General features: G+C 67.2%; 49 protein-coding genes (2 of these 49 running past the window's edge). 23 read left to right on the top strand and 26 right to left on the bottom strand.

Annotation, left to right across the window (positions count from 1 at the left end; all coding sequences use genetic code 11):
* From speB to ribH, 6 genes are all read right to left on the bottom strand, one after another.
* Positions 1-843, bottom strand: partial view of an agmatinase gene (speB, locus tag KF745_13960; GenBank protein ID MBX3359521.1) — the 5' portion only. The gene continues 174 nt to the left of window position 1, outside the view; the window shows 843 of its 1017 coding nt (coding positions 1-843); the start codon lies at positions 841-843; its stop codon lies off the left edge, out of view.
* Between the two features lie 40 nt (positions 844-883).
* On the bottom strand, positions 884-2467 hold the full coding sequence (locus KF745_13955) for an aldehyde dehydrogenase family protein (GenBank protein MBX3359520.1): 1584 nt from the start codon (positions 2465-2467) through the stop codon (positions 884-886).
* Positions 2464-3675 (bottom strand): arginine N-succinyltransferase, encoded by a 1212-nt coding sequence (locus tag KF745_13950; protein ID MBX3359519.1) that lies wholly within the window; start codon positions 3673-3675, stop codon positions 2464-2466. The genes KF745_13955 and KF745_13950 overlap by 4 nt, the downstream gene beginning before the upstream one ends.
* A 126-nt stretch (positions 3676-3801) precedes the next feature.
* Entirely contained in the window at positions 3802-4770 is a 969-nt protein-coding gene (ftsY, locus tag KF745_13945) for a signal recognition particle-docking protein FtsY (GenBank protein ID MBX3359518.1), read from the bottom strand.
* A 7-nt stretch (positions 4771-4777) separates the two neighbouring features.
* On the bottom strand, positions 4778-5269 hold the full coding sequence (nusB, locus tag KF745_13940; GenBank protein MBX3359517.1) for a transcription antitermination factor NusB: 492 nt from the start codon (positions 5267-5269) through the stop codon (positions 4778-4780).
* Positions 5269-5784: a 6,7-dimethyl-8-ribityllumazine synthase gene (gene ribH, locus KF745_13935; GenBank protein MBX3359516.1), complete on the bottom strand. Its 516-nt coding sequence runs from the start codon at positions 5782-5784 to the stop codon at positions 5269-5271. The genes nusB and ribH overlap by 1 nt, the downstream gene beginning before the upstream one ends.
* A gap of 80 nt (positions 5785-5864) precedes the next feature.
* Here ribH and KF745_13930 point away from each other — a divergent pair, with 80 nt between their 5' ends.
* Positions 5865-6848, top strand: a complete 984-nt coding sequence (locus KF745_13930; GenBank protein MBX3359515.1) for a UbiA family prenyltransferase — start codon at positions 5865-5867, stop codon at positions 6846-6848.
* Between the two features lie 196 nt (positions 6849-7044).
* Positions 7045-7788, top strand: coding sequence for an HNH endonuclease (locus tag KF745_13925; GenBank protein MBX3359514.1), 744 nt, complete (start codon positions 7045-7047; stop codon positions 7786-7788).
* Positions 7789-7826: 38 nt separating this feature from the next.
* Here the strand turns inward: KF745_13925 and KF745_13920 are convergent, their stop codons facing one another.
* On the bottom strand, positions 7827-8156 hold the full coding sequence (locus KF745_13920) for a 4a-hydroxytetrahydrobiopterin dehydratase (GenBank protein MBX3359513.1): 330 nt from the start codon (positions 8154-8156) through the stop codon (positions 7827-7829).
* Between the two features lie 71 nt (positions 8157-8227).
* On the opposite strand from KF745_13920, the gene KF745_13915 reads away from it, so the two are divergent.
* The 3 genes from KF745_13915 to KF745_13905 all read left to right on the top strand — a co-directional run bounded on the left by KF745_13915 (position 8228) and on the right by KF745_13905 (position 11100).
* On the top strand, positions 8228-9238 hold the full coding sequence (locus KF745_13915) for a hypothetical protein (protein ID MBX3359512.1): 1011 nt from the start codon (positions 8228-8230) through the stop codon (positions 9236-9238).
* Entirely contained in the window at positions 9214-9738 is a 525-nt protein-coding gene (locus KF745_13910) for a DUF192 domain-containing protein (GenBank protein ID MBX3359511.1), read from the top strand. Before KF745_13915 ends, KF745_13910 begins: the two co-directional genes overlap by 25 nt.
* A 69-nt stretch (positions 9739-9807) precedes the next feature.
* Positions 9808-11100, top strand: coding sequence for a SpoIIE family protein phosphatase (locus KF745_13905; GenBank protein ID MBX3359510.1), 1293 nt, complete (start codon positions 9808-9810; stop codon positions 11098-11100).
* A 5-nt stretch (positions 11101-11105) separates the two neighbouring features.
* On the opposite strand, the gene KF745_13900 is transcribed toward KF745_13905, so the two are convergent.
* Complete coding sequence (locus tag KF745_13900) at positions 11106-11738, bottom strand: ABC transporter ATP-binding protein (protein MBX3359509.1); 633 nt, start codon at positions 11736-11738, stop codon at positions 11106-11108.
* A 276-nt stretch (positions 11739-12014) separates the two neighbouring features.
* On the opposite strand from KF745_13900, the gene KF745_13895 reads away from it, so the two are divergent.
* From KF745_13895 to KF745_13860, 8 genes are all read left to right on the top strand, one after another.
* Entirely contained in the window at positions 12015-13376 is a 1362-nt protein-coding gene (locus KF745_13895) for a homogentisate 1,2-dioxygenase (GenBank protein ID MBX3359508.1), read from the top strand.
* A 109-nt stretch (positions 13377-13485) separates the two neighbouring features.
* Positions 13486-16653 carry a hypothetical protein gene (locus tag KF745_13890; protein ID MBX3359507.1) on the top strand — a complete coding sequence of 1056 codons (3168 nt, stop codon included), beginning with the start codon at positions 13486-13488 and terminating at the stop codon, positions 16651-16653.
* Between the two features lie 79 nt (positions 16654-16732).
* On the top strand, positions 16733-18016 hold the full coding sequence (gene argJ / locus KF745_13885; protein ID MBX3359506.1) for a bifunctional glutamate N-acetyltransferase/amino-acid acetyltransferase ArgJ: 1284 nt from the start codon (positions 16733-16735) through the stop codon (positions 18014-18016).
* Positions 18017-18055: 39 nt separating this feature from the next.
* Positions 18056-19000 (top strand): hydroxymethylglutaryl-CoA lyase, encoded by a 945-nt coding sequence (locus KF745_13880; protein MBX3359505.1) that lies wholly within the window; start codon positions 18056-18058, stop codon positions 18998-19000.
* Positions 18997-19740, top strand: a complete 744-nt coding sequence (locus KF745_13875) for an enoyl-CoA hydratase/isomerase family protein (protein ID MBX3359504.1) — start codon at positions 18997-18999, stop codon at positions 19738-19740. Before KF745_13880 ends, KF745_13875 begins: the two co-directional genes overlap by 4 nt.
* Before the next feature lie 23 nt (positions 19741-19763).
* Positions 19764-20522, top strand: a complete 759-nt coding sequence (locus KF745_13870; GenBank protein ID MBX3359503.1) for an enoyl-CoA hydratase/isomerase family protein — start codon at positions 19764-19766, stop codon at positions 20520-20522.
* A gap of 48 nt (positions 20523-20570) precedes the next feature.
* Complete coding sequence (locus KF745_13865) at positions 20571-21521, top strand: enoyl-CoA hydratase/isomerase family protein (protein ID MBX3359502.1); 951 nt, start codon at positions 20571-20573, stop codon at positions 21519-21521.
* A gap of 83 nt (positions 21522-21604) precedes the next feature.
* Positions 21605-22579, top strand: a complete 975-nt coding sequence (locus KF745_13860) for a hypothetical protein (protein ID MBX3359501.1) — start codon at positions 21605-21607, stop codon at positions 22577-22579.
* 16 nt (positions 22580-22595) lie between these two features.
* Here the strand turns inward: KF745_13860 and KF745_13855 are convergent, their stop codons facing one another.
* The 4 genes from KF745_13855 to KF745_13840 are packed head-to-tail and all read right to left on the bottom strand — an operon-like array spanning position 22596 to position 28645.
* A complete protein-coding gene (locus KF745_13855) occupies positions 22596-23807 on the bottom strand; it encodes a SpoIIE family protein phosphatase (GenBank protein MBX3359500.1) in 1212 nt (403 codons plus the stop codon).
* Between the two features lie 2 nt (positions 23808-23809).
* Positions 23810-24157, bottom strand: a complete 348-nt coding sequence (locus tag KF745_13850) for an Hpt domain-containing protein (GenBank protein ID MBX3359499.1) — start codon at positions 24155-24157, stop codon at positions 23810-23812.
* Positions 24141-27443, bottom strand: coding sequence for a response regulator (locus KF745_13845; GenBank protein MBX3359498.1), 3303 nt, complete (start codon positions 27441-27443; stop codon positions 24141-24143). Before KF745_13845 ends, KF745_13850 begins: the two co-directional genes overlap by 17 nt.
* Entirely contained in the window at positions 27440-28645 is a 1206-nt protein-coding gene (locus tag KF745_13840; protein MBX3359497.1) for an HD domain-containing protein, read from the bottom strand. Before KF745_13840 ends, KF745_13845 begins: the two co-directional genes overlap by 4 nt.
* A gap of 75 nt (positions 28646-28720) precedes the next feature.
* On the opposite strand from KF745_13840, the gene KF745_13835 reads away from it, so the two are divergent.
* From KF745_13835 to KF745_13820, 4 genes are all read left to right on the top strand, one after another.
* Complete coding sequence (locus KF745_13835; GenBank protein MBX3359496.1) at positions 28721-29335, top strand: paraquat-inducible protein A; 615 nt, start codon at positions 28721-28723, stop codon at positions 29333-29335.
* A gap of 71 nt (positions 29336-29406) precedes the next feature.
* Positions 29407-30285 carry an MCE family protein gene (locus tag KF745_13830; GenBank protein MBX3359495.1) on the top strand — a complete coding sequence of 293 codons (879 nt, stop codon included), beginning with the start codon at positions 29407-29409 and terminating at the stop codon, positions 30283-30285.
* An 18-nt stretch (positions 30286-30303) separates the two neighbouring features.
* Entirely contained in the window at positions 30304-31839 is a 1536-nt protein-coding gene (locus tag KF745_13825; protein MBX3359494.1) for a class II fumarate hydratase, read from the top strand.
* A 54-nt stretch (positions 31840-31893) separates the two neighbouring features.
* The gene (locus KF745_13820) at positions 31894-32358 is read left to right on the top strand and encodes a hypothetical protein (GenBank protein MBX3359493.1); all 465 of its coding nucleotides are present in this window, start codon (positions 31894-31896) and stop codon (positions 32356-32358) included.
* A 14-nt stretch (positions 32359-32372) separates the two neighbouring features.
* On the opposite strand, the gene KF745_13815 is transcribed toward KF745_13820, so the two are convergent.
* The 6 genes from KF745_13815 to KF745_13790 all read right to left on the bottom strand — a co-directional run bounded on the left by KF745_13815 (position 32373) and on the right by KF745_13790 (position 38152).
* The gene (locus KF745_13815; GenBank protein MBX3359492.1) at positions 32373-33182 is read right to left on the bottom strand and encodes a hypothetical protein; all 810 of its coding nucleotides are present in this window, start codon (positions 33180-33182) and stop codon (positions 32373-32375) included.
* A gap of 31 nt (positions 33183-33213) precedes the next feature.
* On the bottom strand, positions 33214-33993 hold the full coding sequence (locus KF745_13810) for a hypothetical protein (GenBank protein ID MBX3359491.1): 780 nt from the start codon (positions 33991-33993) through the stop codon (positions 33214-33216).
* Between the two features lie 19 nt (positions 33994-34012).
* Entirely contained in the window at positions 34013-34768 is a 756-nt protein-coding gene (locus KF745_13805; GenBank protein MBX3359490.1) for a hypothetical protein, read from the bottom strand.
* A gap of 50 nt (positions 34769-34818) precedes the next feature.
* On the bottom strand, positions 34819-35607 hold the full coding sequence (locus KF745_13800; GenBank protein ID MBX3359489.1) for a hypothetical protein: 789 nt from the start codon (positions 35605-35607) through the stop codon (positions 34819-34821).
* Between the two features lie 128 nt (positions 35608-35735).
* The gene (locus tag KF745_13795; GenBank protein ID MBX3359488.1) at positions 35736-36878 is read right to left on the bottom strand and encodes a hypothetical protein; all 1143 of its coding nucleotides are present in this window, start codon (positions 36876-36878) and stop codon (positions 35736-35738) included.
* Between the two features lie 8 nt (positions 36879-36886).
* Positions 36887-38152, bottom strand: coding sequence for a hypothetical protein (locus KF745_13790; GenBank protein MBX3359487.1), 1266 nt, complete (start codon positions 38150-38152; stop codon positions 36887-36889).
* A gap of 945 nt (positions 38153-39097) precedes the next feature.
* Between KF745_13790 and KF745_13785 the strand changes: the two genes are divergently transcribed.
* Together KF745_13785 and KF745_13780 are read left to right on the top strand one after the other, a co-directional pair.
* Positions 39098-40252: a cobalamin-dependent protein gene (locus tag KF745_13785; GenBank protein ID MBX3359486.1), complete on the top strand. Its 1155-nt coding sequence runs from the start codon at positions 39098-39100 to the stop codon at positions 40250-40252.
* A gap of 70 nt (positions 40253-40322) precedes the next feature.
* A complete protein-coding gene (locus tag KF745_13780; protein ID MBX3359485.1) occupies positions 40323-41924 on the top strand; it encodes an MATE family efflux transporter in 1602 nt (533 codons plus the stop codon).
* A gap of 10 nt (positions 41925-41934) precedes the next feature.
* Here KF745_13780 and KF745_13775 read toward each other — a convergent pair whose 3' ends face one another.
* Entirely contained in the window at positions 41935-43542 is a 1608-nt protein-coding gene (locus KF745_13775; protein MBX3359484.1) for a GNAT family N-acetyltransferase, read from the bottom strand.
* Between the two features lie 112 nt (positions 43543-43654).
* Between KF745_13775 and KF745_13770 the strand changes: the two genes are divergently transcribed.
* From KF745_13770 to KF745_13760, 3 genes are all read left to right on the top strand, one after another.
* Positions 43655-45094, top strand: a complete 1440-nt coding sequence (locus tag KF745_13770; protein MBX3359483.1) for a serine/threonine-protein phosphatase — start codon at positions 43655-43657, stop codon at positions 45092-45094.
* Between the two features lie 615 nt (positions 45095-45709).
* Complete coding sequence (locus KF745_13765) at positions 45710-46210, top strand: DUF2975 domain-containing protein (protein MBX3359482.1); 501 nt, start codon at positions 45710-45712, stop codon at positions 46208-46210.
* Between the two features lie 55 nt (positions 46211-46265).
* Positions 46266-46478 carry a helix-turn-helix transcriptional regulator gene (locus tag KF745_13760; GenBank protein MBX3359481.1) on the top strand — a complete coding sequence of 71 codons (213 nt, stop codon included), beginning with the start codon at positions 46266-46268 and terminating at the stop codon, positions 46476-46478.
* Here the strand turns inward: KF745_13760 and KF745_13755 are convergent.
* The 6 genes from KF745_13755 to KF745_13730 form a co-directional block, all read right to left on the bottom strand.
* Positions 46475-47023 carry an MOSC domain-containing protein gene (locus tag KF745_13755; protein ID MBX3359480.1) on the bottom strand — a complete coding sequence of 183 codons (549 nt, stop codon included), beginning with the start codon at positions 47021-47023 and terminating at the stop codon, positions 46475-46477. The two genes, KF745_13760 and KF745_13755, sit on opposite strands and share 4 nt — an antisense overlap.
* 123 nt (positions 47024-47146) lie before the next feature.
* Positions 47147-49540 (bottom strand): serine/threonine protein kinase, encoded by a 2394-nt coding sequence (locus KF745_13750; protein MBX3359479.1) that lies wholly within the window; start codon positions 49538-49540, stop codon positions 47147-47149.
* Positions 49541-49630: 90 nt separating this feature from the next.
* The gene (locus KF745_13745) at positions 49631-50416 is read right to left on the bottom strand and encodes an NAD-dependent deacylase (protein MBX3359478.1); all 786 of its coding nucleotides are present in this window, start codon (positions 50414-50416) and stop codon (positions 49631-49633) included.
* Positions 50417-50464: 48 nt separating this feature from the next.
* On the bottom strand, positions 50465-53110 hold the full coding sequence (locus KF745_13740) for a cation:proton antiporter (protein MBX3359477.1): 2646 nt from the start codon (positions 53108-53110) through the stop codon (positions 50465-50467).
* 10 nt (positions 53111-53120) lie between these two features.
* Complete coding sequence (locus tag KF745_13735; protein ID MBX3359476.1) at positions 53121-54557, bottom strand: hypothetical protein; 1437 nt, start codon at positions 54555-54557, stop codon at positions 53121-53123.
* 122 nt (positions 54558-54679) lie between these two features.
* On the bottom strand, positions 54680-56332 hold the full coding sequence (locus KF745_13730) for an MmgE/PrpD family protein (GenBank protein ID MBX3359475.1): 1653 nt from the start codon (positions 56330-56332) through the stop codon (positions 54680-54682).
* Positions 56333-56513: 181 nt separating this feature from the next.
* On the opposite strand from KF745_13730, the gene KF745_13725 reads away from it, so the two are divergent.
* Positions 56514-57452 carry a hypothetical protein gene (locus KF745_13725; protein MBX3359474.1) on the top strand — a complete coding sequence of 313 codons (939 nt, stop codon included), beginning with the start codon at positions 56514-56516 and terminating at the stop codon, positions 57450-57452.
* Positions 57453-57470: 18 nt separating this feature from the next.
* On the opposite strand, the gene KF745_13720 is transcribed toward KF745_13725, so the two are convergent.
* A protein-coding gene (locus tag KF745_13720) for a CPBP family intramembrane metalloprotease (protein MBX3359473.1) crosses the window boundary here: on the bottom strand, positions 57471-57671 show its end. It continues 453 nt past the right edge of the window; the window shows 201 of its 654 coding nt (coding positions 454-654); the start codon falls outside the window, past its right edge — the gene reads right to left on this strand; its stop codon occupies positions 57471-57473.

Genomic DNA, 57671 nt, shown 5'->3' with positions numbered 1-57671 from the left:
GCCTCGCAGACCTCTGATGAGGGCGAGTGCTTCTGCGGAGGTGAATCCGCCGACGCTCGGCGTGCCCGTCCCCGGCGCGTAGGCCGGGTCGACGCAATCGATATCGAACGTGAGATAGGCCTCCGCACCAGCCAGCGACCGCACGAAGTCGTCGAGCCGCGAGGCGCCCTCTCTCGCATAGTCGCCGTGGGTGACCATGGTGATCCCGTGGCGGCGGGCAAAGTCGAGATCGGAGGCGGTGTTCAGCGGGCCCTTGATGCCGAGGGAGATCATCCGGCCGGGGTCGACGAGCCCGTCCTGGATGGCCCGGATAAAGGGCGATGCGTGGGACCAGGACTCGCCCATCGTCGAGTCGACCGTGTCGAGGTGGCTGTCGAAGTGAATCAGAGGGAGACCGCCAGCGGGCTTGCCGCGGCGTTCCCAGGTTGCCTTGATGTTGGCGTAGGCGATGGAATGGTCGCCCCCGACGGCAAAGAGCCGCGTGGAGGAGGGTTTGCCAAGACCCATGGCGAACTCGTGGACAGCCCGCGCGTTCTCGCCGCAGGAGAAGGGGCGGACGGGAGCATCGCCGGCGTCTGCAAGGCTCAGGACACTGCACACATCGACGTCGTGCTCGATTGAGTATCTCTTGACGTACTGGCTCTCCTCCCGGATTGATCGCGGTCCGAACCTGGCGCCCGGGCGGTAGGTCACGCCGCCATCGAACGGAACGCCGTAGATCGCCCAGTCGACGGGGGAGTTCTCCGGAGCGACGTCGGCGAGCCTTGGGTAGCGACAGAATGTGCACAGACCGGAGTATCGCGGCGACTGGCGAGGATCGGGGAGGATGGTCTTGCCTGGCATGACGCGAGTGTAACGGTTCAAGGCCGGGTCTGACGCGGCGTCAGCCAAGCCAAGCGTCATCAAATCGCATGCCCTCGGGGATCGTCGCGGCGGAGCCGGATTCAACCATCGCGGCAACGGGATAGGCGCAGTAGTCCAGCGAGAATGAGCCCGCGGGGCGGTGGTTGCCCGACAGGCCAAGACCGCCGAAGGGGAGTTTGCTGCTGGCGCCGGCGGTCCCGGTGTTCACGTTGATGCAGCCAGCGCGGGCCTCTGCGAGGAATCGCTCGGCGGAGGCCTGGTTCGTCGTGAAGATTGATGCGGCGAGGCCGAAGCGGGTCGCGTTGGCCTGGGCGATGGCGGCATCGAGGGAGTCAACGATGCAGATCCGCAGGACCGGACCGAAGACCTCGACATCGCAACCGGCGTCGGAGCCGTCTGATGGGAGAAAGCGGTCCACCCGGACCACCGATGGGGAGACGAACCACCCCCTGGCGCCCTGGACCTCCACCTGGGAGCCCTCCACGAGCACCTCGCCGCCGGACTTCGAGAACTCGGCGACCGCACCGAGGATGCCATCCCGGGCGTGACTGGAGATGACCGGGCCCATGAACATCGGGTACTCCGCGCGGGGGTCGCCGATGATTAACTGGGTCGCGGCCTTGCAGATCGCGGCGATCATCGCCGGAGCGATGTCGCGGTGGAGCACGGCGCGGCGGGTGCAGGTGCATCGCTGTCCGGCGGTGTTGAACGCCGATCGGACAATCTCGATGGCGGCCTGCCGCAGGTCGGCGTCCGGCAGGACCACGGCGGCGTTGTTACCGCCCATCTCCAAGGCCGCGATGCGACCGGGCCGGTCGAGGCTGGCCTGGAGAATGCGCCGGCCAACGGGCCAGGATCCGGTGAAGAGGATTCCATCGATGCCGTCGTGCTGGACGATGGCCGCGGCGATGTCGGCCCCACCCTGCACCACGTTGACGACCCCGTCGGGGAAGCCCTCCTGGTGCAACGCCTCTTGGAACAGCTCCCCAATGAGTTGTCCGACAGCCGGGGCCTTGTCGCTGGGCTTGAGGATGATGGTGTTTCCCATCGCCAGCGCGGGGACGATGTGGCCGTTGGGAAGGTGCGCCGGGAAGTTGAAGGGGCCGATGACCGCCATGACGCCGTGCGGCCGGAAGAGCGTTCGGCCGGTCCGGCTCGGGGCCAGTGGGATCTCCCAGTCGGTGGTCCGGGCCAGGCCGGATGTCGGCGACTGATCGAGCGTGATATCGACCTTGCCGGCGAGCGCTACCGCCTCGGCCCGTGCCTCCCACATGACCTTGCCGACCTCGTCGCGGATGAGTTCCGCGATCTGGCGTTCCCGGGCTCGGCATATCTCCTGGTAGCGCCGGAGGACGGCGAACCGGCGGTCGCGACCGGCGTGGATCCATGTTGGGAGGGCGGCCCGGGCCGCGGCGATCGCGCGGTCGGGGTGTTCACCGCGAGTGCTCGCTGACCAGATCGGCTCGCCGGGATGGGCTGGGTTCCAGGAAGTGACCGAGCCGGCGCCGTCGGGGTTGGCAGGCGGGGGATCGAGGAGGATCCACTCGCCGCCGATCAGGTCTGCCGCGGGGCGTTGGAGCGACGGGTGGTGCGGCTGGGTCATGACCGACTCCGGCGGGCGCGTCGTCCTTCCTTGATGGGGCGGCGGCCACTTCCCTCGACGGGTCGCAGCGGGTGCGGAGTAGGGGTAACACCGACCTCGGAGCCCTCGGCGATCTGTAGGAGCTTCATCGCGGACTTGGCGATTCGAATGGCGCCGCCGCGACCGTCCTCGAACGGGATCTCCATCGCTCGAAACTCACCATCCTCGTCGAGGCGACTGACCATTCCGAAACGGGTTGATTCGCTCACGGCGATCGGCGGTCCGACCTTCGCTCGGCGGGTATCCCTGACCAGCGGGATGTCGTCGGTCGCGACGTCGAGGTTGGGTCCGCCGTCGAACGGGTCGATCCTGTCTTTGCACGTGAACCCGAGGCGTTCAAGCATGCGACGAGCGGGGAGGGTCTCAGGACCGACCTCGCCGACGACGCTGCGCGCTTCGGGTGGGAGGAGGGTGAGGTAGATCTCCTCACGCGGCAGCAGGGAGGTCATGAACTCCTTGCTGTACTGGCAGAAGCGGTCAGCCTCGTCGTACGTGAGGTTGATGAACCGGCGGCCGAGGTACTCCCAGAGCGTGCTGCGGCCATCGGGGGTGATCGGGGCCATCATCTCGGCGAGGACGCGGTCGGAGAACATCCCGCGGTGGAGGCCGATGAAATGAAACCGGGCGAGTGAGAGGAAGCGGCCGAGTTTCATCTTGTGGCCGCGGTAGGAGGGCTGGAGGATCAGGCCGCCGATCTCGGTCGGTCCGGTCTCGTCAAGGACGAGCTTGGCGACGACGTGGGTGCCGCCCTGCTGAAGCGTGCGGGAGAAGAACTCTCGGCGTTCGAGCTGGAAGAAGACGTTCGGAGCGCCGGGGCCGCCCATGCGGGAGATGATCTGGCTGGTGCCAAGGATGCCGCCGCTCTCGGTGTCCTCCAGGACGAACATGAAGAGGTCGGACCGGGTGGTGATGGCTGCGAGGCCGTTGGCGGATTCGCCGCCCTGGCGGTCGGGGCGCGTCTCGGGGGGGGTGACGGGCAGGTCGGAAAGCGAGCGGCCGTCGGCCTCGGCACGTCGCCTCTGGGTGGCGGTGAGGAAGCTGCGGCGCGAGGTAGTCACCTTGTCGGCGATGATGTCCTTGTCGGCGGGCAGATTGATGAAGTGGACCATTTTGGCCAGCTTCAGCAGGGTCGGAATGTCCTCGATCTTGGCTCGACGCAAAACAAACAAGGGGGACCCTCCGGGCTCACGGCACTGTAGGGTCGTATCGGCAGATGCCCGGTCGAGTTGTCGGTGTGCCACGAGGCGGCTGCGAGATGGGACGTTCGACCCCCGGTATGCGGGAGCGCGGGCCGTCTAGGCCGCGAACATAGCCTCTATGAACGCGGCGGGGTCGAAGGGCTCCACATCCTCGGGGCGTTCGCCGAGGCCGACGAACTTCACGGGGACGGCGGACTCAGCCCGGATCGCGATCACGATGCCGCCCTTGGCGGTGCCGTCAAGTTTGGCAAGGAAGATGCCGGTGATGCCCGGGGTAGCGCCGGGGAGGGCGGCCTCGCCGTCGCGGAGGGTCTTGGAGAACTCGTCTACCTGGCGGAGCGCGTTCTGGCCGGTCGTGGCGTCGAGGACGAGGAGCGTCTCGTGCGGCGCACCGGGGATCTGCTTCGAGACGACCTGACGGATCTTCGCGAGTTGCCGCATCAACGGATCCTGGGTGTGGAGGCGGCCGGCGGTGTCGAGGATGAGCACATCGACTCCGCGGGCCAGGGCCGCCTTACAGGCGTCGAAGGCGACGGCCGCGGGGTCGCCCCCCTGCTGGCCCTTGACGACCTCGACGGAGAGTCGTTCGGCCCAGATCTCGAGTTGGCGGACGGCACCGGCACGGAAGGTGTCGCAGGCGGCAAGGAGAACGGTCCGTCCTTGGGATCGGAAGAGATGGCACAACTTCGCGATGGAAGTCGTCTTGCCGGCGCCGTTGATGCCGGTGACGAGCACGACAAGCGGGCCGCCGCCGGGGGAGACACCCTGGAACGCGGTCATCCCCTCGGGCCACATGGCCTTGAGTTCGCGCTTGAGGTACTCGACCACGTCCTCGCCACGGGTCATCTTGCCGGCCTTGTAGTCGGCGCGGATGTCGGCGATGAGGCGGTCGGTGGTCTTGACGCCGATGTCGGCCCGCAGGAGGCGGGCCTGGAGTTCATCGATCAGCGCCGCATCGAGCTTGCGGCCGACAGGGATGACGTCCCTGACATCCATGAGCAGGATGTCCCTCGTCTTGGCGAGGCCCTGCTTGAGTTTGCTCGAGATGGACTTGAAGAACGACATGGAATGCTCAGCCCGGCGTCGCGCCCTCGTGAGGCGGGGGCGCCGGCACGTCGACCGGAGCGGCCGGCAACCCGAGCACCCGCTTCAGAATGCGGTCGAGCAGCGCGTTGATGAACGCGGGAGACTTGTCGGTGCTGAAGGCCTTGGCAATCTCGACAGTGTCGTTAACGACGACTTTCGGCGGCGATTCGGTGCGGGTCATCTCATAGTGGGCCAGCCGCAGCAGTGCACGATCAACGGCTGCCTGTCGGTGGGCGGGCCACGTGGGGGCGAGTTCGAGGGTCGCCGCATCGGCGGCCTCGCGGTCCGCAAAGGCACGAACGGCAACGGACATCGCCGTGTCACGCTCGGCCGGAGTGAATCCCTCTGAGTCGTCGAGAGATTCGCGGACCGCGTGACGCTCGGCATCCGACGCGGCGGCGCCGCGCCCGGGGCACCTGGCATCGAGTTGGAAGAGCGCCTGGAATGCGAGGCGCCGGACTTCCCGGGACGTAGCCATCAGCGACGCCCTCCGCCCGTGATTGACCGGCGTGCCGGCTTCCGCAGCAACGCTGCGGCTTGAATTGATGCGATCAGGGCTTCCATGGCTTCTTCCCCCTTGTTTCCTTTGGTGCCGCCGGCGCGGTCGCGGGCCTGACGGAGCGTATCGACCGTGAGGACACCGAGCGCCACCGGCACGAGCGTGGAGACCGAGATTTGTGCAAGGCCCTGGCACACTGCCTGGGCGATGTAGCGATCATGGCTTGTCTCGCCCTTGATGATGCAGCCGATCGCAAGAACACCGCCGAATTGGCCCGATGACGCGGCGACAGCCGAGAGCGAAACCAGTTCGAATGCTCCTGGAGCCTCGACAACGGTCAGTCGCCCGGGGCGGCCGCCGGCGTTTGCATAGCACCGCCGAGCGCCCTCGCACAGGGGACCGGTAATGTCGCTGTGATAGCGAGAGACGATCACAGCGATCCGGGGCAGCCGTGCCGCGGAAGATGGGCTTGGTTTATTGCCGTTGGGTCGCATGCGCCGTCGATGGTAGACGGATCGAGCGTGGCCTTCAGGCGGCACCGCACGGGTCCGGTAGGGCTTGTACGCTGTCGGCCATGCGACGGACCCTCCTGCGGCTTGCACCGATTCTCCACCTGACGAGGGTGACCACCGCATTTGCAGCCGTGGGAAACGTGTGGTTCGTCATCCTGTGGTCGTGGCGGACACCACAAGAGCCGGGGACGCGGGCCATGGCCGAGACGCCGCTGTGGCTCCTCCTGCTCGGGGGCGCGGTCAACGCCCTCGGCCTGTTCGCGTACGCTGCGACGCTGAACGACTTGCTGGATGTCAAGCGTGATCGGGCAATCCACCCCGAGCGCCCGCTGCCAAGCGGCAGGCTGAGTGCCCACGTGGCGGTCTCATTGGTTGTGTGCACACTGATGTCTGCGGTGCTCGGTGCGACGCTGCTGGGCACGCAGGCCATTCTGCTCACACTGCTCCTGTCGGGAGCAATCCTGTTCTTCAACGGCGCCGGGCGGTTCGTGCCGGCGGTCGGGCTTGTTGTGCTCGGACTGATCTACTCGGGGCAGATGGTTGTCCCGAACCTGAACCTGCGGTTCGTGTGGCCGGTCTGGCTGGTGATGACCCATTCGCTGATCGTGGCCGGACTGGTGCACATGGTCGCCCGGAAGGTTCCGGCGATCAGCCGCAGGGCGGTAGCGGCCGCAGCGGCTGGCTGGCTGTTCTGGTCGGCGGTGATGCTGTACGCGGGGTGGCTGCGTTGCCGGAACTCGGGGGGGGTGTGGCCCGAGTGGGTTCCGGTGCGAGCGGCACTGGGTCCAGCGGTGCTGTCCCTGCTGTTCGCAGTCATGGCGTACCGGAAGGTCCGAACGTACGGGTCGAACCCGCGGGCGGCGGAGAAGATCACGCGGTATGGCACGCTGTGGCTCTCGCTCTACGGCGTGGCGTGGCTCCTCGGTACCGGGCACGTGACCGATGCGCTCATTCTCGGCTCGCTGGCCGCAGCGGGATTCCTTGGGATGACCGTGCTGCGGGAGTTGTATTCGATGCTGGAGCACCCGATGGGATACCGACGGTAACCCCCCCACGACACCGGGCGGACGATGCCACCCTTTGGCAGATTCTCGGTCGCTGCAATACACTGGCTGGCCGGGAGAATCGCTCGTTTCTGCGCCGACCAGCAACCCGAAGCGGTCCCGTCTCCCTTGATTGAGTTGCCGGGAAGACCTCCATCGACTAGTCTTTTGAGGGATTTCCCTGGTTCTGGAGGGCCCAATGTCCGCCTCGCACCGCGGAGCAAGTCAGGGTCGGCATCGATCGACTGATGGTGCCGACGCATCGATCGATGAGCCGGGCTACCGCGGCGGCGCGATCGCCGCCAACAGCGTTCTCGCTTCGGGGCTCGATTGCAAAGTGCTCGTCCTCAACAAGCTGTTCGTTGCGGTTCGGGTCATTTCAGCACGGCGTGCCTTCTCGATGCTGGCGTGCAACCTCGCCGAAGTCATTCACATCGATGACGGCCGCTACCAGAACTACGACTTCGAGTCGTGGTCGGAGCTGTCGCAGTTCCTGCGATCGATGCAGGATGAACAGGCGATCAAGTTCGACTGGGTCCAGACGGTTCGGTTCCACATCGCCGTGCCGCGGGTGATCCGCCTGCTGGGCTTCGATCGGCTCCCGGATCAATCCGTCAAGCTCAACCGACGGAATCTGTTCGCGCGAGACCGCAACCAGTGCCAGTATTGCGGGCACTCGTTCTCGTCGGCGGAGCTGTCAATCGATCACGTGCTTCCGAGGACCCAGGGAGGCGGGGACACATGGGACAACCTTGTCTGTGCCTGTGTGAAGTGCAACGCTCGCAAGGGCGGCCGCACCCCGGACCAGGCCGCGATGAAGCTGATCCGTAGGCCGATCCGGCCTCGCCGCAATCCACTGATCACACTCCGACTGGGACAGGAGCGGTACGCGTCGTGGAAGGCGTTCCTTGACGAAGCATACTGGTCGGTCGAACTCGGCTGAGCTGATATGCCCGGACAGGACCGCGGCGTCCGAGCTGCCTAGGCCTTCTTCTTCTTGGCGGGGCTCGTAGCCGGTGGTGGCGCGGCTGGAGTGAACATGCCGTCGCATTTCGCGGCCAGAGCGAAGTCCTTGTCCGTGAGCCCGCCCACGTCATGGGTGCTGAGTGTGATGGTCACTTTGTTGTAGCGGATCAGAAGATCAGGGTGGTGATTGGCCGCCTCGGCAGCCTCGGCCACCTGATTGACAAACCGCATGGCCTCAACAAAGCCCGCGAACCCGTAGGTTCGCTGGATCGTCTCGCCCGTGGTCGACCATTCGGGAAGGCTGTTCACCTTTGCCTCGATCTGGGCCTCGTTAAGCTTCTCCAATCCATGCCCTCCGCCAAAGCCGCCCCGCCGGCTGGCCGTTTCCTCGTGCAGGAGTGTATCGTCTTCCCGGCGTGACACACAGAGCCACACGACTTGCCCCGTCGCCCACCGGTGCGCTGCACCTGGGTAACGCCCGCACATTCCTGATCACGTGGGCGATGGCAAGGCGGCTGGGATGGCGGCTGGTGCTCCGGATCGAGGATCTCGACACGCCGCGGATCAAGCCTGAGGCGGCCGGGCGCATCATCGAGACGCTGTTGTGGCTCGGGATCGATTGGGATCCGATTGACGCGGCGACGCCCGTGATGGTCCAGTCGCATGATCTTGAGCCGTACCGGGACGCGATGCGCCGGCTCGCTTCGGGGTCGCTCGCGTACCCCTGCTCGCTCACCCGGGCCGAGATCGAGCGGGCGGGCTCGGCGCCGAACCGTGGCGATACCCACGACACGCCGTACCCGAGCCGCCTCAGACCTGATGTGCGCCCGCTCGACTTTGACGCGGTGAACACCGCGGCCGCAGCGAACGCCGATCCCGAGGCCGGGCTGGGGGCCAACTGGCGGTTCGTCGTGCTGGACGGGGGAGTGCGCTTCGATGACGCGTTCGCAGGTCCACAGTCGCACGATCCAGCGAGCAGCATCGGCGACTTCGTCCTTTGGACCAAGCGGGACCAGCCCTCGTACCAGTTGGCCGTCGTCGTTGATGATCATCGGCAGGGCATCACGGATGTCATTCGGGCCGACGATCTGCTGGACTCCGCATCGCGTCAACTGCTGCTCTACCGGGCGCTCTCGCTGCGGCCCGAGCCGCGGTACACCCACCTGCCGCTGGTTCTGGGCCCCGATGGCCGCCGGCTGGCGAAGCGACACGGCGACACGCGAATCGATCACTACCGTGCCCGGAACGTGCCGAGAGACGCTGTTGTTGGCCTGCTGGCGGCCTGGTCCGGCATCACCCCTCGCAACGAGCGGATTCGCGTCTCCCCGGCGGAGTTCATGCAGGCGTTCGAATTGTCTAGACTTCCCCGCTCACCCGTGACGTTCACTACTGAGGACGATCAATGGCTCGTCTCACAAGCCCGCTGACCGTGCTTCGGACCATGATGATCCTCGTGGTCATCGGTTCCGCGGCGATACTGCCCGGCTGCGACGAAAAGGCGGGAGCCGACGTGGCCCCCGCGACGATCGCCGGCAAGAAGTTCTTCCTTGAGATCGTTGCTGACAATGACTCACGGATGAAGGGCCTCATGCACCGGGACCACATCGATGACGACGGGGGAATGATCTTTGTATTCCCGTTCCCCGACCGGCAGGCGTTCTGGATGGGGAACTGCGAAGTTGACATGGACATCCTGTACCTCGACTCCTCTGGCCGGGTTGTTTCAACGGCTGAGATGAAGAAGGAACGTCCGCGCGGTCCCGACGAGACCGAGCAGCAGTACGACGCCAGGATGCCGCGGTATCCCTCCCGGTTTGCAGCTCAGTTTGCCATCGAGGTCCAGGCCGGAATGGTGAAGAGGCTGGGCGTGAAGGCCGGCGATCTCGTCCAGTTCGACCACGAGGGCCTCAAGAAGCGGGCGAAGTAGGCCGATCGGGTTTCAGGAGGCTCCTCGGCGTTCCGCCTGTCGGCGGCTGCCTCCGCCACGGACGGACCAATGCCGCTTCACGCATCCGCGAATATCCCGGCTCTTGCGCTTATCGCCCCCACCGACGGGGAAGCCCGGGCGGCGGACCTGCTTCACACGATTCTCGCTCACTGGCCCCCCCACTGCCCGCGGCCAACCGCCCAGTTCGTTCCGTTGCACCCGCTTACAGCCTCGAACCCACCCGTCGAGCCTGAATCGATCTGGCGGGCGTTCTCGGCCGCCATCATCTTCCCCTCACCGATGACCAAGCCGGTGCTGATGGACCGGCTTGCCGCGGAACTTCACGATGTCCTGACACCCGCCCTCGTCCTGGCCGACCACCCCAGCGGGGCCACGACCAGGCTGCGATCAGCCAACTTGTCTGTCCTCGCAACAGACGAGGACCCGGCGATTATCGCCGCAACGCTCGCGGCCGTGATCGGGCGTCAGCCTTCAGTGCGGGCCATGCAGGTGCAGTGCCGGCTGGCACAATCGCTCGAGGGGGGCATTTCCGCCGAGATCGAGCGCCTCAACGACGAGTTGATGCTCGCCGCCCATGTGCAGCGCGAGTTCCTTCCAAAATCGCTCCCGGTGATCGAGGGGCTCGACGCGGGCGTGCTGTTCCGCCCTGCCGGGTTTGTGTCCGGCGACATCTACGATATTGCCCGGCTGGACGATCGCCGGATTGGGTTCTACGTCGCGGACGCCATGGGCCACGGCCTTCCTGCGGCGCTCATGACCCTGTTCATCGCGGCGCACCTGTCATTCCACCAGGCCGATTCCTCGGGACACCGCATCGTCTCGCCCGCCGATGTGCTGACGCGGCTGAACGCGGCGCTGTGTGCCGCCCGGGCCGGCCCGGCCCGGTTCGTTTCTGCTGTATGCGGAGTCATGGACACGCACGACCAGACGGTCACGCTTGCTTCCGCCGGGCACCCCTCGCCTCTGCGGATCGGCGCACGGGGCGTTGAACGCATCGACCTGAGCGGAATGCTCCTGGGCATCATGGACGATTCCGTGTACGAGCAGGCGACCATTCGACTCGCCCCCGGAGAATCGCTGGTTATTCACTCCGACGGCGTCAACTCGCCTTCTCGTGATGAGCCTCAGGCGTTCCTCGACGCACCCGATGCGGAGTTGTGCGCCCCCTTCATCGCGAGGTGCCGGGGATCGGGGCCCGAGGCCTTGGCCGAGTCCCTCGACCGGGTAGCCCACGTGCTCGATCGCCGGTCCGGATCGTTCCACCAAGGGGACGACATCACGCTGCTGGCGCTGAGCCTGAAACAGGCCGAAGCCGCCGCCGGGCCCGCCATCGCCGCGTAGACAGCTTAGCCGCGGGTGAGCAGGTCGCTCTCCAAGAGGCCGTCCCGCAGCCTGACCACCCGCTCGCACCGCTTGCTGATCCGATCGTCGTGGGTCACCATCACAATCGTCATCCCCTGCCGATGCAACCCCTCGATGACCTGGAGGATGGCCTCCCCAGTGGTGCTGTCGAGATTGCCGGTGGGCTCATCCGCCATCAGAACCACCGGCCGGGTGACGAGCGCGCGAGCGATTGCAACCCGCTGCTGCTGTCCACCCGACAACTCGCTCGGTCGGTGGCCGACGCGGTTGTCCAGCCCCACCAGCGCGAGCGTCTCCAGGGTGCGGGCCCGCCGCTCCCGTTGACGGACGCCCTGGTAGAACAGTGGCACCTCAACATTCTCCTCGATCGTCAACTCCGGGATCAGGTTGAAGGCCTGGAAGACGAACCCGATCTTGCGGCCGCGGAATGCGGAGAGGGGTTCATCCTCCATCTGAGCACAATCTTCGCCGTCGAGGAGGTATTGGCCGGTGGTCGGCCGGTCGAGGCAGCCCAGCACGTTCATGAGGGTGCTCTTGCCCGAGCCCGAAGCGCCCATGACCGCTACGTATTGGCCCCGCGGGATGCTCAAGTCGATGCCCTTGAGGGCTTCGACCATGACGGTGCCGTCGGACTTGAAGTACGTCTTCGTCAATCCGCAGAGCTGGGCAACGATGGCGCGTGCCGCACCCGACGGGTCAACTTCGGCCCGGTCTGCCACGGATTTGCTCTGGACGCCAACGGTCATCGCGGATGTTAACCGGTCAATCGATTCTTGGTCGCAGGAATCAGGGGTAGGTGGGTCCACCATGCGGCGGGCCGCGTCGACGGCGTATCGTTGTACGAGGGACCGCCCGGGTCGATACCGAGGCGCCCCGCATCCGGGAGGATTGCGATGCCGTATTACACAAAACTCGGGCTGCTGCCCAGGAAGCGCCATGTGCAGTTCCGCAGGCCGGACGGGTGCCTGTACTCCGAGGAGCTGTTCGGCACAGAAGGGTTTTCGGGTCCGACGTCGACGATGTACCACATCCACCCACCGACACAGGTGTACGGCTGGACCAAGCAGTACTCGACAGCGGTCGAGTACGTCGAGCGCGATGTGATGCGGATGCGGCACGTCAAGACCGGGGGAAAAGCGATGCCCCCCAAGGGCGACCCGGTCACTGGCCGGGTCGTGCTGTTCGGAAACGCGGACTGCGAGATGGCGGTGTGCAACCCGGCCGAGCAAATGGGTTACCACTTCAAGAACGGTCAGGGAGACGAGTGCTTCTTCGTGCACTTCGGACGGGGCGTTTGCCACACGATGATGGGAACGCTGAAGTTCGGGCCCAAGGACTACATCGTGATCCCCAAGGGGGTTATCTACAAGTTCGAGTTCGAGCACCGGGCCAATGGCGCCGACGGGAACCCCCTCGACGGGGGACCCTCGATCGAGCAGGTTCCCTACGGAAAGTTCCTGCTCATCGAGACCGTGAACGGTTCGCACATCGGCCCGCCGCCGCGGTATGTCTCGAAGCAGACGAGTCAGTTCCTGGAGCATGCACCCTACTGCGAACGTGACCTGCGGCTGCCGGAACCGCCGCTGACATGGGATGAGAAGGGAGAGTTCGAAGTACGGATCAAGGCGAGGAACCTGGTGCATTCGTACACCTACCACTACCACCCGCTGGACGTGGTCGGGTGGGACGGGTGCTACTACCCGTACATCTTCAACATCGACGACTTCGCCCCGATCACGGGCAAGCTGCACATGCCGCCGCCCATTCATCAAACGTTCGAGGCGCACAACTTCGTGATCTGCTCGTTCTGCCCGCGGATGCTGGACTGGCACCCGAACGCGATCAAGGTTCCGTACAACCACAGCAACCTGGACAGCGATGAGGTGCTCTACTATGTCGAGGGCAACTTCGGGAGCCGGAAGGGAATCGAAGTCGGGTCTTTGACAGCCCACCCGCAGGGAATCCCCCACGGCCCGCACCCGGGCACGATCGAGGCGTCGCTGTCCGCGACCTACACGGGCGAACTGGCCGTCATGTGCGACACCTTCCGGCCGCTCTTCCCGACCAAAGCAGCATTGGAGATGGACGACACGAACTATCCCAAGTCGTGGCAGGGGGAGCACTTCCCCGGGCTGTCGGCTGGCAGCGTCCACCTCAACGGTGCTTCGACTGCACAGACCGGTGGGAAGGCCCCTGGAAACGGACCGGTCGAGGTGCAGGAGCACCGCCCGGAGTCAAACGTCTGGGCGCCGTAACGCCATCGCGGTTGTGGGCTTAGCGAAGATCCGATAGCATCCGCCCCGTCGCGCTTTGCCCCGCGCGGCAACGGAGGCCCCACGGACGGGACGGATGCACGGTTGCGGCTTGAGATCTCGATGGCTGGGGTGGTTCGGCGCGGCCGCGGTGGTAACCGCTTGCGCCGGGTCGACGATTGGCGAGAGCACGGACCAGAGCGGCACGCGACCGGCCCCGCCTTCGATCACCGGGCGGACCTTCTCGGGGATCGAGATCGGCGGAAACGTTCAACAGGGCGATATCGTCCTTACTGGCGCGGTCGGGTCCACGTGGGTGGACGAGGGCGAGGTCGGCGGACGGCCGACGACCCGGTTACTGCTTTCGGGTGATGTCACCGTCAGTCTCGGGGTGTACCGATTCAACGCAGCGAGGGCGGTCGTCTGGATCGAGACCATCGGTACGACCGGCAGCGATCCGCAGCAGCCAATCCGGCAGGTCGCCGTGTTCTTCGACCGGGTTGGCGATCCGGTGGGCGAAGCGGGGGTGTCGCAATCGGGAGATCGCCTGCTGGTGACCGGAACGCTTTCTGGGCAGCTATCGATGAAAGTCGATCTGCTGCGTCGAGGCAGGCGAGCAGACCCGTTCGTGGCCGAGGCGGAACGGCGGTTGGCGAACTACCTCCGCGACATTGCGGGGGCAAGGGGACTCACCCCGGTACCCGCCGGCGACGTCACCGTGGCCGAGGCGACCGGCGCCGCGATGTGGGAGTCCGCGGCGGGGGATGGGCCGATGAAACCCGGACTCACTCGCCCCTACGAACCCCAGACAACTCGGACTCCCCCGGAACCCGGAGTGCCGGCCGAATCCCAACTGGCGCCCGAGCGCCGGCTGGAGCCGATCTTCGCCGCATCCGGATTGTTCACGGTCTCGGGCAAGGAACCGGTGCTCGTGACCGGAGCAGAGGACGATGCGCTGATCGTGACGGGCGGCGCAACCGTGCATTACACCGATCGCGCAAGCCACCAGGACCTGATGATCAGCGCCGAGCGCGCGGTGCTCTTCCTGAAACCCGGGCCGCTCAAGGATCTGGTCCGATTCAAGCCAGAGGACGTGCGAGGGGTCTACGTCGAGGGAGATGTAGTCGCGACTTCGCGCAGCCCCAAGAGCGGGCAGTACACGCTCAGGTCACCGCGGATCTATTACGACGTAACAACCAACATCGGCGTTGCGGTGGACGCGGTGTTCTGGACGTACGACTCGAAGCGGGGGCTTCCGCTCTACGTGCGGGCCAAGGCGGTGCGGCAGGAGGCGGGCCGGGTGTTCACCGCTGACGGCGCCGTGCTTTCCACGACGTCATTCACCGACCCGACGTTCTCGATGGGCGCGGGAAGCGTGACGATCACGCGCGAGACGCGGGCTGTCGCCGGCGGAGGCGACGATGGGACGGAGGGCGGACCGGGCGGTGGCGGCGGGTCGGAAACCGTCACGCTTCTGGACGCGAAGGACATCACCCTCCGCGCGGGACCGCTCCCATTCTTCTACTGGCCGCACATCAAGGGAGAGATCGAGCAGATTCCACTCGTGGGCGCGGCGGTCGGGAACATGGGCGGAATGGGTCCGTACATCTCGACCACGTGGAACACGTTCTCGCTGCTGGGGCTCGAGACCCCGGCGGGACTGGATTCGAAACTTCTTGTTGATGGCTACTTCGACGCGGGTGCGGCGATCGGGACCGATACCCGATGGGATACCGAGCGGGCCGCGGGCGGAGTGTTCGCGTACACGCTGATTGATGACAACGGCACAGACGTGCTCCCATCCGGCGCCCGGATCGATCAGGACGGCACAACCCGCGGCGTGGTGTGGGCCGACCACCGGTGGGCGATCGATGAGAACTGGTCGGTGCTGCTGACCGGGTCGTACGTCTCTGATCCGACGTTCTTGCCTGCGTACTTCCGCGAGGCAGCGGAGGAGCACCTTGAGTTTACGAACCTGATCGATGTACGCCGCACCGACGACAACAGCGTGTTCTCGGTGTACGCACAGGGCGAACTGATCGACTTCACGCCCAACGAGTACCTCCTGCAGAGCCAGGGATACAGCGTGAACAAGACGCCCGAGGGGTTCTACTCGCGATACGGCGACGACCTGCTCGGGGCCCTCGCCCCCGGGCTGCTCTCCTACTCATCGGAGTACCGCGTCTCGGGGATGTCGCTGAACTTCACCAAGCCGACCGCCTCGCAACTGGGGTTCACCACGACGCAGCTCTCGCAGGCGGCCCTCGGGTTGAACCCGAACCAGTCCCCCGCGGATGCCCTCGCGGCGCAGGGGTACAACCAGGCGGGCGTTACTCGCCTCGACACCCGCCAGGAACTCAAGCTCGTGGCAGACTTGGGGCCTGTGAAAGTCGTCCCGTTTGCAACGGGCCGGCTCACGAGCTACAGCGGTGGGTTCGAGACGTTGTCGGCCGAGGCAACGGACGACACCCGCTGGTGGGGCGCTGCAGGCGTCAAGGCATCAACCTCGTTCTACCGCGTGGACGACGATGTCGAGTCGGTAACGTTCGACCTGCACCGCATCCGGCACATGATCGAGCCGAACATCACGTTCTGGAGCGCCGGGACGAACCTCGACAGCGAGTTCCTGCCGGTGTACGACGCCGATGTCGAGCAGATCGCGCAGGGGACGGCCGTCAGGTTCGGTGTGGACCAGACGTGGCAGACCCAGCGGGGCGGCGAGGGGCGGTGGCGGAATGTGGATGTGTTCAAACTCGGGATCGACGCCACGCTGGTCACGTCGGACACCGAGTCCATCTCGCCGATCGGACGATTCTTCGAGTACCGACCGGAGTACTCGAACCTCGGCAACTTCGGGAACCTCAGCGCGATGTGGCAGCCGACCGATGCGGTGGCACTCACGTTCAAAGATGTCTACGACTTCGATCTGAACCAGCAGTCGTACATGGTTACCGGTCTGGAGTTCAGCCATGTGCCGGAGTTTCGTGCGTACGTTGAGGGACGGTTCATCAACTCTCGCGACAGCACGATTATCGGTTTCGGCGGGCAATACGAGCTGACCCGCAAGTACATCATCGGGGCCAACGCCGAGTACGACACGGACGCCGGGACGTTGCAGACGCTCACGGTCGCCGTGCGCCGAAAATTCCCCGGACTGACGCTCGGCGCCACAGTGACCTACGACGGCATCGCGGACCAGACATCCTTCGGAATCGTGTTCGAACCCCTCGGGCTCCCTGCCAGTCAGCCACGCGGCGGCGGGGAGGGGCTGAGCCGATAGCCGCAGTCCCGTGCGGGGCGGTGCCTGATCGGGCGCTACGCTCCCCACGCTGGCGGGGGTTGGGGGACGGAGTGTCCACGTGTCGATCACCCGACCATTGGGATTCAGGGCAGCAGCTGTGGCGGCAGGGCTGAAGCCATCGGGCAAGCCGGATCTGACGCTGATCGTTTGTGACGGCGCCGAGGGACGGGATTCGGGCACGCACGCGATCGAGGCCGGGCGGTCCGCCGCGGCGGTGTTCACGACCAACGCCATCGTGGGCGCACCGATCGAGATCGGCAGGCGCTGGCGATCCGGACAATCCGTGACTGGACGAGGGCTTCGCGCGATCCTGGTGAACGCGGGGGCGGCCAACGCGGCTACAGGCGAAGATGGGGTGCGCGACGCAGAGTTGTGCATGGACGCCGTGGCTTCGGCGCTTTCCTGCAGGAGCGACGAGGTGCTCCCGAGTTCGACCGGGGTCATCGGTCGTCGACTGCCGGTAGACAGGATCGTCGGGGCAGTGCCCGGACTGGTCCAATCCCTTGGTCGCGGCGAGAGGGCGGACGTCGCGGCGGCGCAGGCCATCATGACGACCGACTTGGTCGCAAAGTCATCGCACCGCGAGGTCGAGATCCGGGGGCACACGGTGCACATCGGTGCGATTGCGAAGGGTTCCGGGATGATTGCGCCCCGGCTGGACCGGGCAGGGCGGCCGTTGCCGCCGCAGGCGACGATGCTCGCTTTTATCTCGACCGATGCGCCCATCGGACACTGGGCGCTGCAGAGGGCCCTGGAGGGGTCGGCTCGGAACTCGTTCGACCGGATCAGCGTCGATGCCCACCCATCGTGCTCGGACACCGTGATCGCCATGTCGAGCGGCGCCGCGCCGGTGCCCGCGCTGCACGAGGACATGCCCGAATACCACGCGTTCCGGCTCGCTCTGCACTCGCTGTGCGAGGAACTGGCGTGGAAGATCGTCCGGGATGGCGAGGGGGCGACGCGTGTGTTCCGAGTCGAAGTGCGCGGTGCGCCGAACAACGAGGACGCCGAGCGGATGGCCCGGGCGGTGGTCGACTCGCCGCTGGTAAAATGTGCGGTTCACGGCAAGGACCCGAACTGGGGACGCGTCGTGACCGCGGCCGGGAACGCCGGAGTCCGCTTCGATGCCCGCGAGGGGTCGCTCTCCATCGGCGGTGTCGAGGTGTACCGGCATGGACTTCCCACAGGGGTGGATAAGAGTGATCAGAAGCTCCGGATGGCGATGAGCGCCGACCCCGTGACCATGACGCTGACTGTCGGCGATGGCGACGGCCACGCGTGGATGATGGGCTGCGACCTATCGGCCGACTACGTAAAGATCAACGCCGAATACACAACCTGATCTGGCGACTGGGTGGGATGCAGCCAAAGCGAGCCGAGGATGGCCGAACGTGTACGAATCACCGATGTGTCTCCTCGGGACGGCCTGCAGAACGAGCCCGGTGTGATCCCGACGGCGGAGAAGGTGCGGCTGATCGAACTGCTGGGCGCCACCGGTGTTGATGAGATTGAGGTGACGAGCTTTGTGAGCCCCAAGTGGGTGCCGCAACTGGGGGACGCCGCGGATGTCTGCCGGCTGTTGGCTCGATTCGATAGTGCGCCCGCCTTCTCGGCGCTTGTTCCCAACGAACGGGGCATGCGCGGAGTCCTCGAGACAAACGAGAGTACGGGGCGCTCTCTCATCAGCAGGGTGTCTGTCTTCACGGCTGCTTCGGAGACGTTCTCGAAGCGCAATACGAACGCGACGATTGCAGAGACACTGGAGCGATTTCTGCCGGTGATCTCGATGGCGCGCACGGCTGGCCTTGGAATCCGCGGATACGTGTCCTGCGCGATCGCGTGCCCGTTCGAGGGATCGATCAAGCCTTCCGCCGTAGCCGACGTCTCGCGGCGGCTGGCCGATTTGGGGGTCGATGAGATTGACCTTGGCGACACAATCGGAGCGGGAACTCGCGAGAGCACCGCGGCCCTGCTGCGTGAATGCAACCGCTGGGTCCCACTCAAAGATGGCTCCGTGACAACCACACTGCACCTGCATGACACATTCGGGCGTGCCGGCGAATGCGTGCGAACGGCACTAGAGATGGGGATTCGGTCGTTTGACGGGTCTGTTGCGGGCCTGGGCGGGTGCCCGTACGCCTCCACGCCTCAGAAGCGGGCCCCGGGGAACGTCTCGACCGAACTTCTCGTGAAGACCGTTCACGAGGCGGGCTTCGAGACCGGCGTGAAGTACGATCGGCTCGGCGACGCGGCGCGGTACGCGCAAGAGATCGTGGCTCGAGCCCGGACGTCCGCGCAACCGGGCAACGACGAGGTGCCCGCATGATCCGCACCAGCCACAACGCGGGCATCGCCACGATCGCACTTGATCGTGCGGCGAAACGGAACGCAATGACACCGCGGATGCTGGAGTTGCTCGTCGAGGCGATCGAGTCGGCGGCGAGGTCCACAGAGGTCCGTGCCATTGTTCTCACCGGGGAAGGCGAGGCGTTCTGTGCCGGCTTTGACCTGACGCTCTGCCGCGGGGACGACACGGTCCTTGAGTCTCTCCTTTCGGGGCTCTCCTTCGCTGTCCGATCACTTCGCCGCGCGCCGCAGCCGGTGGTCGCGGCGGCGCACGGCGCAGCGATCGCCGGCGGGTGTGCGCTGCTCGGCGGATGCGACGTGGTCGTGACCAACGCGCAGGCCAAGCTCGGCTACCCGGTCGTCCGCCTGGGCATCAGCCCGGCGGTTTCGGCGCCAACACTGCGGCTGATGGCCGGAGATGGGGCTTCGCGCGCGAGGTTGCTTGATTCGGCCCTCATTGACGGGGTTGAGGCTCGCCGCATCGGTCTGGCTCACGAGTGCACCGCCGCAGCGGACGAAGTTTTGTCTCGTGCCATGGCGATCGCGCAAGAGTTGGCGGGCAAGCCAGCCTCGGGCGTTCGTGCTACAAAGAAGTGGCTCAATGAACTCGATGGCCTCGACGATGGCGCCATACTCGACTCGGCGCTCGGTGCCTCGCTTGGCCTTGTCGGGAGTGATGAACAGCACGCACGGCTTGAGGCTCTATGGAGCAAGCCCTAGCCGTCAACCCCCACAGAGTCACCATGACCGCACTCGCGACCCTCGACAACCACCCCACTATTCCCTCCGCGTCGATCCTGTCGCTCAACCGACCCGACCTGCGCAACGCGTTGTCGATCGAACTCCTCGCCGGCCTTCACTCCTGCATCGATACTGCATCCTCTCGCAAGGACCTCACCGTCCTTGTGCTCACAGGTGCCGGCAAGGCGTTCTGCGCAGGCATGGATCTCAAGCAGGTCCTGGGTGATCCGCACGCCCCGCTGCAGTTGCTGTCGTCGCTCGCCGATCTGACGCTCAAAATCCGGCGTCTTGCGATGGTCGTGGTGGCCAAGGTGAACGGAGCCGCGATCGGCGGTGGGTGCGGCCTAGCGTGCGTCTGCGACTTTGCGGTGACCCACGCCGATTCGAAGATGGGGTTTCCCGAGGTTGATCTGGGTGTGTGTCCGGCGGTCGTAGCGCCGTGGCTCGTCCGTCGCATCGGCGCCGGGCGGGCGCGGCGGGTGCTGCTCGGCGGCGGCTTGCTCTCCGGGAGAGAGGCATTTGAGCTGGGGATCGTGACGGACGTGGTCGACAGCCGCGAAGCGCTCGATGCGCGAACCGACGAGCTTGTTGCACGCCTGTCGTCGGGAGGCCCCGCGGCGCTCCGGGCCACAAAGGCCCTGCTGAACGACCTGGACGGATCGATGGACGAGGCCGCGGTGCGGCGCGGGGCCGAGTTGTCGGCCTCGGTACTGCTGCTTCCAGAAGCTCAAGAGTCACTTCGTCGGAGGCTCTCTCCATAGAGCCCGGTCGTATACTCGGCGGTTCACCCAAACTCCACGGGAGCCTCCATGAGCACGGACCTGCTGCAGATCGAGCGTGATGAGTCCACTTCACGGGATGCGGGGACGCTGGCCGGCTGCGTCACGATTCGAGTCGGGATGCCGGGACAGCCCGTCGTGGTGCTCGATCACCCGCTCATCCAGCGGCTCGAATCGACGCTGAACGAAGTCCGACGGATGGGTGGAGTGACCGGGCTGGTAGTTGCCTCGACCAGCGAGCGAGTCTTTATCGCCGGCGCCGACCTCAAAAGCATCAGCGGGTTGACGGATGATCAACTCGACAAGTATCTGGCCTACGGGCAGCGCGTGTTCGGCATGATCTGTGACCTGCCCTTCCCGACCGCCGCGGCAATCAACGGGGCGGCGCTCGGGGGCGGGTTGGAGCTGGCGATGCACTGCGACGCCCTGATCGGGGCACCCCCGCCCGCAAAGGATGGCGCGCCGGGCAAGCCTTACCCGATCGGGCTGCCCGAGGCCAGTCTCTCGATCTGCCCGGGGTGGGGCGGAACAAACCTGCTCCCTGCGCGGATCGAGCCGGGCGAGGGGATCCGGCGGACCGCCGAGGGAAAGCCCATGATGTTTGACGCCGCGGCCGCCGCGGGTCTGTTTGACGCCGTGTCGCCAAGCCCCGACACACTCCTGGCGACCGCAAAGGCATGGATCGGGGCTCGGCGAGAGTCACCGACCGGGGAGCCCACCCGTGATGGCGCCCCGTCACGATGGATTGGACGACCCAAGCAAAAACCCGCGGCGACAGCCGCGATGTTCCAGCTGGAGGAAACCCTACCTCCAACTCAGGCAACACGGGCGGTGCTTGGGGCGGTGCGTGCCGGCTTGGAGCACGGGTGGCAGGGATGCCTGGACTGCGAGCGCCGGGAACTGATCCGGCTGAGATCGACGCCGGACGGCAAGGCTGCGATCAAGGCATTCTTTGACAAAGCCATCGCACCAAGAACTTAGATATTGACGGTGACTGTGCTCTAGGCAACTGAAGCTTCCGCGCCTGCCGTATCGAGGTTCGGCGAATCCACATACGCTTCGGCATGGACATCGCCGCCCGCCTCGCCACGATCATCCTCATCCCCTTTCTCGTCTGCACCCCGATCTCCGCACAACCCACCGACCCAACCCCCATCCGCACCCTCACCGGCGAGCCACTCCCCCCGCTCTCCATCCCTCCCGACCGCCGCGCGGCACTTGAGGCCGATCTCTCCGCCGCCAAAGCCGCGTACGACGCCAACCCGCGCGATGAGGCCGCCATCATCTGGTACGGCCGCCGCCTCGGCTACCTCGGCGACTTCACCGCCGCGATCGAGGTCTTCTCCAAGGGCCTCCAGATCCACCCCGACAGCTACCGCCTCCTCCGCCACCGCGGCCACCGCTACATCACCACCCGCCAGTTCGCCCTCGCCGAGGCCGATCTCCGCCGCGGCGCCGAACTCGTCGCCGACGCCGCCGACACGGTCGAACCCGACGGCGCTCCCAACGACGCCAACACCCCCGTCAGCACCGACAAATCCAGCATCGACTACCACCTCGGCCTGGTCCTCTACCTCCAGGGCAAGTTCGCCGAGTCCGATCGCGTCTTCGCGCGCCGGGAGGGTCTCGCCGGCTACAACGACGACATGCTCGTCTCCACCACCCACTGGCGTTACCACTGCCTCCGCCGCACCGGTCATCACGACGAGGCCGCCGCGCTGCTCGAAGCGGTCAATCCCGACCTCAAGGTCATCGAGAACCAGACCTACTTCAAACTCTGCCTCTACTACAAGGGCCTGATCCCCGAATCGGACCTCCTCCCCGAAGCCCCCGGCGCGACGCTCAACGGCGGTGCCGCGTATGGCATCGCCGCAAAGCGCGCGGAGGATGGCGACGCCGCCGGCAGCCAGCACCTGCTTCGCCGCATCACCGCCGAGACGGACTGGATCGGCTTCGGCCGCATCGCCGCGGAGGCCGACCTCGCCCGCACGCCCGCACCCTCAATCCCGCCGATCGAACCGGCGCCCGATCACCCCTAAGGGTCGCCCATCCCAATCACGACGGTGGTCCCATCCAGTCGATCGCGACGATCGACACATCATCGGTGAACGCCGGTCCACCCGCCCACTCGGCGAGGCCCGCCACCACTCGGTCAACGGCCTCGTGCGGCTCGCAGCCGCGGAGCGAAGCAAGGAGGGAGATGAGCCGGGCGTTCCCGAACTGCCCTCGCTGCGGGCCGTCCTGCTCCAGCAGCCCGTCAGAAAACAGGCAGATGCGATCCCCCGGGCGAAGGTCCACACCGGCATCGTCATACCGCTCGTCATCAAGGATCGCGATGGGAACACCGCCGGCGTCGGGGATCGGGATAGCAGACCCCGCCCGCAGCACGACCGGAGGCGGATGACCGGCGCTGGTGTACCGCAGCCGTCCGGTGTACGTGTCCAGCATGCACAGGATCATCGTCAGGTAGCGGCCGTCGCTATCACCGGCACGGAACCGGCGGTTCATCTCCGTCGCCACCAGGCCGGGGCATCGCACCGTGCCGAAGGGACCCTGCCCGGACAGGTCCCGCAGGAGAGATGTCTCTTCGGGTACCGGCACCAGCGCGTGCATGGCGGTCACCGACAGCAGCGCGGCCGGGACGCCGTGACCGCTGACGTCCGCAACGTAGGCGACAAGGTAGCGGTCAGCAACAAGGTGCAGGCCCACCGCATCGCCGGCGAGTGCATCGGTGGGAACGTACCGCCACGCGGTGCGGACTGCCGGGGTCGTGACGTCATCCCGCGGGAGCATCGCTCGCTGCACCCTCGAGGCGGCCTCCAGGTCATACCTCATGCGCTCACCGGCCTGCCGGAGCTGATCATTCTGGAGGCTGAGCGTGCGCTCCAGGCGGACCATCCGCTCACCGGCAAGCAGCCGGACGCGGAGCTCATCCCGGTCGAAAGGCTTGGCGACAAAGTCGTCGGCGCCAGCCTCGATGCCGCTCACCACGTCGGCCTTGTCGGTGCGGCCGGTAAGCATGATGATGTAAACGAACCTCGCCCCGGCTCGAGCCCTGATGCGCCGGATCAGTTCGAGGCCGGAGAGCCGCGGCATCTCCCAGTCGGTGATCACAACATCGACCACATCCTCCCGGTCGTCCGCAGAGAATCGCTCCCACGCCTGCTCGCCGTCCTCAGCAGCCGCGACGGTGTGGCCCCAACTCTCGAGTTGGCGAACCAGCGAGGCCCGCGTGATGCGCTCGTCCTCGGCGATCAGGATGCGCACGACTACGACCTCGCCTTGACGAACTCGCCCAGCTCCCCGGTGAGCGCTGCAAGCCGCTCCTGCAGCCGCCGCACGATCTCCGGAGCCGCGCCGAGATCGCCGCTCTTGCCCATCCGCTCGAGCTCGAACGCCAGCCCCTGCGTCTTCGGCGCGCAGAAGTTCGAGATCATGCCCTTGAGGGCGTGCGCCGACCGGCCGAGCGCCGCGCCGTCCCCCGCGACGGCGGCACGGAAAACGTCCTCCATGAGTGCCCGCCCGTCGGTCGCGAGCATCCCGACCGTCTCGGCCAGAAACGCGATGTCGCCGTCGATCCGATCCAGAAGTTCCGCCTCATCAAACTCGATTGCCATCTGCAGCTCCCTTCATGACGCGGGCAATCTCGGCGAAGAGCGATTCCTTCTTGACAGGCTTGGCGACATAGCCATCCATGCCGGCATCGATGCACATCTCGCGATCCCCCTTCATGGCGTTCGCGGTCATCGCGATGATCGGGATGCGCCCGCCGGCTCCCGCCTCGCGGGCGCGGATCTCCCGCGTCGCATCAAGGCCGTCCATCTCCGGCATCTGCAGGTCCATCAGGATCAGATCGAACGGGTTCTCGCCCCATTGCTCGACGGCCCGGCGGCCAGTCTCCGCCAGCACGATGCTGTGACCGGCCCTCGTCAGCAACCGCACGGCGAACTTCTGGTTCACCGCGTTGTCCTCCGCCAGCAGGATCCGAAGAGGAGGCACGTCGCCGTGCTGCGCCGCGGCGGGCCTTGCCTGCTCGGAATCGAGCCGAGTAGCTCCCGAGAGGATGCGCATCAGGTTGTCCAGCAGAAGCGACTGCTTGACCGGCTTGAGCAGGCGAACCGCGATGCCCAGCTCCGCGCAGCGGGCGTTGTCGCCCGGAGAAGCCGACGAGGTAAGCAGCAGAATCGGAAGGTCCCCGCCGGCGGATCGCGACCTCACAGCCTTCGCAAGACCGAAGCCGTCCATCTCGGGCATGTGGAGATCTGTGATGATCAGCGACACCGGCTGACCGGCGTTGCCCAGGCGGTCGATCGCCGCGAGCGCCGAGGCGCCCGAGTCTGTCGCGACCGATCGCAACCCCCACTGGCCCAGCATCGCGGAGACGATGCGGCGGTTGGTCTCGTTGTCGTCCACGATCAACGCCGTCTTGCCTTTGAACAGACGCGCGGCGTCCTCGTGCGTTGTGGAAGGGCGGTCCACACCGATCTTGAACCGGGCGGTGAACGTGAACGTGCTCCCGACTCCCGGCGTGCTGTCGAACCGGATAGACCCCCCCATGAGCTCGGCAAGCTGGCGGGAGATCGCCAGGCCCAGGCCGGTGCCGCCGTACTTTCGGGTCGTTGATGACTCGGCCTGCTCGAACGGCTTGAACAGCCGGGCGGCCGCGTCGGGGGCGATACCGATCCCGGTGTCCCGGACCGCAAACTCGAGCGTGACGTCATCGCCCGACCGCTCGACCACCCGCACGCCGACCACGACCTCGCCCTGGTCAGTGAACTTGATAGCGTTGCCAACGAGGTTCACGATGATCTGCCGGAGGCGGTAGACGTCGCCGATCACGGCATCGGGGACATCGCTCGGCACGTCGTAGGCGAGCTCGACGCCCTTGCTGCTGGCGCGCAGCGCCAGCGGATTCAGGGTGTCGCTCAGGGCATCGCGCAGCAGGAAATCGCCCGGGTCGAGCTCGATGCGTCCGGCCTCGATCTTGGAAAAATCGAGGATGTCGTTGATGAGGTTGAGCAGCGCATCCGCGGACGACTTGACCGTCGTGAGGCAGTCTCGCTGCTCCGGGGTCAGATCCGTGTCCAGCGCAAGATCCGTCATCCCCATGATGCCGTTCATCGGGGTACGGATCTCATGGCTCATATTGGCGAGAAACGCGCTCTTGGCGGCGGTGGCCGCCTCCGCTTTCGCCTTCGCCTCGCGGATCTCGATCTCAGCCTTCCGGCGCTCCGTGATGTCCCGCATCGAGCTGCAGACGCACAGGCCGGCCCGACCGGGGATGCGCAGCGGACTGAGACTGATCTCGACGGGAAACTCGGAGCCGTCCTTGCGGACCGCGGCGAGCTCCATGCCGGAGCCCATCGGTCGGACGCCCGCCGACTCGTGGTAGCTGCGACGCATGGCCGGGTGAGCGGCGCGGACCCGCTCCGGGACCAGCATCTCCACAGCCCGGCCGAGCATCTCGTCGCGGGAGTAGCCAAGGAGTTGCTCGGCCTGCCTGTTGACGAGGATGATGCGCCCCTCCTCGTCGGTGATGATCAGCGCATCGGGAACCGCCTCGAGGAGCGTGCGGAACTGCTCCTCGCTGGCGCGGAGCTCATCGGCCTGTCGCCGCGTGGCATCGAGCAGCTCCCCCGTCCGCAGGCCCCGCTGGAGCACGTCTAGGCTGAGGGCGACAACCGGCAGCAACTCGTCGAGGAGCGCCCGGTGGGCCTCGGTCGGAGCCTGGAACGAGGCGAACTCGAGCACACCAAGCGGCGTCTGCTGCACCAGGAGCGGGAAGGCGGAGGCGTGCGTCGGCGGTGCGCCGCCGAGTCCGGATTCCACATGGAGGTACTCCGGCGGGAGCCCCGACAGCGTCACGGCGGCTCGCTCAACCACGCACTGACCGGCGAGGCCCTCGCCAAGTCCCAGCTCCGCCGGGCCCGACCGGGCCAGGCCAAAGCCGGCGACGCGACGGAGGACCCCCGTCTGCGCGTCGACGATGTGCAACGCCGACACGCCGCCGCCGAGCAGCGGCGTCAGCTCGGAGAGCAGGCGTTGACCGAACCCCTCCAGCGTCTCGGCGGACTGCACCGAGCCGGCGACCCGCGCGACGCCCGCCTTGACCCATCGCTGCCGCTCCGCCTCGGCCGCGCCCACACGGAGCACGTCGATCCCCCTCGCCAAGCCGCCGATCTCGTCGCCGGATGATGTGAACGGGACCGGCGCCTCAAAATCTCCCTTGGCCAGCGTTCCCAGGGCCCCGCTGAGTCGCGCGAGCGGGCGCGTAATGCTGCGGACCACCGCAACACCGATGATCCCCGTCAGCAGCAGCGCCGCCGCGCCCGCGGAAATAGCGACCACGCGGGCTCGCCGAAACGCGGCCAGCACCTCGGCCCCCAGGTCTCGCCCGACGCGAACGTTCACATCCGCCCACTGCTTCGTCATCGCGGCGAGCCGCTCGGCCAGTGGGACGACCTCGTCCTCGTACCGAAGGACGGCCTCGCTGCGACGACCGGCGTCGTACTCCGCAAGCACCGCGTGAGCGCCCGAGATCCATTGGTCGCTGAGATCGTGGACACGAGCGAAGATCTGCGCGTCCTCTTCGTTGCTGACAAGATCCTGCGCGTACCGCGTGAAGAGCGACTCGAGATCCGACGCGTTCGCACTGAGATCGGCCCGGCACTCGGCGCAGGCGGCGGAGTCATTGGAGGTAACGCAACGACGGAGCTGGAGGCGGTGGACGCTGAAGATGGATGAGAACCGCTCGATGGTGGCAAGACTCTCGATCTGGGTCTGGGCCAGTTCACGCGTCCGCAGCTCCAGGGCCTCGGTCTTGCGGAACGCGAGCACCGCCAGCGCCAGCGTCGCCAGAAGCGGGACAACCACGAGAATGACAAGCCGTCGCGAAATACTCATGGCACGTCCCCGGTCCGCTGATCGATCGGTCCCTCCCCGTGGAGAAGCGGCGCGGCGTGTTGAAAGACCGCCTCACAAGCGAGCAGCGCGTCAACGATCTCGGGATCAAACTGCGTGCCGCGCCCACCGCTGATCATGCCGACCGCCTCCCCGTGCCCGAGCGCCGGCTTGTAGACACGCTTCGTGGTCAGCGCGTCGTAGACATCGGCCACGCTGACGATACGCGCTTCCAGCGGAATGTCACCCCCGGCAAGGCCGCGCGGATACCCGGCGCCATCCCATCGCTCGTGATGCGACGCCGCGATGTTGCGGGCCATCATCAGGAGATCGTCCGGTCGGTCCTGGGCGAGAATGGCGTCCAGCGCCACGGCGCCGATCTCCGGGTGACGCTCGATGATGCGCCGCTCCTCCGGCGTGAGCCGCCCGGGCTTGAGCAGCACGGCGTCGGGGATACCCACCTTGCCGATGTCGTGCAGCGACGACGCAAGTTGAAGATTGCGGATCCACCCGTCGGTCAGGCCAAAGCGGACACGGAGTTGCTCTGCGAGCACCCGGCAGTACGCGGCGATGCGCTCGAGGTGCTCGCCCGTGTCGGTGTCGCGGCTCTCCGCGAGCTTGGCCAGGGCGAAAATGAGCGTGTTCCGCGAGCGGAGCGCATCCGCCTGACGCTCGGCGCGCAGCCGCTGGGTCTCGGCGTCGTGGAGCGCCTCAGCCCGCAGTATCAGGCGGTACGCCCGATCGTGGTACCGGACCCGCGCGATGAGTTCGATCCGCTCCGGCGGTTTGACCATGTAATCGTTCGCGCCGCGCCGGAACGCCTCCGCCTTGGTGCGCGGCTCCTCGTCGGAACTGAGGACAACCAGAGGCGTCTGCCGCGTCGCCTCGTGCTCGCGGTAGGCCCCGATGAGGTCAAGGCCATCGGCATCGGGCATGACGAGGTCCTGGAGAATCACCGTCGGGCGGTGCGCCTCGACCATCTTCGGGATGTCGGCGGCACTCCGGCAGTAGTAAAACTCGATATCCGCCTCCCTCGCCATGAGGTGGCCGATCGACTTGCCGAAAATCGGCTGGTCGTCCACGAGAAGAACCACCGGGCCGCCGCCCGGGTTGGCGGGACCCCCGATCACGCAACGACTCTCGAAGCAGATTCGTGTCTCGGGAACATCCGCACGATCATCGTTGGTCCGCTCCTGGGTGCCCAATGGAGCAATGGTAGCAGGCGCTCACAAACCCCCGCACGAATCCCCAGACCCCGAATTCCGTACAATTGTGCGCCGATGCGCACCGCCCAGCCCACACTCCCGCTCCGCACCTGCCATTCGTGCGGGCTCCTCCAACGCATCCCCATCTGCGCCCACGGCTACGAGGCCCGCTGCTCCCGCTGCCGGTCCAGGGTCCGCTCGGACTCCCGCGTCCGCTCCCTCGCATGGCCCGCGGCGTTCTCGCTCGCGGCGCTCATCCTCTTCCCCGTCGCCATGGCCCTCCCCGTCCTCGTCCTCCACAAGCTCGGGCACGCGCGGGAGACCACCATCTGGCAGGGCGTCGTCGAACTGCTCTCCGACGGCCACATCGCCGTCGGCCTCATCGTCCTCGTCTGCTCCGTCATCATCCCGCCCGGTAAACTCATCGCCATGCTCCTGCTCTGCGGGCGGGACCGCTTCCTCGAACGCCGCCACCAGGCCGTCACCTACCGCATCGTCGACTGGCTCGGCCGCTGGGGCATGATCGACGTCCTGCTTGTCGCCATCCTCGTCGCCGCCGTCAAGCTCGGCTCCTGGGTCGACGTCACCCCCGGCCCCGGCATCGTCGCCTTCGCCGGTGTCGTGATCCTCAGCATGCTCGCCTCCGCCGCCTTCGATCCCGCGGCGATCTGGGAGGACCAGTCCGAATGACCCCCGCCGACCCCCCCACCCCCCCTCCGCCTCCACATCCCGGCGATCCCGCGCCCGATCTCCCAGTCAGCGTGCCCACCGCCAAGGTCACCCGCCGCCGCCCCATCTCACCGGCGTGGCTCATCCCCCTCGCCGCGCTCATCCTCGCCGCCATCCTCGCGTTCCAGTCCTGGTCCCAGCGCGGCCCTCGCCTCACACTCCAGTTCGAGCAGGGCCACGGCATCTCCGCCAACGACCCCGTCGTCTACCGCGGCGTCCGCGTCGGCCGCGTCGCCGAGGTCTCGATCGATCCCGCCCACAACCGCATCAGCGTCGACATCGAACTCAGCCGCGACGCCTCCGAACTCGCCTGGGGCGGCCGCTTCTGGATCGTCCGTCCCGAACTCTCCCTCACCCGCATCGCCGGCCTCGAGACACTCATCGGCCCCCGCTACGTCGCCGCCGACCTCCCCGCCGATTCGAACCCGACGGTCACCACCGTCGAATCCCCCCCCGTCGTCCGCCCCACCCTCTCCGGGCCGGGCCTCTCCCTGCTCCTCCGCGCCCCCGCCCTCGGCTCCATCCGCGGCGGGTCGCCCATCACCTACCGCGAGGTCCCCGTCGGTACCGTCGTCTCCATCGCCCTCTCCGACGACGCCCGCACCATCGAGATCATCGGCCGCATCCAGCCCGAGTACGCCCACCTCGTCCGCGCCAACACGCGATTCTGGAACGCCTCCGGCATCGCCCTCGACGTCGGCCTCATGGGCGGCCTCAAACTCAAAGCCGAGTCCCTCGCCACCGTCCTCGCCGGCGGCATCGCCTTCGCAACCCCCAACAACCCGGGCCCCGTCGTCAAGTCCGGCCACGCCTTCGACGTCGAACGCGACCCCGTCGACGACGCCGCCAAGTGGTCTCCCAACCTCGCGATCCCCAGCGTCATCCCGCCGCCCGAACCCGCCCGGCCCTAGCCCGATCTACACTGCGGCATGACCACCCCCGCCCACCCCGCCACCCGGACCGAGAAGGACACCATGGGCGCCATGGAAGTCCCCGGTGACGTTCTCTACGGCGCCTCCACCCAGCGCGCTGTCCTCAACTTCCCCATCTCCGGCCGCCCGGTCCCCGACCGCATCATCAAGGCCTACGCCATCCTCAAGGCCGCCTGCGCCGCCATCAACCACCGCCTCGGCCGCCTCCCCCAGGTCAAGGCCAACGCCATCATCGAGGCCTGCCACGAGATCAAGGAGGGCCTCCCCGCCCTCGGCGGCCTCGCCAAGCACTTCCCCATCGACATCTTCCAGACCGGCTCGGGCACCTCCACCAACATGAACGTCAACGAGGTCATCGCCAACCTCGTCTGCGTCCGCCACCATAAGCCCATCGGCAGTTCCAAAGACGCCGCGTGGACCGCCCCCGGCTCCCCCGGCGTCCACCCCAACGACCACGTCAACATGGGCCAGTCCTCCAACGACACCTTCCCCACCGCGATGCACATCGCCGCATCGCTCCAGATCGCCCACGAACTCCTCCCCGCCGTCAACATCATCGCCGAGCAGCTCGAGACCCACGCCCGCGCCTGGGACACCGTCGTCAAGATCGGCCGCACCCACCTGCAGGACGCCACCCCCATCCGCCTCGGCCAGGAGTTCTCCGGCTACGCCTCCCAGATGCGCCACGCCGAAGAGCGCCTCCACCGCGCCCTGCACACCCTCTCCGAACTCCCTCTTGGCGGCACCGCCGTCGGCACCGGCATCAACGCCCACGAGGATTTCGGCGCCATGGTCGCCGCCGAACTCATGCACCAGACCGCCGGCTCCTCCGGCACCTCCCGCTCCGCCGTCCACTTCCGCGAGGCCGCCAACCACTTCGAGGCCCAGCACGCCAAGGACGCCATCGTCGAGACCTCCGCCCACCTGCGCACCCTCGCCATCAGCCTCAGCAAGATCGCCAACGACATCCGCTGGCTCGGCTCCGGCCCCCGCTGCGGCTTCGGCGAACTCATCCTCCCCGCCGTCCAGCCCGGCTCCAGCATCATGCCCGGCAAGGTCAACCCCGTCATCTGCGAAGCCGTCATCATGGTCTGCTGCCAGGTCGCCGGCAACGACGCGGCGGTCTCCCTCGGCGGCTGGGGCGGCATCGGCTCCCTCCTCGACCTCAACGTCGCCATGCCCGTGATGGCCGCCAACCTCCTCGATTCCGCCCACCTCCTCACCCGCGCCTGCCTCGTCTTCACCGACAACCTGCTCCGCGACCTCAAGCCCGATGAGAACCGCTGCAAGGAACTCATCGAGGGCTCCCTCGCCATGTGCACCAGCCTCGTCCCCGTCATCGGCTACGACAAGGCCGCCTCGCTCGCCAAGGAAGCCCACAAGCACGGCAAGACCGTCCGCCAGCACGCCTACGACACCGTCGTCGGCCAGAAGGACCTCGCCGGCAACACCATCGCCCGCGAGCACATCGACCAATACCTCGACCCCTGGTCCATGACCCTCCCCGGCGGCGAGGGCAGCGCCGGCGGCTGATCCGCTCGTTTCTTTCTAAGCAAGAACGCGCACGCGTCCCCCGACTTCTTCCGCATGCTCACCCCCCTCATCATCCTCGCCCTCCTCACACTCCCCTACATCCTCCTCGCCCCCGTCCCCGCCCTCCGCCGCGACCCCGCCCGCCGCGCCTGCATCGGCCTCTCGCTCGTCTTCTGCTTCACAGGCGTCGGCCACTTCATCACGCCCGATGCGATGTCCGACATGATCCCGCCCCTCGGACCCCTCGCCTCCCCCACCACCCGCCTCGCCATCATCTACCTCACCGGCCCCATCGAGATCGCCGCGGGTCTCGCCACCCTCCCCGCCCGCGCCCGCACCGCGGCGGGCCTCTTCCTCATCGCCCTCCTCATCGGCTTCCTCCCCTTCAACATCTACGCCGCCATCAACCACATCCCCCTCGGCGGCCACGCCTGGGGCCCCGCCTACCTCCTTATCCGCATCCCCCTCCAGGCCATCCTCATCGCCTGGTGCTGGTGGTTCGCGGCAAGGCCGCGATAGCGGCCGCACCACTCTCATCCCACCATCCCCTTCATCACACCGGGCTTCCCCGTCGCCTGGATCGCCTTCAGGTGCTTGCGCATCCGATCAAGCAGGTTCCAGTACATCACCAGCGCGATCAGCGGACCCACCATGATGACAATCCCCACCGTTGCCAGCACGGGCAGCAACCACATGTACACCTTCGTCCGCTTCACCACCCAGCCATCGGGTACGCGTCGTGCCAGCCACCTTGTGTACCGCATCATCGCAAAGAACTGGACGGCCCACAGGACCTTGTCGACCACGAAGAGCACTACCACAATCACCACCATCCACGCCGCACCCGTGCCGCCCGACGCCAACAGCAATACACCGGTCAGAGTCGCCGCCATCGCCGCAATCTGCCCCATCACGGCGATCTGCAGCACGCGCCGCGCCGAGCCCGGCCGCTCCGTTCCTGTGAACTGCGGATCGCGAACTGTGAGCCGCAGATACCCGCCCGCAATCATCAGCACCGACACGATCCCACAACCCTGCAGCCCCCAGTCAACCCACGCTTCCACGACGAGGGCCCTGGCAACGATCCCGGCCACCTGGACCGCGAGATACAGCAGGATCCCCCCCAGCACCAGCGTGTGCCCCTGCAGCGCCGCGCCGATGTACTCCTTCGATGCAAACTGCAGCAGGATCCCCCGTAGCGAATCCGCCACCGGTCGCCCGCACTCCGGACACACGCCACCCACCGGGAGCCCCACCAAGTCGTACCCGCACCCAATGCAACTCCGCCGCTCCAGAAGAACATCCATCCCGCCCGCCCCAACCGCCGGAGTTGCTTCGCTCATCGCCGCAACCTATCCGAACACAACATTGTTTTCAAGCCGACCTGCCCCGCCCAAGCCGCAACCGCATCCACGCCGCCACCCCGCACCACATCGCAACCGCTACCGACATCAGGATCCCCCGGTACACGCCCCCCACGAACACGACCGGCACCACCCACACTCCCGCCGTCGCGCCCGCCGCCAGCCACCGGTCCGGCACCCGTCCCGCCAACCACCGCGTGTACCGCATCATCGCGACGAACTGAAACCCCCACAGGAAGTACGTCGCAAGCGTCAGAGGTCCCCACCAACTCCACGGCTCCACTTCCCCTGCATACACCGGGATCACTCGCACGGGCACCGCCACGGCCATCCCAAGCGACGCCGCACGCAGCACCCGCCGCGCCGCATCCGGCCACACGACGTCGACAGCAAGCCCCTCGGGCATCGTCACAAGCAGGCACCCCACACTCACCACCACTGACGCCGTGACGCCCAGTGTCCACAGCGCCCCGAAGACAATGCCGCCAGGCTCCCAGTTCCCGCACGAAACCAACAGCACCGTCGCCAGCACCGCCAGCCCGATCTCCAACATCGAATACCCCAGCCGCAGATGCCGGACCCATCGCGGCCTCGCATCACGCAGCAGCAGCCCCTCCCGAAGCGACTCCGCCACCGCCAGACCGCACTCCGGGCACTCGCCTGCGATCGGCAGCCCCACCAGGTCGTACCCGCACTCGAAACAACTCCTCTGCTCCCGGACCTCGCCCGCCGCGGCCGAGGGCTCAGCCTCGCTCCCCACCGCCTCATCATCCCCAACCGCAACATTCATCCCCTCAACCTACCTGTTTTTAGGCCGACTTGCCCCGCCCCAACCGCCACCGCATCCACGCCGCCACCCCGCACCACATCGCTATCGCCACCGGCATCAAGATCCCCCACCAATACACGCCCCCCATGAACACCATCGGCACCACCCACACCCCCACCCTCGCACCCGCCACCATCCACGGATCCGGCACCCGCTCCGCGAGCCACTGCGTGTACCGCGTCATCGCCAGAAACTGAACCACTCCCAGTATGAACGTCAACCAGTCTCCCCACCATCCCCACGGAACAAGCACTCTCTCGAACGCCGGTACCGTCCGCGCCAGCAAGACCACGATCAGACCGAGCGACACCGCCCGCAACACCCGCCGCGCCGCATCCGGCCACACCAAATCGATCTTGATCCCTTCGGGTACCGTCACAGCCAAGCACCCCACGCTCATCACCGCGGCCGCGGCGATGCCCAACAGCCAAAGCGCCCCACTCGCCGCTCGACCGCGTCCGAGCCCGCCCGCAACGCCGGTCACCAACACAGCCGCGAGCGCCGCCAGCCCGATCACCGCCACCGAATACCCCCACCGCACGCTACGGATCCATTCCGGTTGCGCAAACCTCAGCAGCAATCCACCCTGCAGCGACTCCCCCACCGCCACCCCGCACTCCGGACACCGCCCAGCCCGCGGCAACCCATGCAGGTCGTACTCACACCCCACACACCGCGGATGCCCCGCCACCTCCTCGCTCCCCACCGCCTCATCATCCCCAACCGCAACATCCATCCCCTCAACCTACCGCGCCCCACGCCACGCCGCCAGAGTCCGGCCGCCCCCTACGCCGCCACCATCTCCAACGGCGCCGGCGTCAACACCCACTTCTCTCGAATGTCCTTGAGCTCCCTCCGCATTCGGTACAGCAGGCTCCAGTACACCGTCAGCGCGACAAGCGGCGCAATGACCGCAATCACCACCACCCAGAGCATCCATGCCGGCAGGATCCACCTGTAACTCGAAGCCCGCTCGACCAGATCGGCATCCGGTACCCGCCCGCCAAGCCACTTCGCATACGGCATCATCGCGGCGAAATGAACAGCCCAAAGCACCCACTCGGCAAGCAGGAAGAACATCGCACCGTGCAGACCGCCGGACGGACCGGAAGCCATCCATCCGATCGCCAGCAGCGCCTGAGCAACCACCACCACCCGCACCGCCCACCGCGCCTCGCTCGGTTGTTTCATCCCCATGATCCGCGGGTCGGGAATCGTCAACCTGAAGCAGCCCACCGCAATGACCAGCATCGCCCCAACCTCGATCGCCGAGAACGTCCACCAGACCTCCGCCGTCGCCCAGGGCAAGAACGCCACGCCGACCACACGCGCAACCACGAATGCCAGAATCCCGCTCAGCATGAGCGTGTGCCCCAGCTGCACCGCCGCAAGATACTCGCGCGTCGAGTACCGCAGCAGCAGCCCCCGCATCGACTCCCCCACCGCCGCGCCGCACTCCGGACACCGCCCATCACCCGGCAGCCCGATCAGGTCGTACCCGCAGCCAACGCACGTAACGGGCTCCACGACCACCCCCAACCCACCCACGTCGGCCGCTGGTTTCCCATCGCTCATCGCGGCAACCTATCCCCGCCATCCCCACGATCGCAACAGGCCCTACTCAGCCCAGGAACACCAATCCCCAGTCCACGCCCCCTGCCGGGATGTGTCGGAGGGTCAGCCGCCCCTCTGACATCCGCACATCACCCTCCCCCTCCCACCCTCTCCACCTCCCGGATCGTCATCACCATCCGGTTCACCACAACCCAATACGCCCCCAGCGCCACCGTCACCGCCAATCCAAAGAACACCGACCCCGCCGCGGCGACAACCGGAATCACCACCATCCCGACCGTCGACCACTTCACCGCGACCGGATCCGGCGCCCTCATCCCCAGGCACATCGTGTACCACAGCATCGCCGCCAGGTGAACCGCCCACGCCACCGCCACGATGACCTGCGGAACACTTACAGCGATGTCTTCCTGCGGCCCCCACGCCGCAACCGCCGCAATCACCAGCATGAGCGCCAGCGCCGTCCCCCGCGACGCCAACCGTGCCATCCTCACCAGCGGCACGCTATCGACCCGCTCCGAGCGTGTCGTCACCAGCAGATGCCCCGCACCCACCGCAACCCCCGCCGCCGCCACGGCCACTCTCGGAGGCCACCAGCGTCCATCAGACCCCCAGAGCGCCATCGAGATCAGCCACCCATCCATCGCCAGGATCACCGCCGGAATCGCGCCCCTCGCGACCTCGTACCCCCGTCGGACCCGCCGCACATACTCCCGCGGCAAACGCTTCAGCAACTCCACCCGCAGCGTCTCCCCCACCTCAAGCCCACACTCAGGGCACCGCCCCTCCGCCGCAAGCCCGAACACGTCATACCCGCACCGCACACACCCACGGTGATCGCCAACCACCCCCGACGCAGTCGCCAGACCGCCTAACTCGATATGGCCCGACTCCAACCGCCGGCGCACACTCCACACGATCACCGGCAACGCGAGCAGCACGCCGGGCCACATCGGGATCACCACCCACACCGCCGCGCCGCCGCCCCCAGGGGTCGGCCGTTCGAAACCTCCCCGCGGCAGCACCACAAAGCCGCCGTTGTGAAACTCCGAACAAGCAAACGACAAACCCCACACTGGACCAAGGTTCTGCGAGCACCACCCAAGCATCACCGCGCCGTGATTCGCCGTCACAGCGAAGTGCCCGTACACCTGAGTCGTGCGGCTGCCAAACAGCGACCCGATCAATACGAGGGCACACACGACGGCGACCCCCAGCAGCGTCCACCGCGCCCAGCGCCTGTCGAGGATGAACCGGCGATCCGCTCGCATGACCAAGTTTACAACTCCGCGCCTTTCGCCCCGGGAGGTGTCGGAGGGGCAGCCGCCCCTCTGACATCTGCATTCCTTGACGCCACCACCTGCTCGCTCCCGCACTCCGGACACACCACCGCCGCGCCGGTGCCCTCCGCCGCCGCCCCAAGCCCCACCATCGAATACCCGCACCCGCCGCAACGCGGCCCATCCTCCCTAGCCCCCGCGATCTTCCCGACCCTCTTGAGCCCCAGCACCCCAAACCCCACCGCCGCGACCGCCACCACAACCTGCCACGCCGGCGAAGTCGCCACATCGAGCCCTTGCGAATACACCCACCCCGGCTTGCTCCACATTCCGAATGATCGATCTCGGACGTGGATCGCCGCGACCGCGTACCCGAGCACCGTCATCGGCGCCACGGCCCACAACGGCGATAGGGCCACCACCGCGATCCTCGCGCTCCCCACCGGTCCGAGCACCATGCCCTTGCCACGGCGCTTCCGGATCGCCCGCACGAGGCGCAACATCAGCGCGGCGACTCCCATCAACGCCAACGCCGGCGCCACAATCAGCACGCCGCCAATCAGGACAGCATAAAAACCCACCCATCCAAAGTACTCCAGCATCGTCGGAAACGGCTCGGCTGCTGCGGTTCCATCCGACGACACCCACATCCCGAAGAGCCACCCGGCACACATGATCCCAACGAACACAGCACCCCACGGCGACATCCGCGCCGCCACCTCGGCCAGTCTCCACGGCGCCACCACCAGCACCAGCGAAGCCCCGAGCCATCGGTATCTCTTCGGCCGGCCGTCGCCCACACTCTCCCGCTCGCTCCGATCGATGTGGCTCGGCACCGCCAGTCTCTCCTCGTCCCCGCGGCAGACATTCCGAGCGTATTGCGGTACGCAGAGGTCGTACCCGCACACGTGACAGCACCCATCGCGCCGACGCCGCGGCATTCGCATCCAGCACAGCACTTCTGGAAGAACCAGCAGCCCGCCAGGCCACACCGGAATAATGAACATCACATCCGTTGTCACGCCGGCGGCCGATTCCCAAGCCAAGTGTCGCGGCCACCAGGTCATCTCGGACGTCCCACGCCCACCGTGCCATTCGACCGGTGATGCGGGTCGGGTTGGAACGACGCTCCAGCCGAACGTCGTGCACCCACCGGCGAGGGTCACACCGAATCGCCCCGGCTTCACAACGCCCATCCCGACGAACGACGACACGATGAGCACAAGGATCGACACATACCCCGCGAGGAACAGGGACCGCCTCACCGGCCGCGCCAAGATCCAGCGAGTGCGACCCGCAATGATGCCCATGTCTGTGCCGCCAGGAGTCACCGACGTCTGACTGCCACTCAACGGAACCCCGGCTCCACCGCTCCTACCTCCCGTCGTTTATCACAAACTTCTTCGGATTACTCCCATCCACCGATCGCACCATCGGATCCACCTGACGCGATCCGCCACCCGCGCGGCCTTCCTGGGGAAGGAGGTGCCGGAGGAAGGGGCCTCCCCTTCCTCTGGCATCCAAAACTCCCTCACCAGAATTCCTATCAAAACCCAATAAAACCTCTTGAAACCCCACTCAAAATACGTACACTAACCCCAGAATGCACCCCTCCGGCCCTCCATTCCACCCCACTCCAGACCAGGCGGCCTCCATCCTCGCCGCGCTCTACGACCCCGCCTCCCCCGCCGACCTCTCCACCATCGCCCGCGCCCACGGCGCCTCCCTCGCAGCCCTCTCCCACTGGCTCGCCTCCCCCGAGGCCGACGCCCACCTCGCCGCCCTCGAGTCCATCCTCGCACGCCGCACCCGCCTCGCCGCGTCGGCCACGCTCCCGGCCGTCGCAACCGCCCTTTCCACCCTCCTCGCCGCCGAGCAGGCCGATGCCGCGCGGCCGGACGGCGCTCATGCCGAACGCCGCGGCGCCCGCGAGTCCGCCCGCAAGGTCTGCTCCCTCCTCCTGCGCCTCTCCAACTTTACACCCGGCCCCCGCCGCGCTCGCTCCGCGCCGACCTGCCGCCACCGTCCCCAACCCGCGGCGCCCCTCGCCGCCGCGCCGGCCGCTCCTTGCCATATCGAGCGCCCGTTCGCGCCCACCGCTGTGTTCCGTCCCTCAATTCCAGCGAGCCCCAAGCCCCGCGGCGCAGCGCTCCCCGCCCCCCAGGTCGCGGCATGCCCGAGCCAATCCCTGTCCCCTATATTGCTCCTGCATGACCACCGCACTCAACGTCGCCACCACCGAGTTCGAGAAGAAAGACCGCTGCGCCGACCTCGACCACCGCCCCCGCGTCCTGCTGGGCAAGATGGGCCTCGATGGTCACGACCGCGGCGTCAAGGTCATCGCCCGCGCGCTCCGCGATTCCGGGGTGCACGTCATCTACTCCGGCCTCTGGCAAACCCCTCGCTCGCTGGCCGTCTCCGCCCGCGATGAGGATTGCGACGTTATCGCCGCGTCGATGATGTCTAACTCCCACCTCGTTCTGGGCCCCAAGCTCGTCGAGTCCATCCGCGAGATGGGCCGCCCCGACATCCCCATCCACATGGGCGGCATTCTCCCCCAAGAGGACCTCCCCAAGCTCCTCTCCGGCGGCGTCGCCAAGTGCTTCACCACCGGCACCGGCTTGCTCGACATCGTCGCCGCCGTCCGCGAAACCGTCCGCCCCTACTCGACCACCATCGCCGGCGCCACCCCCTCCGCCCAGCTCGCCCGCGACATCTCCCTCATCCACGCCGGCCGGCCGATGCGCCCCGGCGCCGTCCGCCGGCGGCCCAGGCGCATCATCGGCGTCACCGGCTCCCCCGGCGCCGGCAAGAGCACCCTCGTCGCCCAACTCGTCGGCGAGTTCACCCGCCGCGCCAAGGACGACCCGTCCATGGGCCGCTGCGCCGTCCTCGCCTTCGACCCCATGTCCCCGATCACCTCCGGCGCCCTCCTGGGCGACCGCCTCCGCGTCGACTTCAACACCCTCGACGAAGCCGTCTACTACCGCTCCCTCGCCATCTCCGGCGAGGACTACCACGCCGTCAACGAGATCATCGAACTCATCGGCGGCGCCGCCGGCCCCGCCCCCTTCGACACCGTCTTCGTCGAGACCGTCGGCGCCGGCCAGAACGAGACCCGCATCCGCACCCACGTCGACCGCACCGTCGTCGTCCTCACCCCCGGCATGGGCGACGCCGTCCAGATGGACAAGGCCGGCATCCTCGAAATCGCCGACCTCTTCGTCTGCAACAAGGCCGACAGCCCCGGCCAGAACGAACTCGTCCGCGACCTCCGCGACGTCGCCGGCCGCCGCCCCATCCTCGAAACCGTCGCCACCCGCGGCCAGGGCGTCCCCGAACTGCTCGACCGCCTCCTCACCTGACCCCCCCGCCCCCACCCACACGCACCCCAAGCCACGGCCGATCGCCCGCTCTCACAGACGACCCCCGCCCGTGGCCACCACCAGCCCCATCACCGCCCCGCTCGACCCGGAAACACTCGACCCCTCCCTCGAGGTCGCGCCGCCGATCCTCCCCTCTCGCCCGCCCCGCACCCCGGGCATCACCCCGGACGGCCGCCTCATCTCCGGCCGCCTCGCCGGCCTCACCATGTGGGGCGCCATCCGCACCCTCTCCTGGCCCATCCTCGCCCAGTCCTTCCTCACCGCCCTCGTGGGCCTCACCGACACGGTCCTCGCGGCGGGCGTCTCCTCCTCGGCCACCGACGCGATCGGCGGCGCCGCCTACGTCCTCTGGCTGGTAGGAATCGTGGTCATGGCCATCGGCGTCGGCGCCACCGCCCTGATCTCCCGGTCCGTAGGCGGCCGCCGCTTCGCCGTCGCCAACGCCGCCCTCGGGCAGTCGATCCTGCTCGCCGCGATCAGCGGCGTCGGCATGGCGCTCCTGGTCGCCGCGCTCTCGGTCCCGCTCGCGTCCGTCCTTAGCCTCACCGGCCCGGCGAAGGCGGAGTTCTTCCGGTACATCCTCGTCTCGTGCCTCGGCGTCCCGATGCTGTCGGTCCTGTCGGCGGGCATCGAATGCGCCCGCGCCGCCGGCGACTCCTACCGCCCGCTCAAGTCCATGGTCCTGGTCAACGTGATCAACATGGCCGTCTCATGGATCCTCGCCGGAGTCGACCTGACCCGCTCATCCATCGTGAACGGCCAGGAGGTCACGCACGTCATCCTCCACAACCCCTTCCCGTTCCACCTCGGCGTGACCGGCATCGCGCTCGGGACTGTCATCGCCCAGGCCGCGGGCGCCGCGGTGATCCTGCGGCTGCTGGTCTCCGGCTCGCCGGGGATCGTGCTGCGGCGCAAGCGCCTGCGGCCGCATTGGCACACGATGCGCCGGATCCTCAGGGTCGGCTTCCCGAACTTCCTCGAGACCCTCGGCATGTGGGCCGGCAACTTCCTGATCGCGATCATGGTCGGCTGGATCGCCGTCCAGCAGAGCGCCGGCGGCGATTCCAGCGGCCTGCTCGGGGCGCACATCGTGGCCGTGCGGATCGAGTCGTTCTCCTTCCTGACCGGCCTCTCGCTCGGCACGGCCGCCGCGGCGCTGACGGGGCAGTACCTCGGGGCCGGCAGCCCCCGGATGGCCCGGCGCTCGGCGCTGGCCTGCACCGGCCTGGCCGCGGCGATCATGGCCCTGACGGGCGCCGCTTTCATGCTCATCCCGCGCCAGATCACCGGCCTGGTCTCGTCGCAGCCGATCCACCTGGAGATCGTCCCGCAACTGCTCTTCATCACCGGCACGATCCAGGTCCCGTTCGCGGTGGCGATCGTGCTCCGGTCCGCGCTGCGCGGGGCCGGGGACGTGAAGGTCGTGATGTGGATCACCTGGATCACGACCTATGGGATCCGCCTGCCGCTGGCGTACGCCCTGAGCGGGGCCGACATCCCGCTGCCGGGCGGGGGCCTAATGCACAACCCGTTCTGGTCCGGCGGGGGGCTGGCGGGGCTGTGGATCGGCCTGTGCATCGAGATCGTGCTCCGGGCGGCGATGTTCCTGTGGCGGTTCGTGCAGGGGGGCTGGCTGTCGATGAGGGTGTAGAGCCGAGGGATCAGACCTCCTGGGGCCCGGTCTCGGGGTCGATGTACCGGACGCTGTACAGGTCCTTGCGGCGGTCGGTCCAGGGCCGGACGGTGCCGTCCATGCGGTTGCGCCGGAGCAGTTCGAGGTCGACGTCGTGGACGACGACCGTCTCGATATTGGGCATGCTCTCGCTCGCGACCGCGTCGCGGGCGAAGGGGAAGTCCGAGGGCGTGAGCACCGCGCACTGGGCGTAGTGCATGTCGGCGTTGTCGACGAAGGGCATCATGCCGGCGCACCCGGCGATGGCGACGTACATCTGGTTCTCGATCGCGCGGGCCTGGGAGCAGTGCCGCACGCGGAGGTAGCCGTACCGCTCGTCGGTGTTGAAGGGGACAAAGAGGATCTTGGCGCCCTTTCCGGCGGCGATCCGGGCGAGCTCCGGGAACTCGCTGTCGTAGCAGATGAGGATGGCGACCTTGCCGCGGTCGGTATCGAAGACCTCGACCCGGTTGCCCGGGCTCACGCCCCACCACCTGGCCTCGTTGGGCGTGATCTGGATCTTGTACTGCTTGCCGATGGTGCCGTCGCGCCGGAACAGGTAGGCGATGTTGAACAGGTCGTCGCCCTCCACCGCGAACTGCGAGCCGCCGACGATGTTGACGTTGTAGCGGATGGCGAGGTTGTTGAACAGTTCGAGGTACTGGGGCGTGTACTCCGCGAGCCGGCGGGCGACGACGGACGGACGGCCCGTCTCGATGAGGCACAGCAGTTGCGTGGTGAACAGTTCAGGGAACACGACGAAGTCGCTCTTGTAGTCGGAGCCGACGTCGACGATAAACTCGCACTGCTTGGCGAACTCGTCGAAGCTCGTGACGCGTCGCATCATGTACTGCGCGAGGCAGAGGCGGACCCGGGTGACCGCCTGGAACCGCTGGTTCGGATCCTTGACGTAGTCGAGGTTGGTCCATTCGAGGAAGGTCGCGTAGCCGCGCGAGGCGGTGTCGCTCGGGAAGTAGTTCGGGATCAGCCCCTTGAGCGCGAAGCCGTTGGAGAGCTGCACCGTGAGGACGGGGTCGAAGAGTTTCTTGGCGATGACGTGGTCGGTGTACTCCGAGGCGGACATGCGATCGGCCTGGGCGTTGTAGCCGGGGATCCGGCCCGCGATGATGATCCGGCGGATGTTGCGGGCGCGGGCGAGCTGCTTGCGCGCCTCGTAGAGCCGGCGCGCGAGTTTCAGCCCGCGGAACTCGGGATCGACCATGATCTCGATCCCGTAGAGCGTGTCGCCGAGGGCGTCGTGGTTTCGGATGTACCCCGAGTCCGAGATGATCTTCCAGTCGTGCCAGTGCTCGTGGCGCTCAAAGTCGACGATGAGGCTGCTGGCCGAGGCGACGATCCGGCCGTCGTACTCGACGCAGAACTGGCCTTCGGGGAATGTCCGCAGCTGGCTGTTGATCTGCTCGGCCCCCCAGGTCGTCATCCCGGGGAAGCACCGCGACTGGAGCGACACGATCGCGTCGAAGTCCTCGGGACGCAGGTTGCGCACCGACAACTTGGTCTCGAACTCGGCCAGTTCGAGCGGCTCCACCGGATTCGGAAGGCGATTGGAGTCCGGCTGGGGATGGGGATGAGGCATTCCGTCATTATACGGAAAGGTCTCCGATCGCGGGTGTGCGCGCGCCCGGCGCTCGTGCCCTTCGCAACACGGCGTCGCCTTCGCCCACCTGGGAACTCAGTATGCTCTTTCGATGCGCGACGGCCATTCCATGTCCCCCAGCCTCGAACTTTCCCAACGGGAGATGGACGAGGCGCGACTCGGCCTGCTGCGCCAGCGTGTGGCGTCGTTCGGAACCGTCGTCGGCCTGCTGCTCATCCTGCTTGCCGGGATCCAGTGGTGGCTGCGCTCGTCGGTTCTCCCAGAGCCCGACACACGAGCCGGGCGGGCCTGGGTGATCGTGGGTCTCGCGACTGGTGTCGCGATCATCGTTTTGCCGCGGATCCGGAAGCGCCGGCTTCAGCAGTTGACGCTCCGTGCCCTGGTGTGGCGGACAATCTGGATTGTCACGATGGCGGCGCTCAGCCAGGGGCAGGGAACCGAGGATCTGTCCAAGGGCGCCGACCGGGCGATGCACGCGCTCGGACTGGGGGTTCACGTGAGCCCGATCGTGGCGCTCGCGGGGTTCATGGTCTTGCTTCACAGCGCCGCGGCGATCATCGTGCCGTGGACCGTGCTCGAGGCGTGCCTTCCGCCGATCGCGTGGGCGGCTCTCGCGCCGCTGGTCTCGTCGGGCTCGCGGGACCTGGGGGGCTCGGTCGCGCTTGGCCTAAGCCTCCCGCTTCTCGCGGGCATTCCCGGCGTCGCGGTGACTGTCCTCCGCGCCGGGAGACTGCGGGAAACGCTTGGGCTGAGGATGGCGGGCGCGCGGTACGCCGAGGTCGAGCGGGAACTCGCGATGGCGCGTCGCCTGCACGAGCGGCTCTTTCCGGCGCCCGTGCGAACGGGCCCGATCCGGCTGGAGTACGCGTACGAACCGATGCGGCAGATCGGCGGCGACTTCCTCGACCTGGTACGCGGGCGCGACGGGTCGCTACTGGTGATCATGATTGATGTCACGGGGCACGGTGTCGCCGCGGCCCTGGCCGTGAACCGCCTGCACGGTGAGATCAAGCGGCTCCTTGCCGAGTCCGAGAGCGCTGCGCCTTCGGAACTCGTCCGCGCCCTCAACCGCTACGTGCACCTGACGCTGGCGGACGAGTCGGTCTTCGCGACGGCCGCGGCGGCTCGCATTTGGCCGGATGGGTGCGCCCGTCTGTGCATCGCCGGTCACCCCCCGCCGATGCTGCGTGCGACCGATGGGTCCGTTTCCACCATTCGCCCCACAGCCGCGATCCTCGGTCCGTTTGCACCGGGGGAATACGAGGCAGACGAGGTTGAGGCCCGCATCGGTCCCGGGGCCGTTCTTGTGCTGTACACCGATGGAGCAATTGAGGGCCGGGACGCCAACGGCCGCCTGCTCGGGGAGGATGCGCTCAGGTGGGTGTTGGACGAAGTACCTGCTCCTGGGAGCATTCCCGCGGCCGCGTTGCAGCGGATCTCGATGCGCCGGGTTGGAGCGGCCGAGGACGATGTGCTCATCGCCACGATTTCGACTACGCCCGCAGAGATACCGGGCGACTGTCGATCGTGAGGCAGCTATGAAGCGGCTGACACACTTCGGAGCATGGCTGGGCCTGGTGATATCGCTCTTGCTGCTGGCAGCCATCATGCTGAGCATGTTCAGGCTCGTTGCACGAATAAGCCCGACTCAGAGGATGGTAATCCTGGAGTGGGGTACGTTGTTCGTTCAATGGCCTATTGGAGGGCCTGGACTGCCCCTGCTCGACAGCTATTGGCACATTCAGCTGGCACGTCCGGAAGTCGGCTGGTACCTCTTGCCGGGGATAGGCGGAGATTCGCGAATCGATGCGGTATTCGTTCCGCTCTGGGTTCCGATGGCTCTTGTGCTCATCCTCACGGCGTGGTGCTGGCGATGCTGCCCTGACCGGCAGCCACGTCACGGACATTGCCGGTGCGGGTACGACCTCAGGGGGCTTGTTTCGTCAACCGTGTGTCCTGAATGCGGGCGTGACCCTTGACCATTGCTAAGACTCCTTGTCGCCGGGGTCCGGGCCTGCGAAGCCAGCCGCGTCGGAGATTCTCAGGCTGAAGCGGTCTGCACCCATACCCACGCTAAACAATCGAATTATCACGATTTTCGATAAATCCTTGTTGACATCCGATATTCCGGGGCTATGCTGGGCGTATGGCAAGCCTCAAATCGCAGCTGACCAAGCGGAGCTCCACGGCGTTTCTACAGGGAGTCATTGTGCTCATCGGCATTGGCTCTCTCGCTTTCATGCTCTGGGAGCCTCACCTAGAGGGCCGGAACGTGCGAGCCACGGTCTTTGAGATCTACTTTAAGGATCCATTCCTGGCGTATGTGTATCTTGCATCTGTTCCATATTACGTTGCTCTCTATAGTGGTTTCAAACTGTTAGGGTATGCAGGACGAAACCAGGCATTCTCTCAAGCATCCGTGAGATCTCTTCGGACTATCAAGTTTTGCGCGATATCCATTATCGGTTTTATAGCAGTAAGCGTGCTGTTCATGCGACTTGACGACCCAGATGACCGGCCCGTTGAAGTCATGCTTCGCATCATCCTGACCTTTGCCTGCATTGTCGTCGCCACCGCGGCGGCGACGTTTCAACGGATTCTACAGAATGCCGTTGACATGAAGTCTGAGAACGATCTCACGGTGTGAGACCGCCGACAGATGTTTCACGGATCCAATACGTCTCGTGTCCACTATATTAAACATGTCAATCATCGTAAATATCGACGTCATGCTGGCCAAGCGGAAGATGAGCGTCACCGAGCTTGCCGAGAAAGTCGGCATTACGATGGCCAATATCTCCGTATTGAAGAACGGGAAAGCAAGGGCCATCCGATTCTCAACACTGGATGCGGTCTGCAGGGCTTTGGAGTGCCAGCCAGGTGATGTTCTAGAGTACAGGAGAGACCCTGACTAGCTACGTCTGACTGGATCGTCCGGGCCGCTTGCTCGTGTGTCCGCGTCGGCGGGCCCGGCAGTCGACGGGTGTTCTTCCCGGAGATCGGCGGAGATTTGCGCGGCCGAGCATGATTCGAGGCCCGAGACTCGTACCCACACCGTCTCCCCCACCCGCAACTCACCCTCCCTCACGACCCTCGCGTACACGCGGCTGTCGCCCGCGTGCTGTTCCTGCTTGACCCGGTTGAACTCCAGGCCACGGAACGATTCACGGATTGTTGAGCACGGCGTGGTGTAGGCCGTTACTTCCAACACAACGCCGCCCGCGAACTCGATCACCCTGCCCGGGGCTACGGCTTTCCATTCGAGACCCGCCACGGTGACATTCTCGCCGATCGTGCCGGGCCCGATCGGGTGCCCCTCGGCGCGGAGCCGGTCGATGACTTCCATCGCGAACAGGCAGACCGCCCGATCGACCCCGCCGTGGTGCTTCGTGTCGTGGTGGCCGTCCCCGACGAGTCCCTCGGGCGTGACCTGCGCGCGTTCGACCGCCAGTTTGGGCACCCCGCCGCGGGAGACACTGAGTTGGACGATGCGACCGGGCTGAATCGGCTGACCTCCTGCCCCCCCCTCCCCCTCCCCTTCCTCCCCCTACCCCATCACCTCACCCCGCCGACGAACACGCGACTACTTCTTCCCCGCCAGTGTGGCCCACTTCTCCGCGCGGGCGGGCTCTCCCATCGCCACGTAGAGGCCCATCAACCGGGCCGCGGCGTCGCGTGTTCGCTGGCTCTCATCCCCCTTTACCGACCGAAGGGAGCTCAGGCTTGCGAGGAGCAAACCCTCGGCCTCGTCGTACCGCCCAAGTTGCGTCAGGCACTCACCGTACAGGCTCTCGCGATCCGCGATCTCCGCCGCGGAGGGATTGCGGACCGACTTGGACGAACTGACGGCCGACCTCAGCAGCGGCTCGGCTTCCTCCGCGCGGCCCTGCCGCAGCAGGACCGCGGCCAGGGTCGCCCGGGCCTCGCTCGCTTTGGCGCCCGAGAGCGACGTCTGGCGGGTCGCATCCTGTACTTTCCGCGCCAGCGCTTCGGCATCGGCGAGGCGTGCCTCGCTCTGGTCCGAGCCTTTGAGCATCGCCCGCACCAGCCACATGCGGCTCTCCGCCACGCGCGGGTCCGTTTCCTTGAAGTACTTCAGCCGGATGGCCACGGCCCGCTCCAGCAGCGGCACCGCTCCGTCGGCATCCCCCTGCGCCAGCAGGCAGCGGCCGAGGTTGTGCGATGCGTACGAGGCCTCGGCCGAATCCGGCCCCTTGAGTTCGCTCACGAGCGCCAGCGACCGGCGGAAGAGCTGCGCCGCTCTCTGGAACTCCTCGCGGTCGTAGTACAGCCCTGCCAGGTTGTTCAGGCTCGCCGCGACATCGATGTGCTTTGAGGAGTACAGCCGCTCGCGCATCTCCAGGGCCCGGGTCAGGAGCGTTTCGGCCGTCTTGTAGTTCCCGAGTTTCTGCTCGCACGCGCCCAGGTGGTTCAGGCTGAGCGCCACTTCCTTGTCGTCACCGGAGTGCAATCGCTCCCGCATCCTCAGCGACCGCTCGTACAGCTCCTTGGCGCGGTCGTAGTCCTCGTACCGGTAGAGCGTGGCCGCCTGCATGTGCATGATGTTCGCCCGCTCGGGGCTCGGGTCCGGGTAGTTCTTCGTGCGGATCTCCAGCGTGCGATCGAAGTTCCGCATCGCCTTGTCGATCTGCCGGATCGCGAGGTAGCCCGTCCCGAGGATCTCGCGGAAGTCCGCCTCGGTCGCGGCCATCTCCGGCGGGTTCGCGGTCACGCGGGCGTCGGCATCGTCCAGCAGCTTTTCGACATCGACCCGCCCCTCCTCCAACCGGCTGTTGTCCTCGAACTCGCCGAACTCGACCAGTTTCCGCACCAGTTCGAAGTTCTGGCTCGCGGCGGTCAGGTTCCGCTGCGCCTCGCGCAGGGCGTCGGCCGTCCGCTTCACCTCGACCACGATCCGGGTCATCAGGAACCCGGTTACCAGCGCCAGCACCACGACCGCCGCCGCGGCGAGCGACGCGACCTGACGGTTCCGCTTGACCCACTTCACGAGCCGTCCGGCCGGGCCGATCGGGCGTGCCAGGATCGGTTCGTCATTCAGGAAACGCCCGATGTCCGCGGCGAGTTCCGATGCCGACTGGTAGCGGCGTTCGCGCTCCTTTTCCAGCGCCTTGAGGACGATCGTCTCCAGGTCCCCCTTCAACTCCGACCTCACCCGGCTGGGCCGCTCGGGGGCCTGCTCGCAGACGATCCGAGTTGCACGCGGCAGGGGCGACTGACTGAGGTCGTAGGGGACGTTCCCGGTCAGGAGCTCGTACAACACCACGCCGAGGGCGTAGACATCCGACCGCACATCGACGTTCTGGGTATCCCCCACGCACTGCTCGGGGGACATGTACTGCAGTGTGCCGATCACCTGCCCGACGATCGTGTGCTCGCCCCCCTGCTCGTCGGCGCTGCGGGCGACACCGAAGTCGATGATCTTGGGCTGGCCGCCGGTGTCCACGAGGATGTTTGCGGGCTTGAGGTCCCGGTGGATCACGCCGCGCTGGTGCCCGTGCTGCACCGCATCGCACACCTTGAGGAACAGCTCCAGGCGCTCTCGGACCCCGAGTTTCTTCGCCTCGGCGTACGCCGTCAGCGTCATCGCCCCGGGCACGTACTCCATCGCGAAGTAGGGCACGACCGAGTGGCCGTCGTCGTGCGTTCCGGCTTCGTAGACCTGCGCGATGCCCACGTGCCGCAGCCGGGCCAGCATCTGCGATTCGTACTCGAACCGCCGCAGGGCCGCGGGAGTCGCCACCGCTCCCTGGATCATCTTCAACGCGACCGTCCGCTTGGGCTGGTCCTGCAGAGCGAGGTAGACCGCACCCATGCCGCCCTGCCCGAGCAGCCGCTGAATCTGGTACTTGCCGATACGGTTCGGGACGGCCGGCGCGGCGACGTGCGACGATCCCGGTCCGCGCAGGGGCGTCCTCTGCACGGGATCAGGCGCACGGGTAACGTCCGACTCGTTCATCCGGGGTTGTCCCTAGGACGCCCTTTCACACATTCCACCACCAAGAGCATACCGCGTCCCCCGCGTTCTACACCGTCTTGCCCGTTGACCTTAGCGCTCCGCGAACGCCCGTTGCACCAAAGCGGGCATCACCGTCCCGGATGCACCCCGGATCGACCAATCGACCGCCCCGCTCGCCGGGGTCGCGCCCATGTTGACCTCCACCGTCCGGGCGCCCCGCAGCCGCGCCTGGTGGAGGTATCCGGCTGCGGGATAGACCACCGCGCTGGTCCCGACCGACATAAACAGGTCGCACGCGGCCACGGCCTCGTCGGCGGCCCGCAGGGCTTGTTCCGGCAGCATCTCACCGAACCAGACCACCCCGGGCCGCAGGAGTCCGGCCTCGTGAAAAGGGGACCGGATCGGGAAGACGGTCGCTTCCTCGGGCCCAGGTTCTACCTCCCGCCCGGTGCGGGTGCACCGCCACACCGTGATCGACCCGTGCAGTTCGACCACGTTGCGACTCCCCGCTTTATGGTGCAGGCGGTCGACGTTCTGGGTCAGGAGCGTGAACGCCCGGTGGTCCTTGCCGAGGCGCCTCTCCAGCTCGGCCAAGGCGGCGTGTCCGGGGTTGGGCTCCGCCGCGAGGCAGCCGAGGCGGCGCCACTCGTACCACTTAGAGACCATGGCGGGATCGGCCTCGAAGGCCTCGGGCGTGGCGAGCGTGAGCGGGTCGAAGTCCTTCCATAGGCCGGCCATGCTGTCGCGGAACGTCGGGATGCCGCTCTCGGCGGAGATGCCGGCGCCGGTCATGACGACCACGGATCGGGCGGTGGCGAGGGCGTCGCCGACGTCGCGGATCAGGTCGGTCTCGGCTGGCTGCAACGAATGGCCCATGGGGCGGCTCCCGGGATCGGCCCTGTGTCGACCGGCCCATCGTACCGCTCAGCCGGGGCGGCGCTTCGAGAGGAGCCCGATCACCTCGTCGGCGCGGCTGGCCTTGAGCAGGCTCTCCCTCGCCGCGGGTTCGTTGGTGCACGCGGCGACCTGCGCGAGGAGCGCCAGCTGCGCCTCGGGATCGTCCTCCGGCGTGACGAGCAGGAAGACCAGCCGCACGGGCTCGGGCGATCCGGGGGAGAAGACCACGCCCTGGGCGCACCGCCCGAACACGACTACCGGCGAGACGATCCCCGCGCAGCGCGTGTGGGGGACGGCGATGCCCACCCCGAGGTCTGTTGAGAACTCGTTCTCGTGGGCGATGGCGAGCGCGGCGACGTCGTCTCCCGGCGCGACCCGTCCCGCTACCTTCGCGGCCAGATCGCGGATGACCTCGTCCCGGGTGCTGGCGATGAGGTCGAGCACCACGCCGCCGGCGTTCACGGCTTCGGCGAGAGAGATCCCTTCCTCGTGCGGGTACTCGTCCTCGATCCGGCCGACGACCTGCTCGAGGATGTCCTCGAGGGTGATCATGCCGATCGGGGCGGCGCCGTCGGTGACGAGGTAGAGCGTGGCGCCCTCGCTCTGCATCCGCGCGAGAATCGACTCGACGCTGTCGTCGGGCCCGATCGATTCGAGCGGTCTGACAAGGCCGGTCCAGTCGCTGCCCGTCGATGCGCCGGCGATCAGATCCTTCGAGAGCAGGTAGCCGTTGACCTGGCCCGACCGGTCATCAAGAACGGGCCAGCGGGAGAACCGGTGGGCCGCGACTTCGCTTAGCACCTGCTCCCGGGTGGCCGACCGCGCGAGCCGCTTCACGCGGGTCCAGGGCACCATCACGCTCCGGACGCGCTGGCTGCGGATGTGGGCCATGTTCTCGCGGATCAGTTGCAGCCGCAGGTCCCGCACCTTCCGCTCGGCGGCCTCGCGGTGGACGCCGGTGTCCGCCAGCACGAGGCGGGCGAGTGCCACGGCGGCCTCGGCCTCCTCGAACACGGCGAGCGTTGCACCGGCCCTTTCGAGGTCTTCCCGCTCGCTGAGGTACCGTGCGCGGACCAGGATCCGCGCCTTGGGGTTGAGGTTGCGGATCGCTGCGACCACCGCGGCGCGTTCGGCGGCGCTGGGCAGGGTGAGGACGACGTGGGACGCGTGGCGGACTCCGGCCTGCTCGAGGATGCTCTCGTGCGAGGCATCGCCGAAGATGGCCGCGGCGCCCTGCTCGTTGAGGCGCGACACACTGTCCAGGTTCAGGTCGACGACGACGGTCGAGACCCCGGCCTCGCGCAGGAGCCGGTGAACCGACCTGCCGACCGGGCCGAAGCCGATGACGACGGCCAGGCGTTCGCCCGCCTGGTGGCGCTGCCGGGTGGCGTCCGCTGCGTCTCGGTTCCGCGCGAGGGCCAAACGCTCGGCGCGTCCGTTCAACAGCCGCCAGAGCGCCGGCCGGGAGCGGAGCCATGTTTCAACTGTGGGCACCGAGCGGAACAGCAGCGGGTTCACCACGATCGAGATGATCGCGGAGGCGACCAGGATGTGGTAGCCCGCATGGGGCAGCAGGCGCTCTCGCTCCGCCAGTTCCGCGAGGATGAAGGAGAACTCTCCGATCTGCGCCAGGCCGATCGCCACCGTCAGCGCGGTGCGCACGGAGTGGCCGAGGATCGCCACGATGATGAGCGCGACGATCGGCTTGGCGAGCAGGATGATCCCCAGCCCGGCGAGGATCATGAGGGGCTCTCGCACCAGGATCGTGGGGTCGAAGAGCATGCCGACCGAGACGAAGAACAGAACGGCGAAGGCGTCGCGCATCGGCAGCGCATCGGCGGCGGCCTGGTGGCTGACCGGCGATTGGGAGACGACCATCCCGGCGAGGAATGCCCCGAGGGCCATCGAGGCGCCGAAGAAGTAGTACGAGCCCACGGCGATCGCGATCGAGAAGACCAGGATCGTCAGCGTGAAGAGTTCGCGGGACCGGAGGCGGGCCACCCGCACCAGCACCCAGGGGATGACCCGCGATCCGCCGAAGAGCACGATCGCGACCAGGGCCCCGAGTTTGAGCATCGCCAGCCCGAGCGTGACCCAGAGCGCCGGCGGCGCGGTCTCGCCGGCTGCCGCGGCGTCCGCGCCGTCGACGAGCCCCTTGCCGAGCACCGGGATCAGCACGAGGAGCACGACGGTGAAGATGTCCTCGACGATCAGCCAGCCGACGGCCACGTGACCCTGCGGGGAGTTGAGCACGTCGGCGTCCATGAGCACCCGCATCAGGACCACCGTGCTGGCGACGGCCATCGCCATGCCGAGCACCGCGCCCGCCTGCAACGGGAAGCCCAGCATCCCGAAGATCAGCATTCCGAGCAGGGTCGCGACGAGGCTCTGCCCGATCGCCCCGGGGATCGCGACGCCCTTGACCGCGAGGAGGTCTTTCAGGTTGAAGTGCAGGCCGACGCCGAACATGAGGAGGATGACGCCGACCTCGGCGAGTTGCTGTGCGATCTTCACGTCGCCGACGAACCCCGGCGTGTACGGGCCGATGAGGACGCCCGCGAGCAGGTAGCCGACGATCGGCGACAGCCGCAGCCGCTGGGTCAGCAGACCCAGGAGCCAGGCGCCGGTGAACCCGGCGGCGATGGTCTTGATCAGCGGCAGGTCGTCGTGCATGCCGTGCACCTTATCCCAAACCGCTGCCCGGCGGAACGCCGGGGTCGTCTTGTCTCTTCGAGGCGGACTCGGCGGATCGTGCGCGGGCGAGGAGCAGCACCCTCGCCGCCCAGAACGTCAGCAGCAGGTAGCCGCCGATCGAGCCGAGCCAGACGAACCGGGTGCCGCGCGGCGGCATCAGGTGCGCCAGCACGAATATGCCCGCCGTATACCCCGCAAAGACGAGCGGCACGAGCCACGGGGAGGAACGGGAGGCGAGGCGCTCGGTCGTCTTCTGCGCATCGGCAAGGCGGGACTTCATCTGCTGCAGCAGCGCGCGGGCCCAGAGGAACTCGGTGGCCAGCACGGCGAGCCCGATCGGCGCCAGGATCACGAACCCGGGACCCGGGAGCGGCGCGATGACCACGCCCAGCAGCAGAATCATCGTCCCCGCAATGAGCACCGCGACCTTGCGGAGGTTGCGGCGGACGGCCAGCGCCGCCTCCTCGATATCTTCAAGCGGTGTCGGCTCGATGGCGCGAGGGGCTCCGCGTCGGAGCCGGAGCAGCGAGGCGCCGAACCCGATGCCCACGACCCCGAGCGATCCGAGAAGCGTCACGGCGGTCACCTCAGGGCGGTAGTCCGCGTAGAGCACCTTCACGGTGAGCATCACGAGCACGAGGATGATCGACAGCCGAACGTACCGCAGGCGGGACATCGCCGGGCCGATCGCGAAGTAGAGCGACCGCATCGCGAGCACGGCCATGACGCTGCCGACGATCCCGATGTAGGGGTGCGGTGACACCGCGAGTGCCGCGGGCACGGAATCGATCGAGAAGACGGCCTCGGCGCCGACGGCGATCAGCACGGCCATGGCGGGGGACACCGTACGGGCCGACGAGGAGCGCCGAATGCCTCGCTTCATGCCCAGCAGCAGCCGGCGCGCGATGTTGGAGTCGCGGCGGCGGACCACAAGCAGGCGGACGGTCGTCGCGATCAGCAGGCCGGCGCACACCCAGCGGCCCCACGGCGTCGCGACGATAACGGAGCCCGCGCCGATCAGGGAGGTCCGGACCATCAGCGACAGCAGCACGATCCACAACAGCAGGCGGCGGCCCTGCCGGCCGCGGATCTCGAGTTCGGCGAAGACCGCTGCGAGGATGACGACGCTGTCGAGGCTGAGCATGAGCTGCGTGAAGTACACCGAGGCGTACTGCAGCCAGATGTGCTGAGGGATATCCCGCGCGCTGATGCGGAGGCCGGTCTCGTCGATGACATCGGCCCAATCCTGGCCGTGGATTCGCGCGAGGAGCAACCCGCACCCGATCGCCGCCAGGACCCAGAGCGAGACGGAGGCGGCCGCCTCGCCCGGCGTCACATCCCGGTCGCGGCGCGTCCACAGACCAAGGTCCAGCGCCAGCATCACGGCGATGATGGCCAGGACGCCGATTCCAATGCCGATCAGCACCGAGGGCCTCCAGCGTCGGGTTCTGACTCCTGCGCCAACGCCGCGGCGAGTCGACGTCGTCCGCGGTTCAACGCTGTCGCTACCGGCTCCGATCGGTAGCGGGTTCAATCCATCGTGGGCGTCTACTCGAACTTGCCGCGGTTGACGATCTCGAAGTCATAGAGCTCGGCGATGTCGCGGGGCTTCTTCTTCTCCAGGCCGCTCAGCCGCTTGATCAGGCCCGCGGCGTTTCCCTCGCCCACGGCGAGTTCGCCGAGTCGAGACCACTTGGTGTGGAGCAGGGCCTTGAGGTCCGCGGTGGTGTTGCGGGCGTGGCCGGCGGGGTACATGACCAGCCCCGAATCGGCGACGGCGCCGGCATCGTCGGTGATCTGCATCGAGGTGGGGATGCCGTCGGGGTACTTGGCGTCGTACTCCGGGCCGCCGTGCTGGAAGGTCATCTTGGCCATCAGCGACCGGGTGACCGGGTGCATGATCGCCGCGTGGCTGAAATCGTGGGGCAGGAGCATGAGTTCGTGCCACGTGAGCGTCCGGCCGTCGGAGCCGCGCATCGCGTGCCTGGCCTCCAGGGCCTTGCGGAGCATGGTGCAAACGAGGTAGAGCATCGAGTGGTCGGCGCTCTGGCGGGTGTGGGGGTCCCGCTTGTGGGGGTCACCGATGATCGAGAACGCCGGCTCGTAGGCGGTGACGACAATCTGCCCGATGCGGCCGCCGGAGGGATCATCGAGCAGCCGCGGGTTCTTGGCGATGAGATCGATCAGTCCCTGCAGGGCGCCGGCGGACTGGTGCTCGTAGAGGCCGATCTTGAAGTGCATGCCCATGACCGTGAAGTCCGAGCCGGCGCGGCTGAGAACCAGGTCGAACGGGGACTGCCCCTTGGGAATGCTCTCGCCGCCGTACTTCTTCATCAGGCAGAAGACCGCCTCGGGGTTGCGGAAGATGTCCTTGGGGCCGATGAAGCCGGCCATGGACCGCTTCATGCACTGGATCGCGGCTTCGGTGGAGATGGCGGCGCTGGCGCCCTTGGAATCGGAGAGCTGGTGGCCGTGCCGGATGGCGCGGAAGGGGATGAAGTGCGCGACGAACATGCCGATGGCCGACTCGATCTGCTCGGGCGTCGCGCCCATCATGGCGCCGAACGCGGCGGCGGAACCGATGGCGCCGTGGACGACGTGGTCGATCTTGTAGGTCTTGAGGCTGAAGACCTCGGCGAGGCGGCCGCGGATCTCGTCGAGCAGGATCATACCGCGGAGGGCGTACTCGCCGTCGCGCCCCATCATCTGGGCCGCGGCAAGGGGGACAGAGTAAAAGTCGTTGTGCCCGAACTCGCCGGCGCGGTGGTGGGGACGCTGGGTGGAGTAGCCGAAGTTGGTCCCGTTGGAATCCCATTCGCGGACGGCGGCGGCGTTGGCGAGGATGGCCTTCTCCACGGCGACATCGACCCGTGAACCAAAGACCGGCGCCCCGCCCCGCCGGGCCTGGCCGTTGGAGGAGCCGAGCACGCCGCCGAGTGTGCCGGTGCCCGCGGGCGGCATTCGGTACTGCAGCGCTTCGTTGCGGAGCACCGTGGGGGAGTTGGCGCCGAGCGCCAGGGCCGAGGCGCCGCAGAGGACAGCGTCGGTGTGGAACATGTTGGTGCGATCGAGGACCGTGTCGTCGGGCTCGCCGCGGACCCCTTGATCGCCGTTCATGAACTCGACAGCGAACTGGCCCAGGCCGAGGGCCTGGTTGGTGTCGGCGGGGAGGACAACACGGGTATCGGAGGTGACGGGCATTGACGGGGTTCCTGCGGGGTCGACGGACGATCTGGAGATGGAACAAACACGGCCGGAACTGCGGTCGTAGAATAAGGAATCCAGCGTAGCACGCCGCGCCGCCCGTGGTCGAGATGACCGGCTTCTGCGGGGCATCAACGCCACCCTCGCCGCGCGACCCTGACCGAAAAGGAGCGTGACGATGGCACCCACTACTGGTTCCGAGAAGAAGGGCTTTGTTTCCGTGCGCCCGGCGGGCGGCGAGAGGGTACTCACCGTCGAAACGGGGCCATCGGTCGCACCGATCCACCCAGCGATCCGGGAGGACCGGATCGCGGCGGTGCAGGACCACTTCCCCGAGCACCGCACAGCCTCTGGGGCCGCGCTGAAGTGGTCGTGGCGGCTGCTCCTCGCGTTCGCGGTGCTCGTGATCGCAGGCGTGCTGTACACGCTCAATGCGATCGGCGGGATCATGGCGTTCACGGTCGGTGTGCTGATGCTGGTGCTGTACATCGTCGTGGGTGGCGGGAGTGAATGGATGGCCGCCCGGATTCGCACCAGCGAGCGGGCGATGCTCGAGAGGATGGTGGATGCGGGCGGGCCGGCGCCGACCGAGTCCACCGCGCGGCGGGCGGCTCGGGCTCAGATCGAGGCCGAGATGGGCGCCGGACGCCTCGTGCCGGTCGACTCGCTCCTGAGGCCGGGGATCAGCGGGATCGTTCCCAACGGCGTCACGCCGACGTCGGCGGCGGATATCGCGCAGTTCCGAGCCCGCTGTGCCGAGTTTGCGCGGCGCACCGGGTGGGAGGTGGCGGGGTTCCGGGGCATCGATGGCGGGGCCAGCTTCTGCGTGGTGACGCTGCAAGGCCATGGCGGGATCCGGCGCGACATCCTGCTGCACACGGTGCACCCGCTGGTTGCCGTGTGCGAGGATGTGGACCAGTCGCCGCGGGTGTATGTGGATGACGATGCCATCCGCGAGGCGTTCGATGATCACGTCGTGCTCTCGCCGGGGACGCTCGCGCAGCCGCTGAGCGTGGACGATGCAGCAAGGAATCGGCTGATGCCCTCGGAACTGGCCCTTCTCGCCGAGCACCGCCCGGCGACCCTGGGCGAGCTGGTGTTCAACCGGTTTGAGTAACCCTGCGCCGGGGCATCGCTAGAGGACCCGCAGGCGTCCGCCGTAGAAGAACGCGCCGAGGCCGACGGTGAAGACCATGCAGCCGTAGAGCGAGTGCTCGAACCAGGCCGCGGCGGTGGAACGGCTGCGCGAATAGGTCCAGGCGAAGAGCACGCCGCCCAGCGTGGACATCCCGACGGCGAGCCAGTTGTCCAGGATGACATGAGCCCAACCGAAGGC

It is taken from the genome of Phycisphaeraceae bacterium, assembly GCA_019636655.1.
Taxonomy (GTDB): domain Bacteria; phylum Planctomycetota; class Phycisphaerae; order Phycisphaerales; family UBA1924; genus JAHBXB01.
Note: the sequence above shows the minus strand (reverse complement) of the source record. Positions and strands in the feature narration are given on the sequence as shown.

Excerpts from the sequence above, each read along its gene's own strand:
- KF745_13955 (MBX3359520.1), bottom strand. The coding sequence starts at position 2,467 with ATGACCCAGCCGCACCACCCGTCGCTCCAACGCCCCGCGGCAGACCTG.
- ftsY (MBX3359518.1), bottom strand. The coding sequence starts at position 4,770 with ATGTCGTTCTTCAAGTCCATCTCGAGCAAACTCAAGCAGGGCCTCGCC.
- nusB (MBX3359517.1), bottom strand. The coding sequence starts at position 5,269 with ATGGCTACGTCCCGGGAAGTCCGGCGCCTCGCATTCCAGGCGCTCTTC.
- ribH (MBX3359516.1), bottom strand. The coding sequence starts at position 5,784 with ATGCGACCCAACGGCAATAAACCAAGCCCATCTTCCGCGGCACGGCTG.
- KF745_13930 (MBX3359515.1), top strand. The coding sequence starts at position 5,865 with ATGCGACGGACCCTCCTGCGGCTTGCACCGATTCTCCACCTGACGAGG.
- KF745_13925 (MBX3359514.1), top strand. The coding sequence starts at position 7,045 with ATGTCCGCCTCGCACCGCGGAGCAAGTCAGGGTCGGCATCGATCGACT.
- KF745_13910 (MBX3359511.1), top strand. The coding sequence starts at position 9,214 with ATGGCTCGTCTCACAAGCCCGCTGACCGTGCTTCGGACCATGATGATC.
- KF745_13905 (MBX3359510.1), top strand. The coding sequence starts at position 9,808 with ATGCCGCTTCACGCATCCGCGAATATCCCGGCTCTTGCGCTTATCGCC.
- KF745_13900 (MBX3359509.1), bottom strand. The coding sequence starts at position 11,738 with ATGGTCGAAGCCCTCAAGGGCATCGACTTGAGCATCCCGCGGGGCCAA.
- KF745_13895 (MBX3359508.1), top strand. The coding sequence starts at position 12,015 with ATGCCGTATTACACAAAACTCGGGCTGCTGCCCAGGAAGCGCCATGTG.
- KF745_13880 (MBX3359505.1), top strand. The coding sequence starts at position 18,056 with ATGGCCGAACGTGTACGAATCACCGATGTGTCTCCTCGGGACGGCCTG.
- KF745_13875 (MBX3359504.1), top strand. The coding sequence starts at position 18,997 with ATGATCCGCACCAGCCACAACGCGGGCATCGCCACGATCGCACTTGAT.
- KF745_13870 (MBX3359503.1), top strand. The coding sequence starts at position 19,764 with ATGACCGCACTCGCGACCCTCGACAACCACCCCACTATTCCCTCCGCG.
- KF745_13865 (MBX3359502.1), top strand. The coding sequence starts at position 20,571 with ATGAGCACGGACCTGCTGCAGATCGAGCGTGATGAGTCCACTTCACGG.
- KF745_13860 (MBX3359501.1), top strand. The coding sequence starts at position 21,605 with ATGGACATCGCCGCCCGCCTCGCCACGATCATCCTCATCCCCTTTCTC.
- KF745_13850 (MBX3359499.1), bottom strand. The coding sequence starts at position 24,157 with ATGGCAATCGAGTTTGATGAGGCGGAACTTCTGGATCGGATCGACGGC.
- KF745_13845 (MBX3359498.1), bottom strand. The coding sequence starts at position 27,443 with ATGAGTATTTCGCGACGGCTTGTCATTCTCGTGGTTGTCCCGCTTCTG.
- KF745_13835 (MBX3359496.1), top strand. The coding sequence starts at position 28,721 with ATGCGCACCGCCCAGCCCACACTCCCGCTCCGCACCTGCCATTCGTGC.
- KF745_13825 (MBX3359494.1), top strand. The coding sequence starts at position 30,304 with ATGACCACCCCCGCCCACCCCGCCACCCGGACCGAGAAGGACACCATG.
- KF745_13820 (MBX3359493.1), top strand. The coding sequence starts at position 31,894 with ATGCTCACCCCCCTCATCATCCTCGCCCTCCTCACACTCCCCTACATC.
- KF745_13815 (MBX3359492.1), bottom strand. The coding sequence starts at position 33,182 with ATGAGCGAAGCAACTCCGGCGGTTGGGGCGGGCGGGATGGATGTTCTT.
- KF745_13810 (MBX3359491.1), bottom strand. The coding sequence starts at position 33,993 with ATGAATGTTGCGGTTGGGGATGATGAGGCGGTGGGGAGCGAGGCTGAG.
- KF745_13805 (MBX3359490.1), bottom strand. The coding sequence starts at position 34,768 with ATGGATGTTGCGGTTGGGGATGATGAGGCGGTGGGGAGCGAGGAGGTG.
- KF745_13800 (MBX3359489.1), bottom strand. The coding sequence starts at position 35,607 with ATGAGCGATGGGAAACCAGCGGCCGACGTGGGTGGGTTGGGGGTGGTC.
- KF745_13795 (MBX3359488.1), bottom strand. The coding sequence starts at position 36,878 with ATGCGAGCGGATCGCCGGTTCATCCTCGACAGGCGCTGGGCGCGGTGG.
- KF745_13785 (MBX3359486.1), top strand. The coding sequence starts at position 39,098 with ATGACCACCGCACTCAACGTCGCCACCACCGAGTTCGAGAAGAAAGAC.
- KF745_13775 (MBX3359484.1), bottom strand. The coding sequence starts at position 43,542 with ATGCCTCATCCCCATCCCCAGCCGGACTCCAATCGCCTTCCGAATCCG.
- KF745_13770 (MBX3359483.1), top strand. The coding sequence starts at position 43,655 with ATGCGCGACGGCCATTCCATGTCCCCCAGCCTCGAACTTTCCCAACGG.
- KF745_13765 (MBX3359482.1), top strand. The coding sequence starts at position 45,710 with ATGGCAAGCCTCAAATCGCAGCTGACCAAGCGGAGCTCCACGGCGTTT.
- KF745_13760 (MBX3359481.1), top strand. The coding sequence starts at position 46,266 with ATGTCAATCATCGTAAATATCGACGTCATGCTGGCCAAGCGGAAGATG.
- KF745_13750 (MBX3359479.1), bottom strand. The coding sequence starts at position 49,540 with ATGAACGAGTCGGACGTTACCCGTGCGCCTGATCCCGTGCAGAGGACG.
- KF745_13745 (MBX3359478.1), bottom strand. The coding sequence starts at position 50,416 with ATGGGCCATTCGTTGCAGCCAGCCGAGACCGACCTGATCCGCGACGTC.
- KF745_13740 (MBX3359477.1), bottom strand. The coding sequence starts at position 53,110 with ATGCACGACGACCTGCCGCTGATCAAGACCATCGCCGCCGGGTTCACC.
- KF745_13730 (MBX3359475.1), bottom strand. The coding sequence starts at position 56,332 with ATGCCCGTCACCTCCGATACCCGTGTTGTCCTCCCCGCCGACACCAAC.
- KF745_13725 (MBX3359474.1), top strand. The coding sequence starts at position 56,514 with ATGGCACCCACTACTGGTTCCGAGAAGAAGGGCTTTGTTTCCGTGCGC.